The organism is Arthrobacter sp. Cr_A7 (genome assembly GCF_029222765.1).
In the GTDB taxonomy this organism is placed as follows: Bacteria; Actinomycetota; Actinomycetes; order Actinomycetales; family Micrococcaceae; genus Arthrobacter.
Map to the genome: position 1 here is coordinate 1 of NZ_JARHXQ010000226.1, position 40,588 is coordinate 40,588.

Consider the following 40,588-nt stretch of genomic DNA (forward strand, 5'->3'; position numbering starts at 1 on the left):
GCGATTATTGGGCCGGGAGTGACCCCGCGTTGCATGTGCGGAGCGGGCTAAGCGGCCGCCGCCGAGGGCACTGCGCTGCTGTCCGCCGTTGTGCCCGCGAGCTGCGGTGCCCAGCCGTCCGTTCCCTGCAGATAGTTCCTGACGGTGTAGTTGCCCGCCTCAGCCCCGGGCAACTGCGGACGGTCGGGGGTCACCTGGGCGCCGGGGCCGCGGTTGTTGTACTCGTGGAACCGCGCCTCCCGCCAGGAGAAGCCGCTCATGTCCGTCCATGGTGTGCCGGAGATGTGGGCGCCGAGCCAGGAGTCCCTGAACAGGACCTGGGCAACAGCCTTCGGGTCGCCGCTCGGATGCCATGGCCTGCCCAGGTGGACAGTGTTGGCCGCGGCGTCCGAGACCAGCCGGCACTGGTCAAAGAGGTAGCCGTACCTGATGGACAGGTCCAGGCTGCCGGCGGTCACGTACCCGTTGTTCGTGCTGGAGGCGCGGTTGAGGGACTTGATCTCGCAGCCGCTGAAAACAGCCGTTCCGCGGCCGAAGATGAAGTCAACGTCCCCTTCCACATAGCAGCTATCGAAGTAGAACCGGGCCTGGACGCCCGCCGCCGGGGAATTGACCAGCAAGGTGTCCTGGTTGCCCAGCATCCTGACGTTGGACAGCACCGAGCGGTCCGCCGTGATGTGCAGCGCGACGGCCTGGCGGTCCTTCATGCCCGGGTTGGCTGCTTCGTCGAAATCGTTGCTGAACGTCAGGTTCCGCGCCACGAAGTCCGGCCCGTCAACCCGCACAGAGGCGCTGCCGGAGGTGCCGAAGTTCCCGCTGCCGTCCGGCTTGGGCGTTCCGGACGCGTTGTTGTAAACCAGCACTACGTCCTCCGGCCGTCCGCCCTGCCCAATGAAGGAGATCCGCGGCTTGTCAGCCGGAACCCGCACCGCCTCCCGGTAAACGCCCGGCTGGATCCTGATGATTGTCCGCTGAACGCTGCCAGGAGGGACGGAATCGACGGCGGACTGTACAGCCGTGAACGTCCTGCCCGGTCCGACGTCGAGCGTCACCGGCAAATCGATGGGCCGTTCGGCGGGCCAGTACATGCCCAGCAGGGGATCGGTGCCCGCGTCGATATTCAGGAAGTAGCCCGGCGGGACGATCTCCTTGGACTGCAGCTCGCGGGCCACGAGACGGGCCACCGCCAACGCGCCCGCGGCCTGGAAGTGGGTATTGTCCTCTGAACCCTGGGGATACTGCGGGTGCTCGCCGGGGGCCAGGTGCAGGAAGTGCTGCTTGGTTCCTTCCGGGCCCAGCTGCTGCCACAGTGTCTTCGACGACGCCGTCAGGTCCACCAGGGGAGTGCCGGACGCCGCGGCGAGTTCGCGCACTGCCTGCGGATACGCGCCGTGGGAATCCTGGGCGTTCCCGAAGGAATCGAAGCGGCGCCGTTCCACGGAGGTCACCAGGACGGGCTTGCCTCCACGGGCTTTGGCGCCGTCAATGTACCGGCCCAGGTATTCCTTGAACGTGGAGTCGGGCAGCGTTCCCCGGTTGGGGTCCGTGACCTTCTCGTCGTTGTGGCCGAAGGAGATCAGCAGGTAGTCGCCCGGCTGCATCAGGGCCAGTACCCGGTCCAGCAGCCCGGCGTCGGCATAGCTCTTGGAGGAGGCGCCGGACCAGGCGTAGTCAAAGACGGTGGCCTGCGGCCCCAGCAGGAGCGGCAGTGCCTGTCCCCAGCCGGCGCGGGGCCGTTCGGACTGCTGGTAGGCCGACGACGTCGAGTCCCCGACGACAAAAATGACCGGTTTGGTGCGGGGTTTCGTGGGGTCCGGGTCTGCCTGGGGGAAGGCGCTGGCTATGCCCGTTCCGGAGAGTGCCATGGTGCCTGCGGTGAGTGCGAGGGTGGCCAGGACGCTGCGGCGGCTCGGCAGGATGGCGGCCATCAGAGGTCCCCTCCGGCGGTGAAGATGGGGCCGGTGGAGTTCTGGAGCAGTGCCGGCACCGCCTGGGCCGGGTGGACCTGGGTGCGAAGCGTGGGCGTCCAGGACGTGTCCGCTGCCAGCTGGTCAGCAGGTGCGGCAACGGCGTTGTACTCGGCACGCAGGTCGGTGATCTTGCCGTTGACGGCGTTCCCGATGGTGGTGATCGCGGTTCCCTTGAAGCGGGTGATGACCTTTGCGGGGTCGATTCCGTCCGGCAGCGTAAAGGCATTCGCCTCGGCGTAGAGGTGGGAATCGAACCCGGCGCCCAGCGTGTAGCCGTAGGGGATGGTGCTGTCTTCATTCACCGTGAAGTGGTTGTTGTACACGTCCACCTGGCCGAACCGGACGCGAGGGGCGCGCTGACCGATGTTCTCGAAGACATTGTGGTGGATGGTGACGCGCAGCTTGCCGGGGTCCCCCCGGTTGGTGTTGTCAGTGGAGCCGATCAGGAGCAGCTTGTCATGGTCGGAGAACCGGTTGAAGGACATGGTCACCAGGTCCGAGCCGTTGGTGACGTCCACGGCGCCGTCGTGCACCTGATAGGGGCGGCCGAAGTACTCCGGCTGGGAGCTGTCCAGGTTGGGGGCGTCCGTGAATTCGGAGTGGTCAATCCAGACGTGGGTGGCTTTGTTGATGACCTGCAGCAGATCGTACTCGCTGTTCCAGTTGCCCTCGGCGCCGTCGGTGGGGTCCCACGCGGGGAAACAGTCGGCGGCGTCCCGCACCGTGAGGTTGCGGACGATCACGTTGGTGGCACCGTTGACGCGGAGGGCGGCGCCGCTGATGCTGCTCTCCGGCGTGGCACCCACGATGGTGGTGTTGCTGGGGATGTCCCACCGGATGGTCTTCGCCTGGTTTGCTGCGGCGAGGCGCCGCGCGCTTTCCTGCGGGCCCGCCGGTTCCTGGCTGCGGCCGTAGGTTGCGGGGTCGAAGTCCTGAAGGTACTGCTCAAGGCTGTAGCCGGTTCCTTCGGCGTAGTTTTCACAGGTCAGCGCTGAACCGTCCGGTGCCGTGTTGGCATCAATGGTTCCGTGGACCCGGACAATCTTGGGCTGGGTGCCCGCTTCAGCGAAGGCGGCCAGCAGCTCGGCTTTGGTGGAGACGTCGTAAACGTGGGCATCGTCTGCCGCTGAGCCGCCCGTGGTTCCTGTTCCCTCGGACGCCCAGCCGTTCCCTTCGGCAAGAACCTGGCGCTCCAGCGGGGTCTGGGCGGTCTGGGCGGTGGGATCGGATACCGGGCTCGGAGCCGCTCCAGCGGGAGCCGATATGGCCAATGCTCCTGCCACGGCAATGGCTGCGGACATGGATAAGCGGGTACTGCGTTTTCGCATGTTCTCTCTTCCGTCATTGGAATGAACTGCGCCCGGCTCGGAGTCCACTATGACGCCGGCATTGTGAGCGCTGACAAGGACACTACCCAGAAAGCGGTTTCTCAGCAATAGCTGGATCAGAGGCAGGTGCTGTTTTGGCACGTCAGCTGTGCCTTCCGGCCTTCTTCGGGAGCATATTGTGGTGGCTGTCGGACGGGCGCACCATGGTGGTATGAACGCGGAAACAGCTGCACCTGTGGACTTGAGCCTTCCCGAAGCCTTCCTCCTCTTGGCGACAAATGACAACGACGGCAAACCCGAAATTCCCGTCTTCGCACTCAGGACCACCCTGGCCGGGGCGATACTGGGGGAGCTGGAAATGCAGGGGGCGATCGAGCTGCAGGGAAAGCATGTAAGGGCTACCGGCGCCACCCCCAAAACCGAGCTCCGGCGTGAGCTGGAGGCTATCCGGCACAAATCACGCCTCCACACACCTAAACGGTGGGTTTCGATGATGGAGAGCCGTGGGGAAGTGCAGCGCGTTTATGAGGGCATGGCGTCCCGGGGCATTGTGGAACATGCGGGCGAAAAGCACCTCGGCTTCTTCCGGACAGTGCGGTTCCCGGAGAAGGACCACGCTCCGGAGGCGGCGCTCATGAAAAAGCTCCGGGCCGCCCTCGCTGTTGTACCGGCCGGGCAGCAGGTGCCTGAATCCACGCCGGCCCCTGCAGCGACCACCGATGGGAAAACGACGGACGCCGCGCAACCAGCTGCCAAGGCACCCGATGCCAGGACGCTGGCCCTGATCGCTTTGCTTCAGGCTGCCGGGCTGTTCCACAAGCTTTTCCCGTCAGCTGACAGGGTGTGGGCGGACGAGCTCGCGAAGGACTATTGGCCGGCCCGTGCGGTGGAGGACGAACTTCGGATGATCAGGTTGGCGGAGGAAGAGGCCCCGGCCTTGTGACTCGGGCCCGCATCGAGGCCGGTCCGGCGTATGCCAACGGCTGCCGGGTTGCAGTTGTTCGGGTGGTCTTGGAGCAGCCCGTCAGCGCCCTCTGGTGTCCACCGGAATCACATCCACCCGGGCGCCGGGACCGAGCACCACCAGGACGTGACGCGCCGTAATGCCGTCCAGGGCCTTCACTACCTGCCCCATGCTCCCGTTGGACGCAGGGGAGGTGACCGGTTCCGCCGGGGAGGCGGCGTCGTCGTCCGTTCTGAGCCAGACGGTGACCTTTGCACCCCCGGTGGCCCCGGCAATGTCCTGTGCGAGCCCCTCCGCGCCGGGCCGGGCCACGAGCGTGACATAGTCGATGGTCCGTGTCCGTGGGGGCGCGGCCGCCTCGAGAACAGCGCGGTCGCGCCGCCACAGGGCGAAGTGGTAGCCGGCCACCATCCCCGCGGCCACTAGGAGACCGAGCGGTCCGCGGATGCGGTCGATGGCGCTGCCGCCCGATACTTCGCCCAGGAGGAATTCCAAGATCCGGTACCCGATCACCAGCAGGGCAATCAGGGCCACCACGGCACTGACGCCGAAGAACGCGATGAGGTAGATGCGCCTTCCGTGCGTGATCGCATCGGCGCTGTTTGGCTGCTTCGCCGGTTTCCATGCAAGCCACCAGACCGGGCCGCCCACCACCAGGGAACTGATGCCACCCAAGAGCAGGGTCCGCTCCGTGCCTCCGGCCAGGGGCAATACTGCGCCGGCCAGCAACGAACTGACAATCACGCCAATGCCTGAGGCCGCCGCCGCCAGGGCCACCGCGGACGTCACCAGGAGGCTTCCCCGCCGGGTTTCACCGGACCTGTCCACCGACACGGCCCGGTGGTAGCGCCACACCACTGCCCCGATCACAGCAGCGGCCAGCGCCGGGGCCAGGGGTTCGAGGAGCTTGCCCATCGGGTCTGCCCGGTCGAAGGCCAGCCTGAGGAGGACAAACAGCACCACTGCGCCGCCAGCGAGCGCGGTGATGCCGGCCGCGAAGATTCCGACGGCGATCATGCTCACGTCAACGAGGGCCGTCCGGAGCCTGCGTCCGCCCTCGTGGAACCAGTGCCACCACCACACCGAGCCTCCGCCGGCCGCCCACACCACTGACCGGAGCACGGAATACCACCATGGTTCCGCCCCGGTGATGGCAAAGCTGGCGCCCCGGATGGCGGTGTCGAGCAACCCGCCCAGCGCGGAAATCGCTGCAATCGCGCCGACGACCAGGCCATAAACGGTTCCGATGGTGGTCCGAATATCCTCCAGGTGGGCGGCCCCTTTGTCCGGATGCCTCCACATCCAGCGGTGCCACACCCAGACGGTGGCCCAGACCAGGCCGTTGGACAACAGGGACGCCCACTGGCCGCGCGGACCGCCGATGAGGGACGCCCCCAGTTGCAGCAGCGACGTGGTGGCGACGATCAGCGAGATGGTGTACATGCCGGCCAGGTACAAGCCCCAGCCGGCTGCGGCGCGCTCCGCCTCGTCGATCCTGCGCCACAGGAACCACCACAGGAGCAGGGCGAGCGGCCCGCCGATCAGGGTGAAGGCAAGTCCCCCGGCGAGGCCGGGAACATCCCGGGCTGCAAGCACTGCCCCGGACGCGAAAAGGCGCTCCAGCAACCCGCTGAAGCCGGAAGCCGCGATCATCACCAGGGCGAACAGCAGGGCGTACTGGATGAGGCGGCGCAGGGTGGTCTGGGCCCGGGTCAGGCCCGTCGACGCCGACACTAGCTGGGAACTCATGGCCTTGCCGGGACGCCAGCGCAGGTAAGAAGGGGGAACGGGGCCGCGTCCACCTTCCACCTGCCGTCGACCTTCACGAGTGAAAAGGCGTCCTCCGACTGATACTCGGCTGGGCCGAAGGGGCCGCCGTCAGAAGACTGCACGATGGACACGGTCACGGTGGCCGATTCCGCCCGTTCCCTGGTGGAGACCAGGACCACCCGGTCCGGTGGAGGCATGCCGTCGAATTTGCCCACGCACTGCGTCTGGGCCGCTGCTGTCAGGTATGAGCCCGCGGTTACGGTATCGCCGTCGATCACCGCAGCGCTGTACCGCTGCACTACCCCGGCAGGACTGGCCTCGTCCAGCGGTTCCGGTTCACCCCTCATGAACACGACGGCCAGCGCGACCGCCACCAGCACGCCGACAGTGCCAAGCAGAACGATGAGGATCCTGTCAGGTTTTCTCGCTGCACCGTTCATGCGGTCAGTATGAGCCTCCGGCTCCACAATTACTGTCGCCTTTCAGCCGCGATTTGGTCACTTTTCAGCTTCCGCCAACCATAGTGACGACGATGTTGCTGTTGCTGCAACACAAACCCGCACCGCTACATCTCCGAGAGTTCATGGCAGAACCGGCCTGCCGAGCGGTAGAAGGGAAAACAAATCCACCAAACCCTCTTGACTGTGGGGTGGATCACGGCCTACCTTGAAGCAACAGTGTTGCAGCAAATGCAACTCCAACTTTCATTGGTGGACACATGAGCAACGAATCGAACGCACCCGGGCCAGGAGTCATTGCCGATGACGCCAACGGCCCTGCTTCGGGTGCAACCGCCGTACATGCCTCAGGCTCCGGCGTGACTGATCCAACTGGTGCCGTCAGCGTCGACGGACCGAGCAAGGACGTCCGGCGCCGCGTGATCGCGGCCAGCTTTATCGGAAACTTCGTGGAGTGGTTTGACTACGCCGTCTACGGCTACCTGGCCGTCACCATCGCCACGGTCTTCTTCCCTGAATCAGATCCCCAGACCGGCCTTCTGCTGACCTTCGCCCTTTTCGCGATTTCGTTCCTGGTCCGGCCTCTGGGCGGGTTCGTCTGGGGCCACATCGGCGACAAGGTGGGCCGGCGGACAGCCCTCTCCCTTTCAATCCTGATCATGTCCGGAGCAACCTTCTGCATCGCCCTGATCCCGGGTTACGACACCATCGGTATCTGGGCGCCCATCCTGCTCCTGATGATCAGGGTGGTCCAGGGCTTCTCCGCGTCGGGTGAATACGCCGGAGCGTCGGCATTCCTGGTGGAATACGCCCCTGCCAACCGGCGGGGCCTGTATGCCGCCGTGGTTCCGGCCAGCACCGCGGCCGGCCTGCTCCTCGGCTCGCTGATGGCCGGCCTGCTGACAACACTCCTGTCTACTGACGCAATGCACAGCTGGGGCTGGCGCCTGCCGTTCCTGCTGGCGGCCCCGATGGGCCTCATTGGACGGTATATCCGGACCAAGCTGGAAGACACTCCCGTGTTCCGCGAACTTGCGGCCGAAGACCAGAAGGACAAGGCACCTGTCTCCAGCCTCTTCCGGAACCACTGGCGCCAGCTGCTCCAGGCCGTCGGGGCCGTCCTGCTCAACGCCGTCGGCTTCTACGTGATCCTCAGCTACATGCCCACGTATTTGTCCTCGGAGCTGGGCCTGGGCGAAACCGAATCATTCCTGGCCACCACCATCGCGCTGGTCACCTACATCGGCTTCATCTTCCTCACCGGCATGCTCTCGGACCGCTATGGCCGGAAGAAGGTGCTCATCAGCGCATCGGTGGCCTTCATCCTCCTGACCGTCCCGGCCTTTGCACTCCTGGGAACCGGGAACTTCCTGGTCATCGTCCTGGTCCAGATCCTGCTGGGCGCCATGCTCACCCTGAACGACGGCACCCTGCCGAGCTTCCTGGCGGAAATGTTCCCGACCCGGGTCCGCTACAGCGGCTTCGCCGTCAGCTTCAACCTGTCCAACGCCCTGTTCGGCGGCACCGCCCCGTTCATGGCGACGCTCCTCATCGCGGCCACAGCCAGCGACCTTGCGCCGGCCTGGTACCTCGTCGCTGCCGCCGTCGTCTCCCTGATCGCCGTGGCCCTCTCCAGGGAAACCTGCAAAGAGCCCCTGCGCCACGAATAGCTTCCTTCCACAACCAGCAACACCTTAAGAAACTCAGACAGAAAGGCATCACCCATGACCACCACCGCCGAGAACATCTCCTCCATCGCCGAACTCGAGCGCCTCAAGGTCCTCCACAACGGGTCCAAGGGCAAGCTCACGTTCTCCGACGCAGAGTTCGAGCGCCGCCTGGGCGGCCTCCGCCAAATCATGGCCGCCAAGAACCTGGACGCGGTCATCCTGACCAGCTACCACGGCATCAAGTACTACTCCGACTTCCTGTACACCACGTTCGGCCGCAACTACGCCCTTGTAGTCACCGCCAATGATTCGGTGACGGTCACCGCCAACATCGATGCCGGCATGCCGTGGCGCACGTCCTACGGCGAGAACATCGTGTACACCGACTGGCGCCGCGACAACTTCTACTTCGGCCTGCAGGAGGCCCTGCGCCAGCGCGGCGTCAAGGCCAGCCGCCTCGGCGTCGAGGACGACTTCCTGCCGGGCCTGACCCGCGAGAAGATCGCCGCAGCCTTCCCGGGCGCCGAACTCCTTGACGTCTCCCAGGACGCCATGCGCCAGCGCATGATCAAGTCCGCCGAGGAAATCGAGGTCATCAAGCACGGCGCCCGCATCGGCGACCTTGGCGGCGAGGCCATCCGTGCCGCGATCCGCGAGGGAATCACCGAGTACGAGGTGGCGCTTGCCGGCACCGAGGAGATGGTGCACGAGATCGCCAGGACCTTCCCGGACCGGGAAGTCCGTGACACCTGGGTGTGGTTCCAGTCCGGCATCAACACCGACGGCGCCCACAACTGGGCCACCACGCGCAAGCTCCAGCAGGGCGACATCCTTTCCCTGAACTGCTTCCCGATGACCTCCGGCTACTACACGGCCCTGGAACGCACCCTCTTCCTGGGCCAGCCGGACGAGCGCTCGCTGGAACTGTGGAACATCAACGTGGAGGTCCACAAGCGGGGCCTGGAACTCATCAAGCCCGGCGCCGTGTGCAAGGACATCGCCGCCGAACTTAACGAGATCTACGTCAGCCACGGTCTGCTCGCCAACCGCACCTTCGGCTACGGTCACTCCTTCGGCGTCCTCAGCCACTACTACGGTCGCGAAGCCGGACTCGAGCTCCGTGAGGACATCGACACCGTCCTCGAACCCGGCATGGTGGTCTCCATGGAGCCGATGATCACGGTTATGGACGGCCTGCCCGGCGCCGGCGGCTACCGCGAACACGACATCCTGGTCATCGGCGAGGACACGGTGGAGAACATCACCAAGTTCCCGTTCGGTCCGGAACACAACATCATCGGCGCGTAGGCGCCACAACCCGAAGCGGCGCCGCGGTCCACGTGGCGCCGCTTTCGGCGTCTCCGCCGAAGATAAGGAAAGATGATGGCTACCATGACCCCATCAGCAGCAAAGAACACGGACACCGAAGCCCCGGCGGCGAACGGCAACGGCACCAACGGAAGCACGGACACCAAAGGCGCCTCCGTCGTCGTCAACGCCATCGCCGTCCTGCGCACCTTCACCGCGGACGAGCCGCTGCTGGGCGTCACCGAGATCGCCAACCGCGTGGGCATGCACAAGAGCTCCGTCTCGCGGATCCTTGCCACCTTCGAGCAGGAAAACCTGGTGGAGCGGGACCCCGAGACCCGCCGGTTCCGCCTGGGCCTGGGGCTGATCGCCGTCGCCGGGCCCCTGCTGGCCGAGATGGAAGAACGGCGCGTGGCCTACCCGGTGCTCCGCCGGCTGACCGAGCAGACGGGGGAGACCAGCGCCCTCATGCTCTGGAACGGCGACGAAGCCATCTGCGTGGAGCAGATCGCCAGCCACCACCAGATCAAGCACACCACGCCGCTGGGCGCCCGCTACCGGGACGCGATGAGCGCCTCCGTCCAGGTCTTCCTGTCCACCCTGCCCGCCGAACGCGTCCGCGAACTGCTCCGCAGCGGAACCATCACCTACCCGGGAATGGACGACGCCGGCCTTGCCGCCTATGAGGCCCGGCTGCAGGAGGTCGCGGGCCGGGGATGGGCCGAGAACTACGGCGAGTCCTCCATGGACGAAGTGGGGGTTGCCGCCCCCGTCCACGACCACCGCGGCGACGTGGTGGCCGTGGTGCTGGTCCCCGCGCCGCGCTTCCGCGTCTCACGCGAGCGGCTGGAGAGCCTGGGCGAGGCCTGCGTTGCTGCCGCGGCGCAGGTGACCACCCGCCTGGGCGGACGCGCCGCCGGGTAACGCTGCACCTAGGGCAGCACGGCCATCCGCGCCGCCAGGTGCAGGGCCGCCAGCCGGCCGGTGCCCCGCGGATCGCCCCCGCACAGCTCGAAGATCCGCTGCAGCCGGTGGTGCATCGACTGCCGCTCCAGGTGCAGCTCCCGCGCCGACTGCGCTGTGTTGCACCCGGAATCCAGCCACACCTGCAGGGTCTCCAGCAGCTGGGACTGGCGCTGCGCATCGTGGTCCAGCAGCGCCTTCAGGTGCCGGCTGACAAACGCCGCCCGCGCCGAAGCCTCGATGCCTGTCAGGGCAAGGCTCTCGACGGCGGTGTCTTCCGCATCAATCACCACCAGGCCGCGGGACGGGTGCTGCCTGCGCGGGGATGCGTTCCGGCGGCGGATCTGCCGCACATCCAGGGCCCGGCGCGCTTCGGCCAGTGACCAGGCGGCTTCGGCCACCCCGGCTGTCGGCGGCCCCACTGCTATTGCTGCATCGTGGTCGCCGTCCACCCCTTCCAGGGACGCCAGGAGCTTCCGCCGCCCGCCGGCGGGATCGGCAGGAGGCAGCGCGATCATCACCACCAGCTCGGCATCATCCAGGTAGGCGGCGCTGGGGATCCGGCTGGAGCTCAGGAATGACTCGATCACGCGGCGGAGCCTTTGGGGCGATGCGGCATGGATGGCCGCCACCACCGCCGGGGTACCCGCCGGAAATCCGGCACCCGGAGCCAGCTGCTCCAGGCGCCACGCCGGCGCGGCGGTCAGGACCGCCCGCATGAGTTCCGCCCCGGCCTGCGCATGCAGCCCCGGCGGCATGTGCTGCAGGAGCGCCAGGCCCAGGATGTCCACCGCACGGTCGCCGGCCACCCGCGCCAGGCCCGTGTCCACACCGTCCGGAACGTCCACCTCAAGCCGGCCCATCAGCACACCGCGGACGGGAATGTCCACGGTGATCACTGTTCTCCCGGCCGCCTCTCCGCGGCCATCCTGCGCATCTTGGCCGCTGCCGCCGTCGTCCTTTTCCTGCCAGCCGGCCGGCACAGCGCTGCCCAGGGCAACGCCCCACGGCGAGACGAGCTTCACCGCCGAGCTGATGATGCCGGCCAGCACGCCAAGGATCTGGTCCAGCGACGCACCGTGCGCCAACTCAGCGGCCATGGCCCGGGTGGCGGCGTCGGCCTGCTGCAGGTGCCCCACGGATTCGCTCACCAGGATCGAGTTGATGGCCTGCATAACGCCGACGAACGGCACCACCTTGCGCAGCTCCACGACGGCCAGGCCGTGCTCCTTCGCCGCCTCCAGCATGTCCGCAGGGATCTCCGGCAGCACGCCGCCGGTCTCCACGGCGAGGGCAGCGATGCCGCGCTGCGCCAGTTCGCGGACGTACGAGGCCCGTTTCTCCGGCGTTGCCGATGCCAGGGTGATGCCGCCGCACAGCAGCAGCTCGCCGCCGCGCAGCAGGGGAGCGATGTCCAGCACCTCGCTGGAGTGGACCCAGCGCACCGGGTGCTCCGCCATGGCGCCGGGGGAGTGGACCACGGGATCGGCGGCAGCAAGGACGGGGTGGGCGAGAATATCGCCGAGGGAGACTGACATGACGTTCCGTATGGATTAGTAGTGATGTGTTAGACATATCGTATCTTGTTGCTTGTGATGGGTGCCACATAGCCTTGAAGTACTCATTCACCTCCTGGAGGCTCCCATGCAAGAAAAGCTTTCTTCAGCAGCGCAAAGGCGCGCTGCTGCCGCAGGAAACCAGAGCACGCAAAGCCACAGCACTGAAGACCACGAAGCCTGGCTCCAGCCCATTCCCGAGTCGGCGCGGACCCGTAAAGTATCCGGCCAGTTCTGGATCTGGGCGGGTGCCAACCTGGCACCCATCAACTGGGTGCTGGGGGCTCTCGGCATCCACCTCGGGCTTGGCTTCGCCGACACGGTCACCGTCCTGGTCCTGGGCAACCTGATCGGCATGCTCCTCTTCGGCTGCTTTGTCCTCCTCGGCCAGAAGACCGGCGCCACCGGCATGGTCCTGGCCCGCGCGGCATTCGGCCGGCAGGGCAACTACCTGCCGGCCGCCATCCAGGCACTGTTGGTTATCGGCTGGTGCGCGGTCAACACCTGGATCATCCTGGACCTGGTGATGGCGCTCTTCGGAACCCTTGGCTGGGTGGACCCGGAAGCCCAGAACTACGCCTGGAAGATCGGCGTCGCCACCGCCATTATGGCCGCCCAGGTGGCCATCGCCTGGTTCGGCTACAAGGCCATCGCCGCCTTTGAAAAGTGGACGGTTCCGCCCACCATCATCATTCTGGCTGTTATGTCCGCGGTGGCCTGGTTCGGCATGGAGATCGACTGGGGCTACGCCGGTCCGGCCGGTCAGGTCCTGGAAGGCTCCGAGCGCATCGCCGCGATGAGTGCCGTGATGACCGCCATCGGCATCGGCTGGGGCATCACCTGGTTCACCTACGCCGCCGACTACTCCCGCTTCGTCAGCACCGAAGTCCCCAAGCGCAAGGTCTACCTGGCGTCCGTCCTGGGCCAGTTCATCCCGGTGGTCTGGCTCGGAGTGCTGGGCGCCAGCCTGGCCACGAACAGCGGTGAGGTGGACCCCGGCAAACTCATCGTGCAGAACTTCGGCGTCCTGGCACTGCCGGTGCTGCTGATGGTGCTCCACGGCCCCATCGCCACCAACATCCTGAACATCTACACCTTCTCGGTGGCTACCCAGGCCCTGGACATCTCCATCAGCCGCCGTAAACTGAACCTTTTCGTCGGCGTCTTCTCCCTCATCGCCGTCGTCTTCTTCATCTTCCAGGAGGACTTCGCCGCGGTCCTCGATGCCTGGCTGATCGGCCTGGTGGCCTGGGTGGCCGCCTGGGGCGGCGTCATGCTGGTGCACTACTTCTGGCTGGACAAGCGCTGGCCGGGGGATCCCGAGCGGCTGTTCGACGGCGTCGGCACGGGCAGGCTGCCCAGCATCAACTGGGCGGGTGTCACCTCCCTCCTGGCCGGCATCTTCGCCACGTGGCTGTTCATGTACGGCCTCATCCCCGTCATGCAGGGCCCCATCGCCGTGGCCCTGGGCGGCTGGGACCTGTCCTGGCTGGCAGGCGGCCTGACCAGCGCCGGCGTCTACGCCGTCCTCGGACCGCGGGCCCACGTCCGGTACATCGGCCTTAAGAACAAGGAAGCTTCCCAGCCCCAGAGCGCCGCCAGCGCCCCCGTCATCCCGGTCCTCTGACCTTTCCCCCACCTATCCGGGCGGGCGCCCAGCGCCCGCCGAAAGGATCCATCGTGAACCAGCCCGCCATCGCGGACCTCCTGCACCCGATCACCTGGCCCGAGGGCTTCAAAGCCGCAGCGTCCTTCACCTTCGACGTGGATGCCGAGTCCTGCACCATCGCCCACGATCCCGCCAGCACCCGCCGGATGTCGCTGATGACCCACCAGTCCTACGGGCCTAAGGTCGCAGTGCCGCGGCTCCTGAAGATCCTGGAGCGGCAGGACATCCACGCCACCTTCTTCATCCCCGGCTTCACCGCCGAGTCCTACCCTGACGTGGTGCGGCGGATCGTGGACGGCGGGCACGAGGTGGCGCACCACGGCTACCTGCACGAACCCATGCAGGGTATTGACGCCACCACCGAGGCCGCCTACCTGGACCGCGGCCTGGAGGCGCTGGCGAAAGTAGCGGGCGTCCGGCCCGTAGGCTACCGGGCGCCGTGGTGGGAACTGAACTGGCACTCACCGGGCCTGCTGGCCGACCGCGGGTTCCTCTACGATTCGAGCCTGCTCGACGGCGACGCCCCCTACCGCTTCGCCGTCGCCGCGGACGATCCCCGGGACATTGTGGAGATCCCCGTGGACTGGACCCTGGACGACTGGGAACAGTACGCCTTCTACCCCGGCGTGACCGGCAGCGGCGTCATCGAAAGCCCGGCCAAGGTACTGGAGATGTGGACCCTCGAGGCAGAGGCGCACCACTCCCAGGGCAGCTGCTTCGTCCTGACCAACCACCCGTTCATCTCCGGCCGGCCCTCCAAAGCCGTGGCCCTGGAGCAGCTGATCGAGCGCGTGAAGGCCATGGACGGTATGTGGGTGACCACCATGGAGAACATCGCCGAGCACACCAAGGCGACCGTCAACGAAATCCACACGCACGCCCGGATCGAGGTGCCCACCTTCCCGGGCGCCGGCGCCCGGTTCGAACCGGCCGGAGTGTGTGAAGCGCTGCTGACGTAAGGCGCGGGAGGACGGACGACGGCAGGAGGTTCCCGCCGTCGTCCTTTCCCATATGCGGTTCTTGACGGCTCGAAAAACCATGGTGACGATGGGGTATGACTGAGTCGACAGATACCCCGGATGCCCCTTTTGACGACGACAGTGCGGAGGACGTCTCCCACACCGAGACGCCCGAAAGCATCGCAGAGGAAGTTAAGGACGAGATCCGCCTGGGCCATGTCCAGGACGACGTAAGCCACGTCCTCGAGGAACGTTTCGAGGAGGAAGGCATCGACATGCGTCCCGAAGAGGTGGACGAACTCGCCGAAGAGATCGAGCGGGACGCCTCCACCTGAAGCTTCCAGGAGCTGACCACGGCGGTAGCTGACCCCGGATAACATTTAAGCGGTGCGGGGTGCGGGCTCGAAACGGCAGGGAACAACCTGGATTAGTGCGCTGGCCGTGTTGGGCGCATGGCTCCCCGGAGTAATACCAATGATCCAGGTGGCCCGCTCCCCAGCCCTTGACCGCTATGGCGGATGAGAGCCCCTGCGGGGGAAGAAGTCAGTTCCTGCCGGGCCGTTCCTGGAGGTGGGCCTGCAGGAGGTTGGTTGTCCGCTGCGCGCACTGCTTGATGCCGCGAAGATGGTCCGCCGCCAGCCGGGGCAGGGCGATGGCGGGGTCGGAGTTGCGGGACTCCTCCCGGATGTTCAGTTCCAGGTCGAGGGCAAGGCTCGCGAGGCGTTCAGCGCCCACCATCTGGCTTGAGGTCTTGAGGCTGAGCACGGCATCGATGGAGCCGGGAAGGTCCCCGGTGGTGAGGGCGAGACGCAGCCGCTGGAGCCGATGGGGCAGGTGCGCGATGAAGTCCTGCACAAAGACCCGCCACACGCCCTCATCGTCATCAAGGTCTGCACGCAATCTTGCCAGGACTGTCTTGTCCAGGAGCGGCCGGACGTCGCCGTCGTCGGTCATGGCCCGCCGCCCGGGATGCCACCGTCATGCCCCATAGTGCCTCCGGCCCGTCAGACCTCCTGCGCGCACTGTGCCGCAGGACTTCTAACGGACGCTACGGGGAGCGGGGGGAGCGGGCATGCGTGGTGTGTACTCGTCTTTCAGCCACGCGACTCTTGGATGGCTGCCTTCCTTTAGTCCGGCATGCCCGCTGCCCTGGTGCTGACCCTCTACTGCCAGAGACCCCTTACTGCCAGAGACACGCTATTGCCAGAGACCCAGTGCGAACTCCGCGATCACGGTGGAGAGCAGGAAGGACGCCGTGATGGCCACCAGGCCCACGGGGATGATCTTCCAGCCGATGTTCTTCAGCAGCGGGATGTCCTTGCCCAGGGACAGGCCGGCGAGCGTCAGCATCACCGTGGCGATGGACAGGAAGTCCACGGTCTTGACCGCGACGTTGAGTGCTTCGGCCGCGAAGAACCAGGGGCTGGAGATGTACGCGCCGAGGGTGGTGACGAAGATGATGGCCGAGATCTTCCGGGTGGCCTTGGCCAGCGCGATGCTCACCAAAACCAGGGCCAGCATGATCGCGTACCCTGCCACAATGCTCAGGCTGAACCCCTTGGCCGCCACGGACGCCGTGCCGATGCCCAGGACGGTCAGCACGGACAGGGACAGCCACAGCGGCAGTTTCATGGCCGCCGAGGATTCCGCAACGCGCTCGCGGAACCGCCGGTTCTCCTCTGCCTGCGCTGCCTCGCGGTCCAGGTCCGCGACGGTGCGTTCGGCGGGGGCGCCTGCCGTTACGGCGGCTTCCTGGCGGGCTTCCTGCTTGCGGGTCAGTGCCTTGTAGAAACGGTCAGCCAGCGGCAGCGCGATGTAGATACCCACGTAGACGCCCAGCACGGTAGTGATCAGGTTGGACACGGCGGCCATGCCCAGGATGGCCTCCTGGTCCGCCGGGTAGGCGGCCACGATGCTGGCCGCGGAGGCCGCCATCATGGACCCGGACCCCACGCCGGCGCCCATGGCGAGGGCCAGCGGATCGAAGATCTTCCAGTTGGCAACGAGGGACGTCAGCAGCGTGATGAACACCGCGCCGAACAGCGTGCCGAAAACGTACATCGCCAGCACCCCGCGGTACTGGTCCGAATCCGGCCCGTACTTCTCGGACACCATGGCGAAGGACGGCTCACGGTCTAGGGAGAACGTGGCACCCACGGTCGCCTTGCCCATCCGCAGCAGCACGGCCAGCGGCAGGGCCAGCACGATGGTGCCCAGCAGGTGGCCCACTTCCTGGAGGAGCAGCGCCGGGCCTGCCTTGAGCAGCGTGGGCAGGCTGGGCCCGATGTTGAAGGCCAGCCGGGCCACCAGGAGCAGCACGGCGACGCCCACCAGGGCCGCGGCAACGCGCTGGAGGTCAAGGCCCAGGGGCTTGAATTTCTGGACCGAGACCAGCAGGCCCAGGATGAGGCCCCACACCATGGGGAAGATGATGATGGCGCCGATTCCGACGTCGATTTTCGCCTGCCCGATGAACTGGACCGCCAGCGCAATGACAAAGGCCAGGGCGGCAATCGGGACCGTCAGCCTGGTGCCGGCCTTGTCGATCCGGGCCGTTTTGGTAGTGCTCATGATGTGCCTTCCTGGGTGACAGTGCGACGGCGGTACGCGGCTTGGGTGAAGCGTTCCCGCTCGGTGGGGGTTGTGGCGGCGCCGGCGACGGTCCAGGCCAGCGCGGTGGCCGCCTGGAACATCACCCCGTATGCCTCAGGGGAATCCGCAAGCGCGGCGAACGCATGCGAGTGGATGGGTACGTTGGCGCCCGGAATGCTCAGCCAGGGGTGAAGGGACGGGATGACCTGGGAGATGTTGCCCATGTCGGTAGAGCCGCCACTCAGGCCGGAGGAGCGGGACGTGTCCTTGCCGAACGCGTTCATCGCGTCGGTCCAGTGTGCTGCGAGGATGTCGTCCTGCAGCAGCGGTTCGTAGAGGGGTTCTGCCTCCTCGATCACCAGGGTTGTGCCGGTGGCCAGCGCGGCGCCTTCGAAGCAGTTCCGGACGCGTTGATGCAGCGCCTCGTATTCCGGCAGCGTAAAGGCCCGGCACTCGAACTGGACCACGGCTTTTTCGGGGATGATGTTGGTGACGTGCCCGGCCTCGGCCACGAAGCAGGCGATCCGGTGGTCGGCGGGGATCTGCTGGCGGAGCAGGCCGATGGCCACCTGGCTCAGCACGGCGGCATCCGCGGCGTTGATGCCCTGGTGCGGGGCCGCCGCCGCGTGGGCGGCTTTGCCGGTGAACGTTGCCTGGTATCGGCCCACGGCCTGCGCGCTGGTGCCCGCCGGGTTGTAGGTGATTCCGTCCTGGACGGGGTGGACCATCAAAGCCAGCCCCACGCCGTCGAACGCCCCGCGCTCCAGCATCAGCGCCTTGCCGCCACCGTGCTCCTCGGCAGGGGTGCCGATGGCTTTCAGGGTGATGCCCAGCTCGTCCACGAAAGGCCGCAGGGCAAGGGCGGCGGCCACGGACGCGCCGGCGATCAGGTTATGCCCGCAGGCATGTCCGATCTCCGGCAGTGCGTCGTACTCCACACACAGCGCCACGGTAAGGTCCCCGGTCCCGGCGCCCGCACTGAACGCCGTGGGCAGGCCGGCGGTGCCGCGCTCCACCTCGAACCCGCCCTCCTCCAGCAGGACCGCGAGGGCCTCGGCCGAGCGGACCTCCTCGAAGGAGATCTCCTTGAGCGCGTGGATCTCCTTCGCCACCGCCTGGACGCGGGGTCTCCAGCGTTCGACGGCGTCCGCCAGGGCGGCGCGGAAGGCACCTGTTGCGGTGGTTGTGTCAGTCAGTTCCATGGACATCTCCCTTGATCTGGCGGGGCTTTCCTTTAGTAGGACAGGGACGGGAACGGCGAGCCGGCCGCGCGGGTGGGCACCCAGACGGCCTTGGTCTGCGTGTACTCGTCCAGGACGCCCGGGCCGGAGGAGCGCCCGTGGCCGGAGTCGCCGAAGCCGCCGAAGGGAACTGCCACGTGGATCGTTTTATAGGAGTTGATCCAGAACGTGCCGGCCTTCACCTCCCGGGCGATGTGGTGGGCGCGGGATACATCGGAGGTCCACACCGCGCCGGCCAGGCCAAAGTTGGTGTTGTTGGCGCGGGCGATGGCCTCAGCCTCGGTATCGAACGCGTCGGCGCCCACTACCGGTCCGAAGACCTCCGTGGTTTCCAGGCGGTTGGCCGGTGTGACGCCGTCGAGCAGCGTGGGCATAACCCAGTGTCCGCCTGCGAGGCCTGACCCGGCCAGTGCCTCCGGAAGCGCGGCCCCGGTGAGCCGGCGGCCGCCGTCGTCCATGCCGGCCGCGATGAGGGTGTTGACGGTGGCGAACTGCTGGGCGGTGATGATGGGGCCCACCTCGGTGTCCGCGCTGAGTGGCTCTCCCACGCGCAGCCGTGCGGCTTTCGCGGCGACCATCTCCACGAACTGGGCGTGCACGCTGCGCTCCACCAGGAGCCGTGACCCGGCAACGCAGGACTGGCCCGCACCCGAGAAGATCGCCGAGATGGCGCCGTCCGCGGCGCGGTCCAGGTCGGCGTCGGCGAACACGATGTTGGCGCTCTTGCCGCCGAGCTCCAGCAGGGCGGGAATTCCGGCCTGGGCGGCGGCGACAGCAACGCGGCGCCCGGTGGGGACGGAGCCGATGAAGCTGACCTTGCCCACGCGCCGGTCCGTGGTGAGGGTGGCGCCGACGGTCTGGCCGAGCCCTGCGGCCACGTTGAAGACGCCCGCTGGGAGACCGGCTTCGTGGGCGATCTGGGCGAGCCGGACCGAGGAGGCCGGGGTGAATTCGCTGGGCTTGATGATCACGGCGTTGCCCGCGGCCAGGGGTGCGGCGGAGTTCCAGCCGGCCGTGAACAGGGGAGCGTTCCACGGGGTGATGGCTACGACGACGCCCCACGGCACGCGCTCCGTGTAGGTGTGCCAGTTGCCGGGAACTGGAATGGTCTGGCCGGTCAGTTTGTCCGCCCAGCCGGCGTAGTAGCCGAACATTTCGGCCACCTTGGCGGCTTCGGCCCGGGCGTCCCGGATGGGCTTGCCCGTGGTGGCGGACTCCAGGATGGCCAGCTCTTCCCCGTGCTGTTCCACGGCGCGGCTGACGTTGCGGAGGATGGCGGCCCGCTCGAAACCGTTCATCGCGCCCCAGACCGCCGCGCCCGCCGTCGAACTTTCCAGGATGGCCTCGGCGCCTTCGGGGCCTGCGTCCGCATAGGTGGCAAAGGCTTCGCCGGTGGCGGCTGCGGTGAGGGTGATGCCCTCGCCACTGCCGGGAAGGGTGCGGCCGTCGACGAACGCGCCCAGGCCGCCCGGGAATGCTGCGTCCAGGACTGCTTTGGCGGTTGCTGCCGAGGAGGAGGTCGGTGCTGTGGTGATGCTCAAGGTGGGATCCTTTGGTGCTGGGGATGAGGGGCCGGTGCCGGGGATTTAGGCGGAGGGCGTGGTGCCGGCAGGGGCGGCGGCGCCGGGTGCTCCCGCCGGGGTGACGGCCGGGGCAACCACGCGGGCGATTTCCGTGAAGTCCGCACGGGGCCCGAGGACTGCCAGGGCGTCCTGCCACTGATTGGCGACGGCGGCGAGCAGGGACGGCGTTTCGCCGATCTGTGCGGCAACATCCACTGCGAGGGCTGCATCGCGGGCCATCAGGCCCAGCGAGAAGCCGGAATCGTGGGTGCCGGTGAGCACCCAGTTGGGGTACATGTTTGCGGAGACCTTGCTGCCGCCGGAGGCTGCACTGATGCTTGCGGCTGCTTTGGCGGGGTCGATGCCGTAGGCCTTCGCAACGCCCAGGGCTTCGCCCACGGAGGCCAGGTTGGCCGCCGCGAGGACGTTATTAAGGAGCTTGACCACGTTGCCGCTGCCGGGGCCGCCGATGTGGCTGTACTTGCCGCCGGTGAGGGCGAGGAGGACGGGCTCGGCTGCTTTAAGGGCGGCGTCGGTGGCGCCGACGAAAGCGCTCAGTGACCCTGTTGCGGCGCCGTCGCGGCCGCCGGAGACCGGGGCGTCAACGAAGGCTGCTCCCTGGGCTTCGGCGAGTTCGGCCATCTGCTTGCTGGTGGCCGGCTCGGAGGTGGTGGTGTCGATGATGGCGACCGTCCCGGGTGCTGCCAGGAGCTGGGGGACTGTTGTTTCCACGATGCTGGCGGCGGGCAGGGAGAGCACGGCATAGGGGGTTCCGGCGACGTCCCCGAGGGTGGCGGTGGTGGTGATGCCGGCTGCTTCCGCTCCTGACCGTGCCGTATCCGAGGGGTCGAAGCCGGTGACGTCCCAGCCGGCCTTGTGCAGGGTGGCGGCCATGGCTCCGCCCATGGCGCCGAGGCCGATGACGGCGATCCGCCGGGTGTTCTGGTTCATGGGGGGTGCTCCTGAAGTGCTGGGTAGGGGTGTTAGTCGAGGTAGATGTCCAGGTCTTTCCACAGCTGCTGGGTGCGGCGGATGGCGGCGCGGCTGCGTTCCGGGTGCGCCGCCTCCATGCCCGCGAGCAGGCCGTAGACCAGGGAGTTGGCGGCGGTGACGGACTGGAAGAACGAGATGCCTTCCGAGGCCACCACCAGCAGGTGGTCGGCCACGGCTGCCAGGCGGCCGCGGCGCATGTCGCTGATGGCGATGACCGTGGCGCCGGCCTGCTTGGCGGCTTCGGCGGCCACGATGATCTGCCGGACGGAGCGCCACATGTTGATGACCACCAGCACGTCGCCTTCGCCGAGTGTGTTGGTGCTGGAGGCCAGGTGCACGCCGCCGCGGTTCTCCAGGGAGATGGGGTACCCCATCGTGGCGCCGAGGTGGGCCATCACGCTGGCGGGACCGGCGAATGAGCCAATCCCGACGACGGTGATGGACTTGGCGGCGGCCATTGCCGCAATGGCGGCCTCGGCGTCGTCGGCTGTGTTGGAGTCCAGCGTCAGGCGGAGGTTCTCGATGTCGTGGTTCAGGGCGTCGTGGAGGGGGCTGCGGTGTTCGCCGTGCTCGGTGAGCGTGTCCTCCGTGGAGATCATCACCAGGTACCGGGAGCGCAGTTCCCGCTGGAGGTCCGGCCAGCCGCGGTAGCCAAGGTGCTGGGCCGCGCGGACCACCGTGGAGCTGTTGACGTCGGCGCGCTGGGCAATCTCGGCGATGTCCGCATAGGAGGAAAGCTGGGGGTTGCGGGCGATGACCTCCACCACCCGGCTCTGGGCCTTGGTGAGCGGGACGTCCGGAAGCGCGTCGCCGAGCCAGGCCTGGGAACTGTTCCCGGCGCCCGTGGTTCCGGCGTCGGCGGCCTCCACTTCTGCGGCGTTCGTGTTCAAGGACCACCCGTTCTGTAACGCAGATCACTCTGCAAGGCTGATTGCATTAAATGTACTCTGCAATTTAGCTTGCTGCTAGTGCTGCGCGTTTCCGTCACGTAAATCGTCATTGTGGTGGGGGTCCGGCAGCGGGACCATGGACGTATGGACGCTCAATCTCCGAAGGCCCGGGAGCTGAACCTTCCGCAGGCATTCCTCCTTCTGGCAACAAATGACGCGGACGGCGAGCCCGATGTGCCGCAGCCCTTCCTCCAGGCCGGCGTGGCCGGTGCCATCCTGGCCGAGCTGGATCTGCTTGGTGCCATCGAACTGCAGGGCAGGCACGTCCGGGCAACCGGCGTTGCGGTCGAGTCGGATTTCCAGCAGCAGCTGGACCTGATCCGGCACAAGTCACGGCCGCACACGCCCAAGCGCTGGGTTTCCATGCTGGAAAGCCGTGCCGAGGTGCACCGGATCTATGAGGGCATGACGGCGCTGGGCATCGTGCAGCATGTAGGCGAGAAGCATCTGGCGCTGTTCAGGACCACTCGGTATCCGGAAAAGGACCATGCTCCGGAGGCGGCACTGCTCCAGAAGGTTTCGGCAGCAATGGCTGCCGGGTCGGTGGAACCTGCGGTGGTCGATCCACGGACCAACGCGCTGATCGCACTCCTGCACGCGGTGGGGCTGCTGGAGAGGCTGTTCCCGGAGGCCGATCGCGGCCGTGCCCGGGAATTGACGTACAGCCATTGGCCTTCCCATGCTGTGGTCGAGGAGCTCCGCTCGGTCAGGCTGGCGGAGGCGGAAGCCGCGACCTAAGTGCACCGGTGCCGCGAGGAACCCCGCGGCTGGCGCTTAAAACAAGCGAACGACGGCGGGAGGTCCCGTCGTCGTTCGCTTGCCTGGCTCAGCTGTCAGTCGTCGTACGTGTTGGCGATGTACACATCACACGGGGCGTTGTGCGCCACGCTGTTGGCGACGCTGCCCAGGAGCCGGCCGATGCCGCGCATCCTGCGGTTGCCCACAACGATCAGCCGGGCGTCCAGGCGGATGGCTTCCCTGATCAGGGAATCTGCCGGTTTGCCGCGGGCTGCCGAGTACGTAATTTTCGGCCCCTGTCCTGATTTGCCCAGTTCGTTCGCGACGATTTCGGCGCTGTCGGCGTTCGAAATCCGCACCGTGTCCGAGCCGCTGCCGAAGACTTCGGCGTTCTCGGTCTCGAACGCGGTCACTACGTGAAGCGAAGCTCCCAGGGATTCCGCCAGGTCCCGGGCAACTTCCGCGGCTTTCCTGGCCGACTGGCTGGCGTCCACTCCTACAACAACTACTCCGCTCATTCCTGGCTCCCTTGCTTTTGGTGTGGCTATGGTCCTTGGCCAGTTTAGAGAACCGGGCTCCGGTACCGGCCGGATTGCTGAAAGTTTCATCCGTGAGTCCTTGCCACGCGCCGTATCATCAAGAGGCATCAGCCCGTCCCGGAGAGTGGAGCACCACATGCAACTCGGCGCGTTCTCAGTCAGCCTGACCGTCAAGGACCTTGCGGCGTCGGCCGCGTTCTACGAGAAACTCGGCTTCAGCAGTTTCGGCGGTGACATGTCGCAGAACTGGCTCATCCTGAAGAACGGCGAGACCGTCATTGGCCTGTTCCAGGGAATGTTCGAGAAAAACATGCTCACGTTCAACCCGGGCTGGAACCAGAATGCCGAGCCGCTGGACTCCTTCACCGATGTGCGCGAGCTGCAGCGGGAGCTCAAGGAGCAGGGCGTGGAATTCGTGGCGGAAGCCGACCCAGGGACCGCGGGACCGGCGAGCTTCATCGTTGTGGACCCGGACGGCAACCCGGTCCTCGTCGATCAGCACCGGTAAACTCCCGGCACTGTCAGGGAGTCGGCTCCGCCTGGCGGCCCCACGTCATCCTCCGGACTGTCTCGCTCTGAAGGCCGCTGAGCGCGGCGAGTTCGAAGTCATCCATCACACCGAGCCGGCGGGCCGCGGCAAGCAGCTCAAGCCGCTTCTGCTCCAGGTCCGCCTTGGACGCCTCGAGCTCAGCCAGCTCTGACTTCAGCTCCATAATCATCGCGAGCCGCTGCTCGGCCGGCAGCCCCGATGGCAGGAGATCGCTGAAGGACAGGCCTATGGTCCGGACAGTCCACCGTGACAATCCTGTGGCTTCGGCCAGCCGGGTAACTTTCAGCCCGTCGCGGAGCGCCTGCGCAACCTGCTGGTTCAGCCGGGCGGACAGCGGACGCATGCTGCTCGCGTTGAACGCAAGACGCTGCCGGTTCGCCTTGAGCAGCTTCCTGATCTTTTCTGCCTGAAGCGCGGCGTTGTCGGGCTTTGGTATTCCCCGGTAGCGGTAGAAACCGCTGTCAAGGTGTGCTGCAAGGGCCAAGTTCGCTCCTCGGTTCGGTTCCGCGGGATGGGCCAGATTTGAGGTTAGGCGGTGGGATGCAGCGGCGGAAATACCAATTGTGCGTGGGCCCATAACGGGAAAGTGTGGGTCGGGCAGCCATAAGGGACGCTTATCCGTCCACGCACTTTAGGTCTTATCCATACCGCCCGGATTTCCCTAGGGTCGAAAGGAAACGAGTACCGCTCGCTTCTGACTCTTTAGGAAGAGACCATGTCTGAATTTGTACCTGCATCGCGGGTGTCCCGCATCAAGTCTTCCGCCAGCGTGGCCGCCGCCGCCCGGGTGCGTGAGCTGAAGGCGGAAGGGCGCCGCATCCTGGACCTGACTGTCGGCGAGCCGGACTTCGACACCCCACAACACGTCAAGGCCGCCGCGGTGGAGGCCATCAACCGCGGCGACACCAAATACACGTCGGTCACTGGAACGCCTGCACTGCAGACCGCCATCCTCCAGACCCTCGAACGACGAACAGGTTTGTACTACACGCCAGCCGAGATCACCATCGGCGGCGGAGCGAAACAGGTTATCTTCACCGCGTTCATGGCTTCCCTCGACGCCGGCGACGAAGTGATTGTCCCCGCCCCCTACTGGGTTTCCTACCCGGACATGGTGCTCGCCAACGAAGGCAGGCCCGTCATCGTCCCCTGCGGCGAGGATGTCGGATTCAAGCTGACACCCGAGGCCCTTGGTGCGGCAGTGACAGGGCGGACCAAGTGGGTCATCCTGAACACGCCCTCCAACCCCACCGGCGCCGTCTACTCCCCGGCGGAACTGCGGGCACTCGCTGACGTCCTGGCAGGCTTCCCGCACGTCTACATCCTTACGGACGAAATTTACGACCAGATCTACTTCGGTGACGGCAAGCTCACCAGCCTGGTGGAGGTGGCCCCGGAACTGAAGGACCGCATCCTCGCCGTCAATGGCGTGTCCAAGGCCTACGCCATGACCGGCTGGCGGCTGGGCTACGCGGCAGGACCGGCGCCGCTCATTGCCGCCATCAACAAACTGCAGTCACAGATTTCCTCCTGCCCGTCCTCCGTGAGCCAGGCCGCCAGCGCGGCCGCGCTCACAGGTGACCAGGGCTTCGTCCGCGAAAGCGTGGAGACGTACCGCAGCCGCCGGGATACCGCCGTCGCCGGCCTGAACGCCATCGACGGTTTGTCATGTGCGACGCCGGAAGGCGCCTTCTACGCCTACGTCAACTGTGAAGGTGCCATCGGGAAGACGACGCCGGACGGCAGCGTCATCGCCGATGACCAGGACTTTGTTTTCTACCTGCTCGACCAGGCCTCCGTAGCGGTCATCCAGGGATCCGCCTACGGCCTGGGCCCCTACTTCCGCATCTCCTACGCCACCAGCCTGGACATCATCGAAGAATCCATCGCTGCCATCGATAAGGCCGTCCAGGCCCTCACCTGATCCAACCCACTGAAGGAAAACGCCATGATCCACGTCAAAACCAGTATCGACCGCCCCAGCGCCGACGCCGTCAGCCGGCTTGCGAAATTCTCGTCAGCCACCATCCACGAGGCCCAGGGACGCAAGGGTGCCCTCAGCTCCCGCATCAAGCCGATCGACAGGGCCATGTCCTTCTGCGGCCCCGCCACCACAGTCCGCTGTGCACCCAGGGACAACCTCATGCTGCAGGTGGCCATTCACTACGCACAGCCCGGCGACGTCATCCTGGCGGCAGCAGGGGAGTACGAGGAAGCCGGAACCTTCGGCGACGTCCTCGGCAACGCCATGAAAGCCAAGGGACTCGCCGGCCTGGTGACTGACTCCGGCGTCCGAGACACCCAGGACCTCATTGAGCTGGGGCTGCCCGTCTTCTCCGGGAGCGTCTCCATCAAGGGCACCGTCAAGGAAACGATTGGTCCCATCAACCACCCTGTGGTCTTCGGCGACGAGATCATCTACCCCGGCGACGTCCTCCGCGGCGACGCCGACGGCGTGGTGGTGGTCCGCAAGGACGAGATTGAGGAAGTGATCCGCCTGTCGCAGGAACGCGACGACGCCGAGCGTGAGCTCATCGGCCTTTACAAGGCCGGCGGCACCACCCTCGACCTGTGCAACCTGACGGATGTACTCAAAGCCAAGGGACTGCTGGTGGAACAGGCATAGCAGCGCCAGCAAAAGCAGCACGTGAACAGCCGCCGCAGGGATTGCCTGCGGCGGCTCTGCTGCGTGCCGTGGTTGAGCCTGCCGAAACCCCGTCGCCGGAGGGGTTTCCAGGCGCTGGTGTCCTAGGGCAGCGCAATGGCCCGGGCAGTGTCCGCGTACGCCGCGGCAGCCCGGGCCTGTAGCCCGGCAACCAAAGGGTTTTTAGCGCGCAGGAAGCGGATACTCCGGGGGGCCGAACGCGGCGTCTTCCAGATACCAGACAGTGGATCCGCCTCTGCTCGCCGGCATGATGCTGCCTTCAAAAACAAAAACGGGGTCCCCGGAACAGTCCTCGGGGCGCCAAAAGCCATTTGCAGGGCAATGGAAACCGGTTTTGGCCATCAAGCCCAGGCCTTTACCCGACGTCCTCCGGAGGGTGTTGATCTTTTTCACGGCTTCGCTCCAATTGATCCTGTAAAGATGTGACCGCCGCAATTTCCCGGCCTTGCCACAATTTTAGGATTCGGAACTCCGCATTACTAAGACGAATGATGCGTGGCCCAATAAGCGGTGGTTATGTACGAACTACCGTGCATATTTCGTGTTGAGCATTTCCTGCAGCATTTCCTTGAGGACCAGGAGAACCGCGGACGCCGCCTCGGAGAGCGGATCATGATCGGGGGTGCACAGCGCAATCTTGCACTGCAATGCCGGGTCCATGATCCGCAGGACATGGAAGTCCTCTTCGTGGAACAATGCGTCCGCCGCGGACTTGGGCATGATGGTGGCGCCCAGATCGGCCCGCAGCAGCCGCGCGAGCGACGGAACGGATTCCACTTCACCCACCAGGCGGACTTTGAGCCCCTTGCTGTTGAAGCCACCCTCCACCGCCTGGCGCAGGGTGTGGATCTGCTCCGGCAGGAAGAGTCCGTGGCGGGCCACCTCCTCAAGGGTGACCTCCCCGTTGGCGTGGTTCACGCCGGCCCTGTTCGCGTTGACCACGAAGTGCAGGTCTTCCACGATCATGGTGGTGAACTGAACGCCACGGATAGCGCCCGGCTCATAGATGAGCGCCATGTCCAGCCGGCCGTTCTTGATGGCTTCGCTGAGCACGCCGCCGTAAATTTCCGTGACATGCAGGACGATGTCCGGGTACCGGCTGGCCACCTCGCTGATAATCCTGGGCGTCAGGCTTGACGCCATGCTGTACGGGGCAATGGCAATGGAAACGCGGCCGGATGGTGCAGCGCCGGACTTGGCGACGTCCTGCCGTGCCTGGTCCACCAGGCGCAGGATGGACTGGGCATGCCGGTAGAGCGTGTGCCCGGCGGCGGTGGGCTTCACACCCTGTTTGCTGCGGATCAGCAGACGCTGTTTGAGCTCGGTTTCCAGCGCCGAAACCTGCTGGCTCAGGGCCGGCTGGGCCACGTGCAGGGCCGCCGCCGCCTTGGTGATGCTCCCCGAATCCACAATCTGGACAAAATACGCCAGCTTCCGCGTATCCATGGCCGCCTTCTCTCTTTGCGGCGTCCTGAACCCAGAAAGGTCATAACCGGATGCTATGGAGGGATACGCAACTGGTCTTTGTGTGATCCACATCTCTGACACTAGGTTGAACCCAGAACGCTATTTCACTGGCAGTACATTCTACCCCCGGGCAGAGATGCATTTTAACGATGACGTCAGACGCATTCTGCATAAAAGCGGTGTTTACCGGAATAGACGTTTTCTTTTACATTTCCGAAATATGCTCTCCATAACTTCGGAGCATTCAGGATCCGCCACCAGCACCGGATTCTTCTTGAGAAAGAGACACTAAATGCGAGCAACTTTCAAGGGCAAAATGGCGGCAATGGCCGCACTCTCCTCGGCGGTCCTGGTTCTCTCCGGCTGCGGGGGCGGCAGCGAGGCTGCCAGCAGCGGCAGCGCCACCTCGGGTGAGGTGAACCTGATCGCCTACTCAGGCGTGTGGCAGGACCAGTACACCGCAGCGGTGATCGAGCCCTTCAAGGCGAAGTACCCGGACATCAAGATCAACTACGCCTCCAAGCGGTCCTCCGCCGAGATGCTTAGCGCCCTGCAGGGCCAGAAGAACAACCCGGCCACCGACGTCGCGATCATGGACAACTCCGTCTCCACCACCGGCAACAAGCAGGGACTCTTCGAAAAGATCGATACCGACGGCGTCCCGAACCTCGCCAATGTCCAGGAAAAGTTCCGGGACAAGGAAGGGTACGGCCCTGTGGCCATGCTCGACGCCGTGGGCCTGGTCTATGACACCGCCACCTTCCCGGAGGCTCCGAAGAGCTGGAAGGTCCTCTGGGATCCGGCGTATGCCGGCAAGATCAACGTCAACGCCCCGCCCTCCCTGCTGGGCCTGTCCCTGACCGCCATCACCTCCAAGATGGAGGGCGAGGACTACACGCAAAGCATCGACTCGGCCGTGGAACGCCTCAAGGAGATGGCCCCGGGCGTGCAGACCTTCGCGCCCAACCCGGACGAATACCAGAACGTCATCACCGGCCAGACGGTCCTGGGCCTCGGCCAGAACGCCCGCGGCCAGTTCTACAGCGATCAGAGCAATAAGAAGATGGGTGTCACCTTCCCCGAGGAAGGCACCGTCTACCAGATCAACACCATCAACCTTGTGAAGGACGCTCCGCACACCGCGGCCGCCAAGACGTTCGTGGACTATGCACTGTCCGCCGAGGCGCAGACCGCATTCGCCAAGGCGCTGTTCTACGCCCCGTCCGTGACCAACGCCGAACTGCCCGCTGATGTGAAGGACCGGGTTGTGCCAACCGACGGTTCCCTGAACATCGTCCCGCTGGATGTCGAATTCCTGTCCTCGGCCCGCGACAAGTGGACCGACACCTGGAAGCGCCAGATCATCACCAAATAGCGCCTGCCGGTGCCCCTACCCAACTTTCCCTTCAGGAGAACTGAACCCCGTGACTGAATCAAAACTGTCGATCGTAGATCTGACCAAACGATATGCAGCAGGTCTGGAACCCGCCGTCGACCGCCTGAACATGGAAGTGGAGGAGGGGCACCTGGTGGCACTCCTCGGCCCGTCCGGCTGCGGAAAGACCACCACGCTCCGGATGGTGGCCGGCCTCATGGATCCCACCGCGGGCTCCATCGTGGTGGACGGCAAGGAAATCACCCACACCCCGGTCAACAAGCGGGGCATGGGAATGGTGTTCCAGTCCTACGCCCTGTTCCCCCACATGAACGTCGAGCAGAACGTGGCCTTCGGCCTGGAAATGCGCCAGGTGCCGAAAGCCGAACAAAAGGCGAGGGTTGCAGCCGCCCTGGACATGGTCCAGCTTGGCCACCTGGGCAAGCGGCAGACCAAGGAACTCTCCGGCGGCCAGCAGCAGCGCATCGCCCTGGCCCGCGCCCTCGTGGTGGAACCCACCCTGCTCCTGCTGGACGAGCCGCTGTCCAACCTGGATGCCAAACTCCGTGAAACCATGCGCACCGAGATCAGGTCCATCCAGCAGCGCACCAGGGCCACCACGCTCTTCGTCACCCACGACCAGGACGAGGCACTGGACATGGCGGACCGGATCGCTGTCATGAACGGGGGACTGATCGAGCAGTTCGGTTCCCCTACCGAGGTGTACGAGCGGCCCCGCACGCACTTCGTGGCAAACTTCATCGGCCAGGCCAACTTCCTGACCGCCCGCGTCGGTACCGAAGCCGGACGGGCCAACCTCGCCGGCGAAAGCTACTACAAGGTGGACGTCGAAGGGCTGGGCCAGTTCGGTGCCATTGGTACTGCAGGGCTCTCCGGCAGCACGCACGAACTGGTCATCCGCCCGCACCGGCTCAGTGTCTCCCTGCAGCCCAGAGCCGCGCAGGCGCCGCTGGCAGGAACCATCGAACGGGTGAGCTACACGGGTGACGCCCTGTCCGTCGCGGTCCGCGTGGGCGGACAGCAGCTGCAGGCGCAGATGCTGACCAGCAGCGGCGACCTGCCCCGGGTGGGCGATGCCGCGTATCTTTCATGGGCGCCGGACGACGCCTACATTCTCCCCACGCCTGCCGTGCCGGAGAGGGCGGCAGCGGCATGACACTCCTGCAAACTCCGGTTGCGCCGGAAAAGCGCAGCCCGGTCAGGGACGAGGGCAAGCTCGAAAGGGCGACCGCGCGGCGCAACCGGCGCACCTACCTCGCCCTGCTGCTGCCCGGCCTCCTTGGCCTGCTGGTGAGCTTCGTCTTTCCCCTGGCGTACATGGTCCGGATGTCCTTCAACCAGGGCTCCCCGGACGGCGTCATCGTTGAGACTTTCACCCTGGACACCTACATCCAGCCCCTCACCGACCCCTACTACTGGCGGGTCACGCTGGACACCTTCCAGATGGGCGTGACCGTCGGCATCCTGTGTGTCCTGGTGTCCTACCCGGTGGCCCTCTTCCTGGCCCGCAGCACCAGCAAATGGCGTGGACTGCTCATCGCCATCGCCATCGCGCCGCTGCTCACCTCGGCCGTGGTCCGCACCTATGGCTGGATGGTCATCCTTGGAACCAACGGGCTCATCAACTCCTCCCTCGACGGGCTTGGGCTGATCGACACGCCCCTGAAGCTGACCAACAACATGACCGGCGTGACCATCGGCCTGGTGGAAATCTTTATGCCCTACGCCATCCTGGCCATGATCTCCGGCTTCGGCCGGCTCAGCTCCCAGCTCGAGGAGGCCGCCGGTTCCCTGGGAGCCAGCAAGTTCAAGGTGTTCACCAGGGTCACGCTCCCGCTGTGCCTCCCCGGCCTCCTGACGGCGTTCCTGCTGGTCTTTGTCCTCTCCATCAGCACCTTCATTACCCCGCGCCTCCTGGGTGGCGGCAGCGTGCAGGTCCTGGCCACCGAGATCTACGACCAGACCACCGGCCTGCTCAACTGGCCCTTCGCCGCGGCCCTGTCCGTCATCCTGCTGGTCCTTTTCGGCCTGATCATCGCCGTCTACCAGCGCCTCACCAAAAAGATCGGAGGCTGACCCGTGAGCGACGTCAAAGTATTCAAACCGCGCTTCAACCCCGCCAAACCCGCCTTTGGGCTGCTGGTGTTCCTGCTGTACCTGTTCCTGCTGGCACCGCTGCTGATCGTCTTTGTGGTGTCCTTCGCATCCAACCAGTACCTGTCCTTCCCGCCGGAGGGGCTGACGCTGAAGTGGTACGAGATGCTGCCGCAGGAAAGCACGTTCATGGAGGGCATGAAGGTCAGCCTGATCGTGGCCGTCATCGTCACGCTCATCGTTTTGGCCCTGGGCGTGCCCGCGGCGCTGGCCCTGGACCGGTTCGATTTCAAAGCCAAGGCAGCCGTCCAGTCGTTCTTCCTTTCGCCGCTGCTGATCCCCAGCATCGTGCTGGCCCTGGGCATGGTCCTGCTCTTCGGGCCGCTGGAGCTGAACAACACCTACGCGGGCATCATCATCGGCCACGTGGCCATCACCATCCCGTTCGTCATTCGGACCACGCTGATGAGCCTGGCAACGACTGACACGTCCTGCGAGGCGGCCGCCCGCATCCTGGGCGCAGGCTCGTGGACCGTGTTCCGGCGCGTCACCCTGCCCATCATCCAGCCGGGTGTCATCGCCGGGGGCGTCATTGCCTTCATCGTCTCTTTCGACGAAGCGGTCATTTCGCTGTTCGTGGCTGAATCAGGACTGCCCACCCTGCCCGTGCAGGTGCTGCGGTACGTGGAGAACTCAGCGGATGCCGCCGTCGCCGCCCTGTCCGTGATCCTGATCCTGATCTCCCTCGCCGTGGTGGTGGTCGTCGAGCGGGTCATGGGGCTGCGCAAAGCCCTCCGCTGACGCTCACGCCAGCCGCGCCACCTTCCTGAGCACGAAAGCGCCTGCCCGGTCCGCAACAGCGGGCCGGGCAGGACGCCGTGCAGGGCAGGCGTGGGTCATAACCGGCACCTATCCCGTGACACCTATTACGTCTTTGTGTGATCAAAGTCCCGGTGTCAGACTTTTTCTACAAGCCCGGTAATCCGGGCCACGGGACCAGGCCCCACCGGCCGGTCCACCCACTTCCGCTTCCGGCAGCCGCCGCTGTTCCCCTGGCCAGCGCTGCGCCAACACCCCACAAAGGAGGGCTCACATGGGACCCACAGTTGATCTCGTAGCAGATCTCGGAGAAGGCTTCGGCGCCTACTCGATGGGCGACGACGCGGCCCTGCTCGAAGTGGTGTCCAGCGCCAACATTGCCTGCGGCTTCCACGCGGGCGACCCGGACATCATGAACGCCACGGTCGCCGAATGCGTGCGCCGCGGCGTCAGCATCGGGGCCCACCCGAGCTTCCCGGACCTGCGCGGTTTCGGCCGCCGCGCAATGGACCTCACCGCAGATGAAGTCCGCAACGACGTCCTGTACCAGTTCGGCGCCTTAAGCGCCTTCGCCGCCTACCACGGGGCCGGCGTCGTCCACCTTGCACCGCACGGGCGCCTGGGCAACCTCGTGGCCACCCGGGCGGATTACGCAGAAGCCGTGGCTGACGCCGCCGCCCGCATCAACCCGGACCTCATCGTTTTGGCCCAGGACGGCGAGCTCGCTGACGCCGCTGCAGCCCGGAACCTCCCGCTGGGCATCGTGGGCATCGTGGACCGCGCCTACGAGGCGGACGGCACGCTGGTACCCCGCAGCCGCCCTGGCGCCGTCATCCACGATCCCGCGGCCATCGTGGCCCGCACCATCCGGATGGTCTGCGAAGGAGTCATCGACACCGTCGCCGGAACGGACCTGCCAATTGTCGCCGACACCATCCTGCTCCACGGGGACACACCGGGTGCCGTCCAGCTGGCCCGCCAGGTCCGTACTGAACTGGAACGCGCCGGCGTGACCATCGCACCGCTCACCCAGGTCCTGGCCTCAAAAGTGAAAGCCGCCTGACATGACCACCACCCCAACTCCAGCACTGCCTCCGGTGCAGGTCTTCGAATCCGGGGACGCCGCGCTGCGCGTGGTTGCATCCTCCCCGGACAGGGAAGCCAACTGGGCCACCGTCCACGCCCTTGCCGAATGGCTGGACGCTGCCGGGCCTGACGGCGTCCACGGCGCAGTGCCCACCTACGACTCGCTGCTCGTGGAATTCGATCCCGGCGTCACCTCCGCACGCCAGGTCCGGGCCTTTGTCCTGCTGGGCCTGCGGCAGCTCGAATTCACCGGCGCCCCCGCCCGGACACCCCGGGAATTCAGCGTCCCGGTGGTGTACGGCGGCGAGTACGGCCCCGACCTGGAGCGGGTTGCCGAGCAGCAGCAGCTGTCCGTCGAGGAGATCATCGGGCTGCACACCGCCAAGTCCTATGTGATCCGCTGCCTGGGCGCGCCTGCCGGTTCACCCATGATGGACGGCCCCGATTTCCCGCTGGCCGTCCCGCGGCTGAAGGATCCCCGGCTGTCCGTGCCGGCAGGTGCCGTATCGGTGGCCGGGCGGCAGGCAGTGATCGCCCCGGCGGCGGCGCCCGGGGGCTGGTGCGTCATCGGCCAGACCCCGCTCACCGTCGTCGACGGCCAAGCCGAGCCGCTGGTTCCCTACGTCCCGGGCGACACCCTGCGCTTCCACCGGATCCAGCCCGAAGAATTCGCCACCTACGTCGGCCGCAAACTGGAGGCAGCGCGATGAGCCTGATCATCCAGCAGCCCGGCAACTCCGTGGTCACCGACCTGGGACGCTTCCGCGGCCCCCGGTTCGGGCTGCCCGTCAACGGCGCGCTGGACCAGTTCTCGGCCCGGGCCGCCAACATCCTCGCAGGCAACGAAGACAACGCCCCGCTGCTGGAGATCACCGCGCTGGACTTCCGGATGCGCGCCACCACGGACATCCTGATCGCCGTCACCGGAGCACCCCTCCACCTCACAGTCGGCGGCCGGGAATGCCAGCAGTGGGAACCCGTATCCGTTCGGGCGGGGGAGACGGTGGCACTGCGCCGGATGGACGGCGGCCTGCGTGCCTACGTTGCGGTCCACGGCTCCGTGGAGGCGCCGGTCCTCCTCGGCAGCTGCGCGCCGGATACCGTGGTCAAATTCGGCCTGCGGCTTGCCGAAGGCACCGAGCTGAAGACCAACCGCAGCGTCCCGCCCATCCGCCAGCCGTACTTCGACCTTCCCCTGTTCCGGCTGGGCCTGACCCGGCCGGAATTTCACAGCACCGCGGTGGTGGAGGTGACGGACGGCCCGGATGTGGACGAGTTCGGCGATACCGCTGACCTGCTCTACAGCACCGAGTACACGGTCAGCGGCCGCAGCAACCACATCGGCCTGCGGCTGGGCGGAGCACTTCCGGAGCGCCAGTCCACCATGGAGGTGTTGTCCCGTGGCGTGCCGGTGGGAGCCATCGAGGTGCCGTCCCGGGAAGAACTCCTGGTGCTGCACCGCGGGCGCGGCGTCACCGCCGGCTACCCCGTCCTGGCCGTGGTCACCAGCCGCTCCCTGGACGTCCTAGCCCAGGCCCGGCCGGGCCACAAAATCAGGTTCCGCAGGACCACCGTCCCGGAAGCGACAGCGAAACACCGGGCAGCGCTGAGGGAACTGGAAACACTCCGTTCCACTATCGCCACAGTGTTCCCGCTCCTCGGCATCGGCAACCAGCCGGGCCATCCACCGCTCGCGCCGGCAGCCGGAATCTGACCGGTCTCGCCTCAGCCCCAAAGCATTGTTACCATCCCCTTAAGTAAGGAAAGCCATGTCCACCTCTACGCACGCGGCCCAGCCGCATCAAGAGCGGCTCAGCAGCAAGCAGACCCGCAAGGTTGTCACGGCCGGCTGCGTCGGCATTTTTGTGGAGCTCTATGACAACGGCATCTTCGCCTTCATGGCCGGAACGCTCGCCCTTGTTTTCCTGGCACCCGGAAACCCGGACAACGCCCTGCTCTTCGTTTTCGCCGGCTACGCCGTGTCCTTCTTCGTCCGCCCCCTCGGCGCCGTCGTCTGCGGCTACCTGGGCGACCGGATCGGGCGGCAAAAGCTGCTGGTCTTTGTCATTCTGCTGATCAGTGTGGCCACCGCAGGCATCGGACTGTTGCCTCCTTACGCGGCCATCGGCGTCGCGGCCCCCATCCTGCTGGTGCTGCTGCGCATGCTGCAGGGCTTCTCCGTTGGCGGCGAAGCCGCCGGTGCCATGACCTTCCTCGCCGAGCACGCACCCGAAGGCAAGCGCGGCGTCATCACCTCCTACGCCCAGATCGCCTCCTTCGCAGCACTCCTCACCGGCACCCTGGTTGCCTACTCCATGTCCCCGTGGCTCACCCAAGCCGCGATCGACGGCGGCGGGTTCGGCGCGTTCGCCTGGCGCATCCCGTTCCTGGTGGCCATCCCCATGGGCGTCATCGGCTGGTACATCCGCAAGGCGATCAGCGACACCCCCAACTTTGAAAAGCTCAAGGAAGAAGGCGGGCTCTCTGCCAACCCGCTCAAGGAAGCCTTCGCCTCCGCCGAACACCGCCGCGCCATGCTGCTGGCCCTCTTCATCCCGCTGATGAACGGCTCCGGCTACTACGTCCTGTTCTCCTACATGCCCACCTTCCTGAAGGGCAAGCAGCTCAACTTCACCATCGGCGAAGCCCTCCTCGTCACCGCCTGCAGCCTGGTGGTCATCTGCATCGCCATCCCCTTCATGGGCGCCCTCTCGGACCGCGTGGGCCGGAAGAAGGTCATCGCCGGCTCCGCCATCGCCATGGCCGTCCTCGGCATCCCGTCCTACGCACTCATCGCCACCGGCGAGATGGCATTTGCCATCCTGGGCGCCAGTATCATGGCCGTGGTCTTCGCAGGGCACACGGCAGTAATCCACATCCTGATCGTGGAACTCTTCCCCACCCGCGTCCGCTACTCCGCCTACGGCCTGGGCTACAACATCTCGTCCGCACTCTTCGGCGGCACCGCGCCGCTGCTGATGACCTGGCTGATCTCGTCCACCGGCAACATCTACATGCCCGCCTTCTACGCCGTAATTACCGCACTGGGCACCCTTGCCGCTGTCAGCACGGTCAAGGACCGGGCGCACCAGCCCCTCCGCGACGCCTAACTTCCACTTCACCGAGCAGCAGCACTGCGCTGCACCACAGGAGATTTCCCATGACTTTTTCCGATTACTCAACTGCCGTCGTCACCGGGGCATCCACCGGGATGGGCGCTGCCATCGCCGAACGCCTGGCCAAGCGCGGGCTTACCGTCCATGCGCTGGCCCGCAACGAGGACCGCCTCAAGGAACTCGCCGACAAGACCGGGGCGCTGCCCCACGTCGTGGACTTGACGGACACCGCGGCGCTGACCGCCGCCGTCGGAGGCCTGGAAGTGGATGTCCTGGTGAACTGCGCCGGCGTCTCCCGGCCCGGCAACATCCTGGACTCCAGCGAGAGCGACATCGACGAACTCGTGGACGTCAACCTCCGCGGCCTGCTCCAGCTGACCAGGCTGGTCCTGCCCGGCATGGTGGAGCGCGACCTGGGGCACGTCATCAACGTCAGCTCGATCGCCGGCACCTACAACTTCTACGGCCACACGGTCTACCACGCCACCAAGGCCGCCGTGCACCAGATCTCCCGCCAGCTCCGCAACGACACCGTGGGCAAGCGCATCCGCGTCACCGAGATCTGCCCCGGACGGGTGGAAACCGAGATCTTCGGCCGCAACATGGGCGGCACGCCCGAAGCGATGGAGGAGGCGTGGAAGACCTACTACGAGGGCTACGAGTCGCTCACCACCGATGACATCGTTAACGCCATGGATTACGCCATCGAAACACCCCGGCACGTGAATGTTGGCATGCTGGAACTCATGCCCACCTTCCAGGTCCCCGGCGGGCTCACCTTCGACCGCCGTTAGACCGAGCCCCCACCAGCCCGATTGATAGGTTTCCCAATGCAAACAGTCCGTACAGTCAGCTTTCCCGACCGGCAGCTCCTCGACGACCTCTCGCCCCTTCCCGAAGGGTTGCGGGGAGTGGTGTGGGACCTGGAGTCGGATCCCGACGGCGGGACACTGGCTGAGATCGACGGCGTCATCCTCCCGTACATCAATGCCGGCGCCGTGTTGGGTTCCCTTGCCAAGGTTGAGTCGCTGAAGTTCGTCCAGACACAGTCCACTGGGTACGACGGTGTCATTGAGGCGGCCGGCCCGGCGGCAGGCGTCGCAAACGCCTCCGGTGTTCATGCGGCTGCGACGGCGGAACTTGCCATCGGGCTGATCCTGGCGAAGCTGCGCGGCATCGACCAGGCGGTCCGGGACCAGCAGTACGGCCTCTGGCGGCCCGAGCGGCGCCAGTCCCTCGCGGACCGGCGGGTGCTCCTGGTAGGCGTCGGTGGGATCGGGCATGAGATCGCCCGCCGCCTGGAGCCCTTCGAAGTCGCCGTCACCCGTGTGGGCAGCTCGGCCCGCACCGATGAGCACGGCGAGGTGCACGCATCTTCGGAACTGACCGCGCTCGCGGCGAGCCACGACATCCTGGTGTCAGTGCTGCCCCTGAATGAGCACACCCATCAGCTGATCGGCGAAGAGGTCCTGGCGGCCCTCCCGGACGGCGCCCTGGTGGTCAACGTGGGCCGCGGCTCCGTGGTGGACACCGCTGCGCTGACCAAGGAAGTCCTGTCCGGACGCCTGCAGTGCGCCATCGACGTCGTCGACCCGGAGCCGCTGCCGCAGGACCACCCGCTGTGGTCCACCACCAACGCCCTGATCACGCCGCACGTGGGCGGCAACGCATCGGCGTTCCAGCCCCGGATCCTGAAGCTCCTCCGGAAGCAGCTTGAAGCCCTGGCCGCCGGCCAGGCGCCGGCCAACCTGGTGCAGGCAGGACCCTTCGCATGAGTTCATTGTTCGATTTGACCGGCCGCGTTGCGCTGGTGACCGGTTCGAGCCGGGGGATCGGCAACGCGCTGGCCCGGGCACTGGCCGACGCCGGCGCAACAGTTGTGCTGAACGGTGTCAACGAGGAGCGGCTCAAGGATGCCGCTGCGGCCATGGCTGGCGACTTCGCACCTGGGCGCGTCCACAGTATCGCCTTTGACGTAACAAGCGACGCCGAGGCGGCGCGCGGCATTGCCTGGGTGGAAGAGCACGTGGGCCCGCTGGAGATCCTGGTGAACAACGCGGGCATCCAGCACCGGGTACCGATGCTGGACCTGGACGTGAAGGACTGGGAACGGGTCATCTCCACGGACCTGACCAGTGCCTTCCTGGTGGGCCGCGAGGCGGCGCGGTTCATGATCCCGCGCGGCCACGGCAAGATCATCAACATCTGCTCCGTGCAGACTGACCTGGCCCGGCCCACCATCGCCCCGTACATCGCGGCGAAGGGCGGACTGCGGAACCTCACCCGTGCCATGACCGCCGAGTGGGCGGCATCCGGGCTGCAGATCAACGGGGTCGCGCCGGGCTACATCCATACCGAGATGACCCAGAACCTGGTGGACGACGAGCAGTTCAACTCCTGGATCCTGGGCCGCACCCCGGCCAACCGCTGGGGGACTGTCCAGGATCTGGCCGGGCCCGCAGTCTGGCTGGCGTCCAGCGGTTCGGACTTCGTCAATGGACAAACGATATTTATCGACGGCGGAATGACGGTGGTGGTCTGATGGCTCTTGATACCTCCCTCGCTGTTACAGGTCCGGCGGTTGTCGCCCACGCAGCCGGTGACCTCCGAGTCGACGAACTCACCCTCGCCTCTCCCGCTCCGGAAGAGGCCGTCGTCGAGGTGCACTACGGTGGCATCTGCGGATCCGATCTGCACTACTGGCTCCACGGCGCCGCCGGCGAATCGATCCTGAAGGCGCCGCTGGTGCTGGGGCACGAGATTTCCGGCACCGTGGTCCGTGCCGCCGCGGACGGGACCGGTCCCGCCGTCGGGACCCCCGTGGCGGTCCATCCGGCCACTCCCGGCCCCGGTGCTGCGCGGTATCCGGCGGACCGGCCCAACCTTTCTCCGGGCTGCACCTACCTGGGCAGCGCTGCACGCTACCCGCACAAGGACGGCGCCTTTAGCCGGTACATGAACCTCCCGACCCGGATGCTCCGGACGCTGCCGGACAGCATTGACCTGCGTACCGCGGCGCTGATCGAACCCGCCTCCGTGGCATGGCACGCCGTGGGCAGGGCCGGCGACGTTGCCGGGAAGACGGCCCTGGTGATTGGCAGCGGCCCCATCGGCGCACTTGTGGTCGCCGTCCTGAAACGCGCCGGCGCGAGCCGGATCACCGCCGTCGACATGCATGACAAGCCGCTGGAAATCGCCACAGCCGTGGGAGCGGACCACGTTATTACCGCCGGAGATGCTGACGCTATCGCCGCCGTTGAGGCCGACGTCGTGATCGAATCCTCCGGCAACCACTACGGCCTGGCCTCTGCCATCCAGGGCGCCGCCCGCGGCGGCACCGTGGTCATGGTGGGGCTGCTGCCAACCGGCCCGCAGCCGGTGCTGATTTCCCTGGCCATCACGCGGGAGCTTGAGCTGAAGGGTTCGTTCCGGTTCAACGATGAGATCGACGACGTCATCGCGGCCCTCGCGGACGGCTCGCTGCAGATCGGCCCCGTCATCACTCACGATTATCCGGTGGAGCAGGCGCTTGAGGCTTTTGGTGTGGCCCGCAACTCGGCGGAGTCGGGAAAGGTGCTCCTGAGCTTCGGCGCAGGAAGTGCCTCGTGACGGTGCTGCCGCCGCTGGTGGTGATGGGTGTTTCCGGATGTGGGAAGTCGACGGTCGGATCCCTGCTGGGGGAGCGGCTCGGCGTTCCCTTCTTCGACGGCGACGACTTCCACCCCGCCGCCAACAAGGCCAAGATGGCCGGCGGGGTGCCCCTGAACGATGAAGACCGGGCGCCGTGGCTCGCCGAAATCGGTGCCGCACTGGCCAACCCGCCCGGCGGAGCGGACTCCTGCATCATCGCGTGCTCCGCGCTCAAGCGCAGCTACCGCGACCTGCTGCGGAGCTTCGCGCCTGACATGGTGTTCATTCACCTCGCAGGCGACTCAGCCACCATCTCGGACCGGCTCGGCAGCAGGGTGCACGAGTACATGCCTGGCAGCCTGCTCGCCTCCCAGCTGGCCACGCTGGAACCACTGGAATCTGACGAGGCCCATATCGCCGTCGACATCGTGGATGACCCGGCGTCGCTGGTGGACCGGATCGTTCAGGAACTGGAAGTAGCTCGGGCCGAGCGCGCCGGTGCCGGCCGCCAGGAGTAGCGCCAGGTTCAATCACT

39 protein-coding genes are annotated in these 40,588 nt (G+C 66.2%); 24 read left to right on the forward strand and 15 right to left on the reverse strand.

Annotated elements, in window-relative coordinates; translation table 11 throughout:
* Positions 1-47: 47 nt before the first annotated feature.
* Positions 48-1,928 carry a pectinesterase family protein gene (locus P2Q66_RS13335; protein ID WP_275728783.1) on the reverse strand — a complete coding sequence of 627 codons (1,881 nt, stop codon included), beginning with the start codon at positions 1,926-1,928 and terminating at the stop codon, positions 48-50.
* Positions 1,928-3,271 (reverse strand): pectate lyase, encoded by a 1,344-nt coding sequence (locus P2Q66_RS13340; protein WP_275728785.1) that lies wholly within the window; start codon positions 3,269-3,271, stop codon positions 1,928-1,930. Before P2Q66_RS13340 ends, P2Q66_RS13335 begins: the two co-directional genes overlap by 1 nt.
* Positions 3,272-3,509: 238 nt before the next feature.
* Between P2Q66_RS13340 and P2Q66_RS13345 the strand changes: the two genes are divergently transcribed.
* The gene (locus P2Q66_RS13345; protein ID WP_275728788.1) at positions 3,510-4,241 is read left to right on the forward strand and encodes a GPP34 family phosphoprotein; all 732 of its coding nucleotides are present in this window, start codon (positions 3,510-3,512) and stop codon (positions 4,239-4,241) included.
* A gap of 81 nt (positions 4,242-4,322) precedes the next feature.
* On the opposite strand, the gene P2Q66_RS13350 is transcribed toward P2Q66_RS13345, so the two are convergent.
* Together P2Q66_RS13350 and P2Q66_RS13355 are read right to left on the reverse strand one after the other, a co-directional pair.
* Entirely contained in the window at positions 4,323-6,011 is a 1,689-nt protein-coding gene (locus P2Q66_RS13350) for a DUF5671 domain-containing protein (protein WP_275728790.1), read from the reverse strand.
* A complete protein-coding gene (locus tag P2Q66_RS13355; protein WP_275728791.1) occupies positions 6,008-6,472 on the reverse strand; it encodes a hypothetical protein in 465 nt (154 codons plus the stop codon). The genes P2Q66_RS13350 and P2Q66_RS13355 overlap by 4 nt, the downstream gene beginning before the upstream one ends.
* A gap of 278 nt (positions 6,473-6,750) precedes the next feature.
* Between P2Q66_RS13355 and P2Q66_RS13360 the strand changes: the two genes are divergently transcribed.
* The 3 genes from P2Q66_RS13360 (at position 6,751) to P2Q66_RS13370 (ending at position 10,392) form a co-directional block, all read left to right on the forward strand.
* Positions 6,751-8,160, forward strand: a complete 1,410-nt coding sequence (locus tag P2Q66_RS13360; RefSeq protein WP_275728794.1) for an MFS transporter — start codon at positions 6,751-6,753, stop codon at positions 8,158-8,160.
* Positions 8,161-8,214: 54 nt separating this feature from the next.
* On the forward strand, positions 8,215-9,468 hold the full coding sequence (locus P2Q66_RS13365; protein WP_275728796.1) for an aminopeptidase P family protein: 1,254 nt from the start codon (positions 8,215-8,217) through the stop codon (positions 9,466-9,468).
* An 84-nt stretch (positions 9,469-9,552) separates the two neighbouring features.
* Positions 9,553-10,392, forward strand: coding sequence for an IclR family transcriptional regulator (locus P2Q66_RS13370; RefSeq protein ID WP_275728799.1), 840 nt, complete (start codon positions 9,553-9,555; stop codon positions 10,390-10,392).
* 8 nt (positions 10,393-10,400) lie between these two features.
* Here the strand turns inward: P2Q66_RS13370 and P2Q66_RS13375 are convergent, their stop codons facing one another.
* Positions 10,401-11,969, reverse strand: a complete 1,569-nt coding sequence (locus tag P2Q66_RS13375; protein ID WP_275728801.1) for a PucR family transcriptional regulator — start codon at positions 11,967-11,969, stop codon at positions 10,401-10,403.
* A gap of 106 nt (positions 11,970-12,075) precedes the next feature.
* Here P2Q66_RS13375 and P2Q66_RS13380 point away from each other — a divergent pair, with 106 nt between their 5' ends.
* The 3 genes from P2Q66_RS13380 to P2Q66_RS13390 all read left to right on the forward strand — a co-directional run bounded on the left by P2Q66_RS13380 (position 12,076) and on the right by P2Q66_RS13390 (position 14,950).
* The gene (locus P2Q66_RS13380) at positions 12,076-13,614 is read left to right on the forward strand and encodes a cytosine permease (protein ID WP_275728803.1); all 1,539 of its coding nucleotides are present in this window, start codon (positions 12,076-12,078) and stop codon (positions 13,612-13,614) included.
* A gap of 53 nt (positions 13,615-13,667) precedes the next feature.
* On the forward strand, positions 13,668-14,615 hold the full coding sequence (locus tag P2Q66_RS13385) for a polysaccharide deacetylase (RefSeq protein ID WP_275728806.1): 948 nt from the start codon (positions 13,668-13,670) through the stop codon (positions 14,613-14,615).
* 95 nt (positions 14,616-14,710) lie between these two features.
* Positions 14,711-14,950: a hypothetical protein gene (locus tag P2Q66_RS13390; protein ID WP_079595094.1), complete on the forward strand. Its 240-nt coding sequence runs from the start codon at positions 14,711-14,713 to the stop codon at positions 14,948-14,950.
* Between the two features lie 208 nt (positions 14,951-15,158).
* On the opposite strand, the gene P2Q66_RS13395 is transcribed toward P2Q66_RS13390, so the two are convergent.
* The 6 genes from P2Q66_RS13395 to P2Q66_RS13420 all read right to left on the reverse strand — a co-directional run bounded on the left by P2Q66_RS13395 (position 15,159) and on the right by P2Q66_RS13420 (position 21,893).
* Complete coding sequence (locus P2Q66_RS13395; RefSeq protein WP_275728809.1) at positions 15,159-15,569, reverse strand: Hpt domain-containing protein; 411 nt, start codon at positions 15,567-15,569, stop codon at positions 15,159-15,161.
* 243 nt (positions 15,570-15,812) lie between these two features.
* Positions 15,813-17,186 (reverse strand): DUF3100 domain-containing protein, encoded by a 1,374-nt coding sequence (locus tag P2Q66_RS13400; RefSeq protein WP_275728811.1) that lies wholly within the window; start codon positions 17,184-17,186, stop codon positions 15,813-15,815.
* A complete protein-coding gene (locus tag P2Q66_RS13405; RefSeq protein WP_275728813.1) occupies positions 17,183-18,409 on the reverse strand; it encodes an amidohydrolase in 1,227 nt (408 codons plus the stop codon). Before P2Q66_RS13405 ends, P2Q66_RS13400 begins: the two co-directional genes overlap by 4 nt.
* A 32-nt stretch (positions 18,410-18,441) precedes the next feature.
* Positions 18,442-19,989 (reverse strand): aldehyde dehydrogenase family protein, encoded by a 1,548-nt coding sequence (locus P2Q66_RS13410; RefSeq protein WP_275728816.1) that lies wholly within the window; start codon positions 19,987-19,989, stop codon positions 18,442-18,444.
* A gap of 45 nt (positions 19,990-20,034) precedes the next feature.
* Complete coding sequence (locus P2Q66_RS13415; RefSeq protein WP_275728818.1) at positions 20,035-20,961, reverse strand: NAD(P)-dependent oxidoreductase; 927 nt, start codon at positions 20,959-20,961, stop codon at positions 20,035-20,037.
* A gap of 32 nt (positions 20,962-20,993) precedes the next feature.
* A complete protein-coding gene (locus tag P2Q66_RS13420; RefSeq protein ID WP_275728821.1) occupies positions 20,994-21,893 on the reverse strand; it encodes a MurR/RpiR family transcriptional regulator in 900 nt (299 codons plus the stop codon).
* A 144-nt stretch (positions 21,894-22,037) separates the two neighbouring features.
* On the opposite strand from P2Q66_RS13420, the gene P2Q66_RS13425 reads away from it, so the two are divergent.
* Positions 22,038-22,691, forward strand: a complete 654-nt coding sequence (locus P2Q66_RS13425) for a GPP34 family phosphoprotein (RefSeq protein WP_275728824.1) — start codon at positions 22,038-22,040, stop codon at positions 22,689-22,691.
* A 95-nt stretch (positions 22,692-22,786) separates the two neighbouring features.
* Here the strand turns inward: P2Q66_RS13425 and P2Q66_RS13430 are convergent, their stop codons facing one another.
* Entirely contained in the window at positions 22,787-23,209 is a 423-nt protein-coding gene (locus P2Q66_RS13430) for a universal stress protein (RefSeq protein WP_079595087.1), read from the reverse strand.
* Between the two features lie 157 nt (positions 23,210-23,366).
* Between P2Q66_RS13430 and P2Q66_RS13435 the strand changes: the two genes are divergently transcribed.
* Entirely contained in the window at positions 23,367-23,738 is a 372-nt protein-coding gene (locus tag P2Q66_RS13435; RefSeq protein WP_275728827.1) for a VOC family protein, read from the forward strand.
* Positions 23,739-23,751: 13 nt separating this feature from the next.
* Here the strand turns inward: P2Q66_RS13435 and P2Q66_RS13440 are convergent, their stop codons facing one another.
* Positions 23,752-24,264: a hypothetical protein gene (locus P2Q66_RS13440; protein WP_275728829.1), complete on the reverse strand. Its 513-nt coding sequence runs from the start codon at positions 24,262-24,264 to the stop codon at positions 23,752-23,754.
* Between the two features lie 231 nt (positions 24,265-24,495).
* Here P2Q66_RS13440 and P2Q66_RS13445 point away from each other — a divergent pair, with 231 nt between their 5' ends.
* Together P2Q66_RS13445 and P2Q66_RS13450 are read left to right on the forward strand one after the other, a co-directional pair.
* On the forward strand, positions 24,496-25,704 hold the full coding sequence (locus tag P2Q66_RS13445) for an aspartate transaminase (protein WP_275728831.1): 1,209 nt from the start codon (positions 24,496-24,498) through the stop codon (positions 25,702-25,704).
* 24 nt (positions 25,705-25,728) lie between these two features.
* Complete coding sequence (locus tag P2Q66_RS13450) at positions 25,729-26,406, forward strand: 4-carboxy-4-hydroxy-2-oxoadipate aldolase/oxaloacetate decarboxylase (RefSeq protein WP_079595083.1); 678 nt, start codon at positions 25,729-25,731, stop codon at positions 26,404-26,406.
* A 201-nt stretch (positions 26,407-26,607) separates the two neighbouring features.
* On the opposite strand, the gene P2Q66_RS13455 is transcribed toward P2Q66_RS13450, so the two are convergent.
* Both P2Q66_RS13455 and P2Q66_RS13460 read right to left on the reverse strand, forming a co-directional pair.
* Positions 26,608-26,838, reverse strand: coding sequence for a hypothetical protein (locus P2Q66_RS13455; protein ID WP_275728833.1), 231 nt, complete (start codon positions 26,836-26,838; stop codon positions 26,608-26,610).
* Positions 26,839-26,970: 132 nt separating this feature from the next.
* The gene (locus tag P2Q66_RS13460) at positions 26,971-27,891 is read right to left on the reverse strand and encodes a LysR substrate-binding domain-containing protein (protein WP_079595081.1); all 921 of its coding nucleotides are present in this window, start codon (positions 27,889-27,891) and stop codon (positions 26,971-26,973) included.
* 313 nt (positions 27,892-28,204) lie between these two features.
* On the opposite strand from P2Q66_RS13460, the gene P2Q66_RS13465 reads away from it, so the two are divergent.
* The 13 genes from P2Q66_RS13465 to P2Q66_RS13525 all read left to right on the forward strand — a co-directional run bounded on the left by P2Q66_RS13465 (position 28,205) and on the right by P2Q66_RS13525 (position 40,571).
* Positions 28,205-29,287 carry an ABC transporter substrate-binding protein gene (locus tag P2Q66_RS13465; RefSeq protein WP_275728837.1) on the forward strand — a complete coding sequence of 361 codons (1,083 nt, stop codon included), beginning with the start codon at positions 28,205-28,207 and terminating at the stop codon, positions 29,285-29,287.
* Between the two features lie 49 nt (positions 29,288-29,336).
* Positions 29,337-30,464: an ABC transporter ATP-binding protein gene (locus P2Q66_RS13470; protein ID WP_275728841.1), complete on the forward strand. Its 1,128-nt coding sequence runs from the start codon at positions 29,337-29,339 to the stop codon at positions 30,462-30,464.
* Entirely contained in the window at positions 30,461-31,384 is a 924-nt protein-coding gene (locus tag P2Q66_RS13475; protein ID WP_275728844.1) for an ABC transporter permease, read from the forward strand. The genes P2Q66_RS13470 and P2Q66_RS13475 overlap by 4 nt, the downstream gene beginning before the upstream one ends.
* A 3-nt stretch (positions 31,385-31,387) precedes the next feature.
* A complete protein-coding gene (locus tag P2Q66_RS13480; RefSeq protein WP_079595077.1) occupies positions 31,388-32,203 on the forward strand; it encodes an ABC transporter permease in 816 nt (271 codons plus the stop codon).
* A 292-nt stretch (positions 32,204-32,495) separates the two neighbouring features.
* Positions 32,496-33,284, forward strand: a complete 789-nt coding sequence (locus P2Q66_RS13485; protein WP_275728846.1) for a 5-oxoprolinase subunit PxpA — start codon at positions 32,496-32,498, stop codon at positions 33,282-33,284.
* Between the two features lies 1 nt (position 33,285).
* Complete coding sequence (locus P2Q66_RS13490) at positions 33,286-34,017, forward strand: carboxyltransferase domain-containing protein (protein WP_275728848.1); 732 nt, start codon at positions 33,286-33,288, stop codon at positions 34,015-34,017.
* Entirely contained in the window at positions 34,014-35,021 is a 1,008-nt protein-coding gene (locus tag P2Q66_RS13495) for a biotin-dependent carboxyltransferase family protein (protein WP_275728849.1), read from the forward strand. Before P2Q66_RS13490 ends, P2Q66_RS13495 begins: the two co-directional genes overlap by 4 nt.
* 55 nt (positions 35,022-35,076) lie before the next feature.
* Entirely contained in the window at positions 35,077-36,417 is a 1,341-nt protein-coding gene (locus tag P2Q66_RS13500) for an MFS transporter (RefSeq protein ID WP_079595073.1), read from the forward strand.
* A 50-nt stretch (positions 36,418-36,467) separates the two neighbouring features.
* The gene (locus tag P2Q66_RS13505; protein ID WP_275728852.1) at positions 36,468-37,217 is read left to right on the forward strand and encodes an SDR family oxidoreductase; all 750 of its coding nucleotides are present in this window, start codon (positions 36,468-36,470) and stop codon (positions 37,215-37,217) included.
* Between the two features lie 36 nt (positions 37,218-37,253).
* Positions 37,254-38,198: a 2-hydroxyacid dehydrogenase gene (locus tag P2Q66_RS13510; protein WP_275728854.1), complete on the forward strand. Its 945-nt coding sequence runs from the start codon at positions 37,254-37,256 to the stop codon at positions 38,196-38,198.
* Positions 38,195-38,965, forward strand: coding sequence for an SDR family oxidoreductase (locus P2Q66_RS13515; RefSeq protein ID WP_275728857.1), 771 nt, complete (start codon positions 38,195-38,197; stop codon positions 38,963-38,965). Before P2Q66_RS13510 ends, P2Q66_RS13515 begins: the two co-directional genes overlap by 4 nt.
* Complete coding sequence (locus P2Q66_RS13520) at positions 38,965-40,032, forward strand: L-idonate 5-dehydrogenase (protein WP_275728860.1); 1,068 nt, start codon at positions 38,965-38,967, stop codon at positions 40,030-40,032. Before P2Q66_RS13515 ends, P2Q66_RS13520 begins: the two co-directional genes overlap by 1 nt.
* Positions 40,029-40,571, forward strand: coding sequence for a gluconokinase (locus tag P2Q66_RS13525; protein WP_275728862.1), 543 nt, complete (start codon positions 40,029-40,031; stop codon positions 40,569-40,571). Before P2Q66_RS13520 ends, P2Q66_RS13525 begins: the two co-directional genes overlap by 4 nt.
* Positions 40,572-40,588: the final 17 nt, after the last annotated feature.

What these genes read in the sequence shown, in the direction of transcription:
- P2Q66_RS13390 (WP_079595094.1), top strand. Translation starts at nt 14,711, where the DNA reads ATGACTGAGTCGACAGATACCCCGGATGCCCCTTTTGACGACGACAGT.
- P2Q66_RS13375 (WP_275728801.1), bottom strand. Translation starts at nt 11,969, where the DNA reads ATGTCAGTCTCCCTCGGCGATATTCTCGCCCACCCCGTCCTTGCTGCC.
- P2Q66_RS13360 (WP_275728794.1), top strand. Translation starts at nt 6,751, where the DNA reads ATGAGCAACGAATCGAACGCACCCGGGCCAGGAGTCATTGCCGATGAC.
- P2Q66_RS13425 (WP_275728824.1), top strand. Translation starts at nt 22,038, where the DNA reads ATGGACGCTCAATCTCCGAAGGCCCGGGAGCTGAACCTTCCGCAGGCA.
- P2Q66_RS13340 (WP_275728785.1), bottom strand. Translation starts at nt 3,271, where the DNA reads ATGTCCGCAGCCATTGCCGTGGCAGGAGCATTGGCCATATCGGCTCCC.
- P2Q66_RS13515 (WP_275728857.1), top strand. Translation starts at nt 38,195, where the DNA reads ATGAGTTCATTGTTCGATTTGACCGGCCGCGTTGCGCTGGTGACCGGT.
- P2Q66_RS13400 (WP_275728811.1), bottom strand. Translation starts at nt 17,186, where the DNA reads ATGAGCACTACCAAAACGGCCCGGATCGACAAGGCCGGCACCAGGCTG.
- P2Q66_RS13500 (WP_079595073.1), top strand. Translation starts at nt 35,077, where the DNA reads ATGTCCACCTCTACGCACGCGGCCCAGCCGCATCAAGAGCGGCTCAGC.
- P2Q66_RS13505 (WP_275728852.1), top strand. Translation starts at nt 36,468, where the DNA reads ATGACTTTTTCCGATTACTCAACTGCCGTCGTCACCGGGGCATCCACC.
- P2Q66_RS13380 (WP_275728803.1), top strand. Translation starts at nt 12,076, where the DNA reads ATGCAAGAAAAGCTTTCTTCAGCAGCGCAAAGGCGCGCTGCTGCCGCA.
- P2Q66_RS13435 (WP_275728827.1), top strand. Translation starts at nt 23,367, where the DNA reads ATGCAACTCGGCGCGTTCTCAGTCAGCCTGACCGTCAAGGACCTTGCG.
- P2Q66_RS13450 (WP_079595083.1), top strand. Translation starts at nt 25,729, where the DNA reads ATGATCCACGTCAAAACCAGTATCGACCGCCCCAGCGCCGACGCCGTC.
- P2Q66_RS13475 (WP_275728844.1), top strand. Translation starts at nt 30,461, where the DNA reads ATGACACTCCTGCAAACTCCGGTTGCGCCGGAAAAGCGCAGCCCGGTC.
- P2Q66_RS13365 (WP_275728796.1), top strand. Translation starts at nt 8,215, where the DNA reads ATGACCACCACCGCCGAGAACATCTCCTCCATCGCCGAACTCGAGCGC.
- P2Q66_RS13430 (WP_079595087.1), bottom strand. Translation starts at nt 23,209, where the DNA reads ATGAGCGGAGTAGTTGTTGTAGGAGTGGACGCCAGCCAGTCGGCCAGG.
- P2Q66_RS13350 (WP_275728790.1), bottom strand. Translation starts at nt 6,011, where the DNA reads ATGAGTTCCCAGCTAGTGTCGGCGTCGACGGGCCTGACCCGGGCCCAG.
- P2Q66_RS13335 (WP_275728783.1), bottom strand. Translation starts at nt 1,928, where the DNA reads ATGGCCGCCATCCTGCCGAGCCGCCGCAGCGTCCTGGCCACCCTCGCA.
- P2Q66_RS13370 (WP_275728799.1), top strand. Translation starts at nt 9,553, where the DNA reads ATGACCCCATCAGCAGCAAAGAACACGGACACCGAAGCCCCGGCGGCG.
- P2Q66_RS13460 (WP_079595081.1), bottom strand. Translation starts at nt 27,891, where the DNA reads ATGGATACGCGGAAGCTGGCGTATTTTGTCCAGATTGTGGATTCGGGG.
- P2Q66_RS13510 (WP_275728854.1), top strand. Translation starts at nt 37,254, where the DNA reads ATGCAAACAGTCCGTACAGTCAGCTTTCCCGACCGGCAGCTCCTCGAC.
- P2Q66_RS13520 (WP_275728860.1), top strand. Translation starts at nt 38,965, where the DNA reads ATGGCTCTTGATACCTCCCTCGCTGTTACAGGTCCGGCGGTTGTCGCC.
- P2Q66_RS13495 (WP_275728849.1), top strand. Translation starts at nt 34,014, where the DNA reads ATGAGCCTGATCATCCAGCAGCCCGGCAACTCCGTGGTCACCGACCTG.
- P2Q66_RS13355 (WP_275728791.1), bottom strand. Translation starts at nt 6,472, where the DNA reads ATGAACGGTGCAGCGAGAAAACCTGACAGGATCCTCATCGTTCTGCTT.
- P2Q66_RS13485 (WP_275728846.1), top strand. Translation starts at nt 32,496, where the DNA reads ATGGGACCCACAGTTGATCTCGTAGCAGATCTCGGAGAAGGCTTCGGC.
- P2Q66_RS13445 (WP_275728831.1), top strand. Translation starts at nt 24,496, where the DNA reads ATGTCTGAATTTGTACCTGCATCGCGGGTGTCCCGCATCAAGTCTTCC.
- P2Q66_RS13415 (WP_275728818.1), bottom strand. Translation starts at nt 20,961, where the DNA reads ATGAACCAGAACACCCGGCGGATCGCCGTCATCGGCCTCGGCGCCATG.
- P2Q66_RS13465 (WP_275728837.1), top strand. Translation starts at nt 28,205, where the DNA reads ATGCGAGCAACTTTCAAGGGCAAAATGGCGGCAATGGCCGCACTCTCC.
- P2Q66_RS13345 (WP_275728788.1), top strand. Translation starts at nt 3,510, where the DNA reads ATGAACGCGGAAACAGCTGCACCTGTGGACTTGAGCCTTCCCGAAGCC.
- P2Q66_RS13395 (WP_275728809.1), bottom strand. Translation starts at nt 15,569, where the DNA reads ATGACCGACGACGGCGACGTCCGGCCGCTCCTGGACAAGACAGTCCTG.
- P2Q66_RS13405 (WP_275728813.1), bottom strand. Translation starts at nt 18,409, where the DNA reads ATGGAACTGACTGACACAACCACCGCAACAGGTGCCTTCCGCGCCGCC.
- P2Q66_RS13490 (WP_275728848.1), top strand. Translation starts at nt 33,286, where the DNA reads ATGACCACCACCCCAACTCCAGCACTGCCTCCGGTGCAGGTCTTCGAA.